General features: G+C 68.0%; 37 protein-coding genes and 1 pseudogene. 12 read left to right on the top strand and 26 right to left on the bottom strand.

Annotation, left to right across the window (positions count from 1 at the left end):
* The 3 genes from F0L46_RS27165 to F0L46_RS22380 all read right to left on the bottom strand — a co-directional run.
* On the bottom strand, positions 1-1144 hold a 1144-nt coding region (locus F0L46_RS27165), incomplete at its 3' end, for a HAMP domain-containing protein (RefSeq protein WP_149821866.1).
* A 262-nt stretch (positions 1145-1406) separates the two neighbouring features.
* On the bottom strand, positions 1407-1775 hold the full coding sequence (locus tag F0L46_RS22375; RefSeq protein WP_149821778.1) for a response regulator: 369 nt from the start codon (positions 1773-1775) through the stop codon (positions 1407-1409).
* 243 nt (positions 1776-2018) lie between these two features.
* Positions 2019-2258 (bottom strand): hypothetical protein, encoded by a 240-nt coding sequence (locus F0L46_RS22380; protein WP_149821805.1) that lies wholly within the window; start codon positions 2256-2258, stop codon positions 2019-2021.
* Positions 2259-2610: 352 nt separating this feature from the next.
* Here F0L46_RS22380 and F0L46_RS27205 point away from each other — a divergent pair.
* Positions 2611-2778: pseudogene (locus tag F0L46_RS27205) on the top strand (type II toxin-antitoxin system ParD family antitoxin); the annotation flags it as partial.
* A gap of 18 nt (positions 2779-2796) precedes the next feature.
* The gene (locus F0L46_RS22385) at positions 2797-4572 is read left to right on the top strand and encodes a PAS domain S-box protein (protein ID WP_240540115.1); all 1776 of its coding nucleotides are present in this window, start codon (positions 2797-2799) and stop codon (positions 4570-4572) included.
* 141 nt (positions 4573-4713) lie between these two features.
* On the opposite strand, the gene F0L46_RS22390 is transcribed toward F0L46_RS22385, so the two are convergent.
* From F0L46_RS22390 to F0L46_RS22415, 6 genes are all read right to left on the bottom strand, one after another.
* On the bottom strand, positions 4714-7017 hold the full coding sequence (locus tag F0L46_RS22390) for an MHYT domain-containing protein (RefSeq protein ID WP_149821809.1): 2304 nt from the start codon (positions 7015-7017) through the stop codon (positions 4714-4716).
* A gap of 569 nt (positions 7018-7586) precedes the next feature.
* On the bottom strand, positions 7587-8675 hold the full coding sequence (locus F0L46_RS22395) for a TRAP transporter substrate-binding protein (protein WP_188312091.1): 1089 nt from the start codon (positions 8673-8675) through the stop codon (positions 7587-7589).
* 710 nt (positions 8676-9385) lie between these two features.
* Positions 9386-10492, bottom strand: coding sequence for an ABC transporter ATP-binding protein (locus F0L46_RS22400; protein ID WP_149821813.1), 1107 nt, complete (start codon positions 10490-10492; stop codon positions 9386-9388).
* A 3-nt stretch (positions 10493-10495) separates the two neighbouring features.
* The gene (locus tag F0L46_RS22405; protein WP_149821815.1) at positions 10496-12016 is read right to left on the bottom strand and encodes an argininosuccinate lyase; all 1521 of its coding nucleotides are present in this window, start codon (positions 12014-12016) and stop codon (positions 10496-10498) included.
* Positions 12017-12018: 2 nt separating this feature from the next.
* A complete protein-coding gene (locus F0L46_RS22410; protein WP_149821817.1) occupies positions 12019-12879 on the bottom strand; it encodes a carbohydrate ABC transporter permease in 861 nt (286 codons plus the stop codon).
* Between the two features lie 4 nt (positions 12880-12883).
* Positions 12884-13759, bottom strand: a complete 876-nt coding sequence (locus F0L46_RS22415) for a carbohydrate ABC transporter permease (RefSeq protein ID WP_240540116.1) — start codon at positions 13757-13759, stop codon at positions 12884-12886.
* A gap of 141 nt (positions 13760-13900) precedes the next feature.
* Between F0L46_RS22415 and F0L46_RS22420 the strand changes: the two genes are divergently transcribed.
* Positions 13901-15124 (top strand): ROK family transcriptional regulator, encoded by a 1224-nt coding sequence (locus F0L46_RS22420; RefSeq protein ID WP_188312092.1) that lies wholly within the window; start codon positions 13901-13903, stop codon positions 15122-15124.
* A gap of 8 nt (positions 15125-15132) precedes the next feature.
* Here F0L46_RS22420 and F0L46_RS22425 read toward each other — a convergent pair whose 3' ends face one another.
* Positions 15133-15981 (bottom strand): MBL fold metallo-hydrolase, encoded by an 849-nt coding sequence (locus F0L46_RS22425; RefSeq protein WP_188312093.1) that lies wholly within the window; start codon positions 15979-15981, stop codon positions 15133-15135.
* 72 nt (positions 15982-16053) lie between these two features.
* Between F0L46_RS22425 and F0L46_RS22430 the strand changes: the two genes are divergently transcribed.
* Entirely contained in the window at positions 16054-17340 is a 1287-nt protein-coding gene (locus F0L46_RS22430; RefSeq protein ID WP_149821825.1) for an extracellular solute-binding protein, read from the top strand.
* A gap of 61 nt (positions 17341-17401) precedes the next feature.
* Positions 17402-18541 (top strand): ROK family protein, encoded by a 1140-nt coding sequence (locus F0L46_RS22435; protein ID WP_149821827.1) that lies wholly within the window; start codon positions 17402-17404, stop codon positions 18539-18541.
* A 185-nt stretch (positions 18542-18726) separates the two neighbouring features.
* On the opposite strand, the gene F0L46_RS22440 is transcribed toward F0L46_RS22435, so the two are convergent.
* The 10 genes from F0L46_RS22440 to F0L46_RS22485 form a co-directional block, all read right to left on the bottom strand.
* Positions 18727-20481 (bottom strand): ABC transporter substrate-binding protein, encoded by a 1755-nt coding sequence (locus F0L46_RS22440; RefSeq protein ID WP_149821829.1) that lies wholly within the window; start codon positions 20479-20481, stop codon positions 18727-18729.
* Between the two features lie 84 nt (positions 20482-20565).
* Complete coding sequence (locus F0L46_RS22445; protein WP_149821831.1) at positions 20566-20844, bottom strand: DUF2160 domain-containing protein; 279 nt, start codon at positions 20842-20844, stop codon at positions 20566-20568.
* Between the two features lie 10 nt (positions 20845-20854).
* Entirely contained in the window at positions 20855-21652 is a 798-nt protein-coding gene (locus F0L46_RS22450) for a carbohydrate ABC transporter permease (protein ID WP_149821833.1), read from the bottom strand.
* Complete coding sequence (locus F0L46_RS22455) at positions 21652-22620, bottom strand: carbohydrate ABC transporter permease (protein ID WP_149821835.1); 969 nt, start codon at positions 22618-22620, stop codon at positions 21652-21654. Before F0L46_RS22455 ends, F0L46_RS22450 begins: the two co-directional genes overlap by 1 nt.
* On the bottom strand, positions 22617-23705 hold the full coding sequence (locus F0L46_RS22460; RefSeq protein ID WP_149821837.1) for an ABC transporter ATP-binding protein: 1089 nt from the start codon (positions 23703-23705) through the stop codon (positions 22617-22619). The genes F0L46_RS22455 and F0L46_RS22460 overlap by 4 nt, the downstream gene beginning before the upstream one ends.
* A gap of 10 nt (positions 23706-23715) precedes the next feature.
* Positions 23716-24801, bottom strand: a complete 1086-nt coding sequence (locus F0L46_RS22465) for an ABC transporter ATP-binding protein (RefSeq protein WP_149821839.1) — start codon at positions 24799-24801, stop codon at positions 23716-23718.
* 222 nt (positions 24802-25023) lie between these two features.
* Positions 25024-25224 carry a thioredoxin domain-containing protein gene (locus tag F0L46_RS22470; protein WP_149821841.1) on the bottom strand — a complete coding sequence of 67 codons (201 nt, stop codon included), beginning with the start codon at positions 25222-25224 and terminating at the stop codon, positions 25024-25026.
* Between the two features lie 42 nt (positions 25225-25266).
* Positions 25267-26016 (bottom strand): alpha/beta fold hydrolase, encoded by a 750-nt coding sequence (locus tag F0L46_RS22475; RefSeq protein WP_188312094.1) that lies wholly within the window; start codon positions 26014-26016, stop codon positions 25267-25269.
* A gap of 131 nt (positions 26017-26147) precedes the next feature.
* The gene (locus F0L46_RS22480; RefSeq protein WP_149821845.1) at positions 26148-27263 is read right to left on the bottom strand and encodes an NADH:flavin oxidoreductase/NADH oxidase; all 1116 of its coding nucleotides are present in this window, start codon (positions 27261-27263) and stop codon (positions 26148-26150) included.
* Between the two features lie 44 nt (positions 27264-27307).
* Complete coding sequence (locus F0L46_RS22485; RefSeq protein WP_149821847.1) at positions 27308-27970, bottom strand: GntR family transcriptional regulator; 663 nt, start codon at positions 27968-27970, stop codon at positions 27308-27310.
* A gap of 149 nt (positions 27971-28119) precedes the next feature.
* On the opposite strand from F0L46_RS22485, the gene dctP reads away from it, so the two are divergent.
* The 5 genes from dctP to F0L46_RS22510 all read left to right on the top strand — a co-directional run bounded on the left by dctP (position 28120) and on the right by F0L46_RS22510 (position 34360).
* A complete protein-coding gene (gene dctP / locus F0L46_RS22490; protein ID WP_149821849.1) occupies positions 28120-29139 on the top strand; it encodes a TRAP transporter substrate-binding protein DctP in 1020 nt (339 codons plus the stop codon).
* Entirely contained in the window at positions 29136-29780 is a 645-nt protein-coding gene (locus F0L46_RS22495) for a TRAP transporter small permease (RefSeq protein ID WP_438646703.1), read from the top strand. Before dctP ends, F0L46_RS22495 begins: the two co-directional genes overlap by 4 nt.
* Positions 29777-31126 carry a TRAP transporter large permease gene (locus F0L46_RS22500; protein ID WP_149821851.1) on the top strand — a complete coding sequence of 450 codons (1350 nt, stop codon included), beginning with the start codon at positions 29777-29779 and terminating at the stop codon, positions 31124-31126. Before F0L46_RS22495 ends, F0L46_RS22500 begins: the two co-directional genes overlap by 4 nt.
* 366 nt (positions 31127-31492) lie before the next feature.
* Positions 31493-32812, top strand: a complete 1320-nt coding sequence (locus tag F0L46_RS22505; RefSeq protein ID WP_149821868.1) for a malonyl-CoA decarboxylase — start codon at positions 31493-31495, stop codon at positions 32810-32812.
* Positions 32813-32845: 33 nt separating this feature from the next.
* Positions 32846-34360 carry a malonate--CoA ligase gene (locus F0L46_RS22510; protein ID WP_149821853.1) on the top strand — a complete coding sequence of 505 codons (1515 nt, stop codon included), beginning with the start codon at positions 32846-32848 and terminating at the stop codon, positions 34358-34360.
* 25 nt (positions 34361-34385) lie between these two features.
* Here the strand turns inward: F0L46_RS22510 and F0L46_RS22515 are convergent, their stop codons facing one another.
* The 5 genes from F0L46_RS22515 to F0L46_RS22535 form a co-directional block, all read right to left on the bottom strand.
* On the bottom strand, positions 34386-35366 hold the full coding sequence (locus F0L46_RS22515) for a quinone oxidoreductase family protein (protein ID WP_149821855.1): 981 nt from the start codon (positions 35364-35366) through the stop codon (positions 34386-34388).
* A gap of 174 nt (positions 35367-35540) precedes the next feature.
* Positions 35541-35963: an FKBP-type peptidyl-prolyl cis-trans isomerase gene (locus F0L46_RS22520; protein ID WP_149821857.1), complete on the bottom strand. Its 423-nt coding sequence runs from the start codon at positions 35961-35963 to the stop codon at positions 35541-35543.
* Between the two features lie 119 nt (positions 35964-36082).
* Complete coding sequence (locus F0L46_RS22525) at positions 36083-37390, bottom strand: HlyD family type I secretion periplasmic adaptor subunit (RefSeq protein WP_149821859.1); 1308 nt, start codon at positions 37388-37390, stop codon at positions 36083-36085.
* Entirely contained in the window at positions 37387-39144 is a 1758-nt protein-coding gene (locus F0L46_RS22530) for a type I secretion system permease/ATPase (RefSeq protein WP_149821861.1), read from the bottom strand. The genes F0L46_RS22525 and F0L46_RS22530 overlap by 4 nt, the downstream gene beginning before the upstream one ends.
* A 99-nt stretch (positions 39145-39243) precedes the next feature.
* Positions 39244-40944 (bottom strand): hypothetical protein, encoded by a 1701-nt coding sequence (locus F0L46_RS22535; RefSeq protein ID WP_149821862.1) that lies wholly within the window; start codon positions 40942-40944, stop codon positions 39244-39246.
* Positions 40945-41316: 372 nt separating this feature from the next.
* On the opposite strand from F0L46_RS22535, the gene F0L46_RS26320 reads away from it, so the two are divergent.
* Together F0L46_RS26320 and F0L46_RS22540 are read left to right on the top strand one after the other, a co-directional pair.
* A complete protein-coding gene (locus F0L46_RS26320; RefSeq protein WP_188312096.1) occupies positions 41317-41484 on the top strand; it encodes a hypothetical protein in 168 nt (55 codons plus the stop codon).
* 172 nt (positions 41485-41656) lie between these two features.
* On the top strand, positions 41657-42511 hold the full coding sequence (locus F0L46_RS22540) for a formate/nitrite transporter family protein (protein WP_149821864.1): 855 nt from the start codon (positions 41657-41659) through the stop codon (positions 42509-42511).
* A 91-nt stretch (positions 42512-42602) separates the two neighbouring features.
* Here F0L46_RS22540 and F0L46_RS26325 read toward each other — a convergent pair whose 3' ends face one another.
* A complete protein-coding gene (locus F0L46_RS26325; protein ID WP_188312097.1) occupies positions 42603-42767 on the bottom strand; it encodes a hypothetical protein in 165 nt (54 codons plus the stop codon).
* Between the last annotated feature and the right edge of the window lie 262 nt (positions 42768-43029).

The raw sequence follows: 43029 nt of genomic DNA on the forward strand, positions 1-43029 counted from the left end.
CGAGACGCTGCGCCCGACGCATCTTGGCGGCGTTCTCGGATGCTGCGGCCTCGTCAGCCGCCTTCTTGGCGATCAGGGCTTCCTTGAACACCTGAAGTGCTCGCGCCATGAGGCCGATCTCGTCGCCGCGCTCGCCACCATCGACACGAACCCCGAGATCGCCCTTCGCGACCTGACCCATGACGTTAGCGAGCTCAACGAGAGGCTTGGAGATCGCTCGTCCGATCAGGAATGCCGCCGCTGCGACAACAGCCAGCGTCAGGGCGAGTGCAAACCACAGGGATCGGCTGGTGAGGTCGTCTGCATCCTGAAGTGCGCTCGTGGCGTCTTGGTACCGCTTCTCCACGGCCTTGATGATCTCGTCCACCACCGGGTCGATCGTGGCGTAGGCCTCCGAGAGCGCTTTCGTCTCGGCCCTGAGCGCCACGCGTGTGTCGGCGAAGGCTGCGAAGTCGCGCTGGTAGGCTGCCATGCCCGCCTTGATGTCCTCGAACACACGGCCTGTGATCGCCGAGGTTTCCAAGAGCTTGGCGAACTCCTTGGCCCGGGTTGCCATCTCGGCGATGTAACGCGGGTCACTTCGCAGCATGAAGTCCTTCTCATGCCGGCGCATCATCAAAACGGAATTGGTCAGCTTGGCCTCGTCGGCAGAGCCAACCTTGGCCTCGATAGCATGCACCGATGTGCGCAGGGCGCCCTCGAGACCGGCGGCCTCAGTGAGCCCGAGCTTCCGCTCGAGGTCGACGGCCTGGGCGAAGTGCTTGCGGTAGACCTGGAAGCCCTCGCGAACGGAACTGATCTTTGGGCTCAGGCCCGAGAGTTCCGGGATCCGGCTGAGAGGACCTGCAAACTTGGGCAGGTCAGCTTCGAACTCACGGACGAGCTTCTCGTGCCGTTCGGCGTGGCGGTCCTCCCGGCGCAGGAAGAAGTCCTTCTCCGAGCGGCGCATCTCCAAGAGGCCGACGTTCATCTCCGTTGCGATTTCTCTGAGCTCGTTGGCAGCCGTTTGGGCGGCCTTGAAGCGTGCCATTGATGTTTGACCGCTCGCATGGATGCCGCCAATCACGAGCACTCCAGCTACGGCACATGCGCCGATCGCTGCAATCTGGATCTTTACGCTGAAGCGCGACAACTGGAGCGGCATGGTATTCCCCGGGGTCTTTGCTTTTGTCAGTTGGGGAAGTAAGTGCCTAAAAAATGAGCGCCGGGTTAAGATCCCTTGCCAGCTAAGATCGACTTACCCTCAAATTGTAGAGGTCGACTCGCAGGGCTCAAGTTCTGCACACCGTGGCTATAAGTGCTCAGAGGAGACAACCTGCAGGCAGGTTGGCGCAGCCTCATGTGTCGGGGCGCAATGCGACCACCGGCAATCGAACGCTGTGCTCGCTTTGGCCTTCAAGCAGTGCTTAGGATCCGGCCAGAACCGAGAGGGTCAAGATAGCTCCTCGAATGATGCTCGGCCGATATGGTTTGGGAAAGTACATGCTGCCCGGCACGCGCCGCACCTGGGTTGGCGAGTAGCCGCTCGCATAAATCACGGGGCTTTCCTTGTAGAACACCCGAAACGCGTCGGCGACGTCCCAGCCGTCCGGAGGCATGCCGAACTCAACATCAGTGAATAGGACGTTGATCTTCGGACGTTCGTTGATGATCGCGATGGCCTCGGCGCCGCTGCGCGCGGCGAAAACGGTGAAACCCGCCTCTTGAAGATCATAGGAGAGGGCGTCACGGGTTTCATCATCGTCCTCGACAATGAGCACGGCGAATTGCGGCATGGCGAACCTTAGGAGAACCGAGATTACCGGGAGCGTGATCGCGACGCCATTAACATGGGCAAATCGAGCCGCGTTGCACGTCCAAAAAATGATCGGGAATACCTCACCTGCGATGGATGACTGGGCGGCCGGGCAAGGTTCTTCGATCACCCCGGCCCGGCCTGACCTCGGCGAAACGGCGGTAAAGGCACGGCTACGGAGTCTATGCTCGGCTGTGTCGCGGGTTCCCGTTGGGTAAGCCGCTCAACGGGTGAAGTTGCGCCGCATGAAGCCGTCGAATGAGCCTCGGGCTGACATGACCGCGCGATCCGCCACTGAGGCAAGTGAGCCATCGGCCCCATCGGACAGGTTCCGTCGGATCGTGCCGCCGGTCGCGATGTCCATGCCAACGACGGCAAGGACGAGCAGGACCGTCCTGAGCAGGACAAACGGTAAGGCGGAGCGGGACGGGGTCAGGCGACGCGGCGGGATGAGCGGAGCCATCACGATCTCCGAGGTCGGAGGCGCAGTCGGGAGGTGGCCAACAGGGTGTGCCGGAATGGTTAACGATCTGTTAACCCTCGTTTCGATCTCGCAATCAACTTGCAGAACCGTCACCGTTTCACGAATGCCGTTAGGCACGCCGGGCAGGCGCGATCCACGTGCCTTCTGCGGCCGGGTTGTCGATATGTGAGCAGAAAGCGCGTGCTCCGAAATGGACACTTGCATCAGCGTGGGACCGGCGAGCCAAACTGAAGCACGCTGAACTTCGACTGATGTAGCTATTGCGATGGCGCTTGCATCTCGAGCGCAAGGTGCTCACGGTATCAGACAATGCCACCCTGAGCGTCAGCAAATGCCCGCTAAAGTCGCGCTCAATGTGAGTCTCACGCCCGAGCTAGGCGACTTTATCGCCAAGAGCGTGCAAAGCGGCCGATATGGGAGCGCGAGCGAGGTCGTGCGCGCTGGGCTCAGATCGTTGCTCGACCACGAGCAGCTACCCTCCCACACATCACGTCGTTTCATCGCACGAGAGGCGGAATTGGAAGTCGAGCGCGCTCGACTGGAAGCCGCTCTAGAGAGCATCAGCGACGGTTTCTTCGCGCTGGACTCCTCATACCGGATCGTCGCTTTCAATGCCGCGTCCGAGCGCTACTTCGCTCGTCCGCGCGCTGAGGTTCTCGGGCGTGTCGTCTGGGAAGCGTTCCCGGCAGCCGCGCACGGAGTTTACCGGCGAACTTACACCCGCGTTATGGAGACAAGGGAGGCGGCAGCCTTCGAGCACCGGTCAGAGGTACGCCCGGATCGCATCATTCGGGTGCATGCCACGCCCACCCCAGACGGTGGCATCGGCGTAGCCTTCAACGACATTACAGATCAGGTCGCTGCTGAGGTCGCCGTTCGGGCCACGCAGGGTCGGTTCAGGGCAGCAGTGCGGGCGTCCGATCATGTGCTCTACGAGTGGAACCCAGCGACGAACGAACTCCTCTTGTCCGGGAACGTTGAGCGCGTCCTCGGCTACAGCCCAGACGAGATGGAAGGTGGACTAGCCCGGTGGATTGCCGTCACTCACCCAGATGACCGAGCAGCGTTCGCAAATGAGATCGACCGCGTTTTGCGCGATGGAGGTCCGTTCCGTCTCGACTTCCGGGTTGTGAGGAAGAACGGAGAGGTTGGCGAGGTCGAGGACGAGGGCTACTTCCTGGATGACGAGGCCGGGCGAGTGATGCTTGGCTTTGTCCGGGACGTGACCGCACGCAAACGCGCTGAGCGGGAGCGAGAGGCCGAGCGCCAACGGCTCGCTGCCGTGCTACAACAGACGCCGGTTGGCATCATCATCGCCGAAGCGCCCTCGGGCCGCCTGATTTCCGGCAACGATGAGGTTGCGCGCATCTGGCGGCAGGATTTCAAGCGGTCCGAAGCTGTTGCTGGATACGGCGTCTACCGGGGCTTCCACCGAGAGGACGGACACGAGCTTGCTCCGGACGAATGGCCCCTTGCCCGCTCGATCACCAAAGGCGAGGTGGTGATCAACGAAGAGGTGGACTTCCTCCGTGGAGACGGCACTCGGGGCACCTTGTTGCTGAATTCGGCCCCGATCCATGACGAGGAGGGACGCATTACGGCGGGCGTAGTAGCGTTTACTGACGTGACGGACAAAGCCCTCGCCGAGCGGCGGCAAGGGCTGCTGATCAACGAACTGAACCACCGTGTGAAGAACACACTCGCGACCGTCCAATCGCTCGCCGCGCAGAGCTTCCGCGACATCAGCCCAGAAAGCGGGGCCTCTCTCCAGCGGTTCAACGAACGCTTGTTCGCCCTCGCTCGTGCCCACGACGTGCTCACCCGCGAGAACTGGGACGGCGCGGAGCTACGGAGTGTTCTCGACGAGGTGTTGGCTCCACACCGGCAGGGGGGACGGCAGCGCATTTCCATGAGCGGCCCCCGCATGCGCCTCTCCCCTCGGGCTGCCCTGTCGCTCGCGATGGCCGTGCATGAGCTTGGGACGAACGCAGCCAAATACGGGAGCCTCTCCGTTCGAGACGGCTGCGTGAACCTGACCTGGACGCTGGATAAGGCCAAGTTGCACCTCCTTTGGCAGGAGAGCGGAGGCCCGGCCGTCGAGAAGCCAACCCGGACAGGGTTCGGATCGCGGCTGATCTCCCGCTACTTGGCAGCGGAGCTTGGGGGAGAGGTCGATCTGGCATTCGCGCCCGAGGGGGTCAGGTGCGTGCTGAGTGCGCCGCGCGATCTCATTGAGGGGCATGGGCTCCTCGACACCTTAGCGCACGCGCCCTCCGCTGCTGGTGCTTGGTAGATTGGTGTCGGGCGCGCCCGCCGGGCCTGCTCTTGCGCAGGCCGACCCAGGTCGGCACGGGAAGCAGGGGCCTCTGGCGACTTCGCCCATGGGACATGCCGCGACTATCGTCGTGGCACTCGGTGACACGCGCCAATCCCGTCAGCCTACACGGGGGCGCAACGGCACGACGGTGCCGCCCTCGTCGGAGTGCGCGAGAACGACACTGATCGCATCCACCAATGCCCGCTGGTCGAAAGGCTTGCTCAGGCGCAAGGCGCTACCGCTTTCGCCCGAGAGTTCAGCATAGCCGCTGGCGAGAATGATCGGCAGGTCTGGCCGTTCCTCGGCAAGGCGGCTCGCCAGGGCACCACCTGTCATCCCAGGCATCACATGATCTGTGAGCACGAGATCGATGCGTCTGGCCTGATGCACCAGCCCGAGCGCCTCCTCGCCGGAGCGGGCCTCGATTACCTCATGGCCGAGGTCATCGAGCATCGCCGCCGTGTTCTCGCGAACAAGCGGATCATCGTCTACAACCAGCACCGTCAGCTTTCGCGTGAGTTGCTCGCGAAGGGGTTCAGCGGCCTGGGCCGCGCGCTCGATCTGGGCAACTTTTTGCGCCACCGGCAGCCAGACCTCCGCTGTCGTGCCCGCGCCCTTGCGGCTCTTGAGCACGAAGTGCCCGTTCGACTGCTCGGCCAAACCTTGCACCATGGGCAGCCCTAGCCCCGTACCCTTGCCTACCCCTTTCGTCGTGAAGAACGGTTCCAGCGCTCGTGCGAGCGTCTCGTCGTCCATCCCCGCACCTGTGTCGGCGACGGAAAGGCAGACATAGCTCTGTTCACCCGATGCGCCTTGCTCCTCCACCCACGCAGAGATCGTGATCCGCCCACCATCTGGCATCGCATCACGCGCATTCACGCATAGGTTCAAGAGGGCCAGTTCAAGCTGGTTGGCGTCCACGAGAGCAGACGGCAGCTTGAGCGGAAACCGGGTTTCGATTTCCACGCTCGGGCCAATGGACCGTTGCAGCAGGTCCGACATGCCGCGCACAAGATCGGGTAAGCTGACCGCTGTGGGCTTGAGTTCCTGGCGTCTCGCGAAGGCGAGCATGCGCTGCGTCAACGCCGCCCCGCGCCGCGCCCCCTGAATTGCGTTCTCCAACAGCCGTGCCGTCCTCGGATCAGCGGGAATGCGCTTCTTGAGCAGGTCGAGGCTACCCAGGACCGCCATGAGCAAGTTGTTAAAATCGTGCGCCACGCCGCCTGTAAGTTGGCCTAACGCCTCCATCTTCTGCGCCTGCGCGAGCGCCTCGCGGGCCTGCTCCAGTGCTTCTTGCGAGCGTTTGCGTTCGGTGATGTCGCGGGTGACCTTCGCAAAGCCGATCACTTGCCCAGCATCGTCGCGGATCGGATCGACGACAACGCTGGCCCAAAAACGGCTGCCGTCCTTGCGCACCCGCCAGCCCTCGGCCTCGAACTTGCCCTCCCGCTCCGCTGTCTCAAGCGCCCGCTTCGGCACTTCGTCGCTTTGGTCCTCCTCGGTGTAGAAGCGCGAGAAGTGCTGACCTACGATCTCCTCAGCCTCGTAGCCCTTGAACCGGCGTGCTCCTGCATTCCAGTTCACGACGCGGCCCTCGCGGTCCAGCATAAAGATCGCGTAGTCGGTCACGCTCTGGACGAGTAAGCGAAACCGCTCCTCGCTCGCGCGAAGTGCCTCGGCTTCACGGGTGGCCAGCGTAGCAAAATGCCGGTCGAACATAGCTGCGACCAGGGCCAGAGCGAGGATGAGGAACGTGGTCGCTGTGACCCACAGCGCAAGGTGCATCTGCCCGACGCTCGCCACCCCGTGTCCACCATCGACCGGAGCGTGAGGCGTGAAGATCGCGCCCTGCATGGAAGCGTAGTGCATGCCTGAGATAGCCAGCCCCATGGCAATCGCCGCCGAGATCCGAATGCTGAGGACGGTACTGCGGAAGGCGAGCCAGAGAGCGACGGTCGCCGCTCCGATGGCGATTAGGACCGAGATGGCGACCCAGAGGCTCTCGTATCGCAGATCGGCTGGAAGGCGCATGGCGGTCATGCCCGAATAGTGCATGCCCGCAATGCCTAGCCCCATGACGAGCCCGCTCAGAGCAAGGGTGACAGGGGTTGCGCCGCGCCTGTTAGCGACGGTGAACCCGAAAGCCGTCACCACAATCGGTAGGGCGAGCGAGAAGAGCGTGAGGGGCAGATCGTAGGTGACCTCGACGCCCGGCAGGCTGAACGCGAGCATGGCAACAAAGTGCATCGACCAGATACCGCCCCCCATGGCGACCGCCGCCGTCGCGAGCCATGCACGCTGCGCCCACCCCGAGGACGCCTGGATACGGCTGGCGAGATCGAGGGCGGTGAAGGAGGCGAGCGTCGCAATGAGGATTGAGAGTGCGACGAGTGTCCCATCGTGGGCACCAGCATGGGTCATTGTTCTTGTTTCCGCTGGGAGCCGCAGGTGCAGCGGCAGGAGCAAATTACGAGCCGCCGATGTAGGTTGCCAATGGGATTTCGGCCACACACGCGGCGCGATTTGGCGCGAGTAGCGTTCCAGGCTCCGGCCCGTCTAGCCCGTCCTTCGCCCGCCCCTTTTGCTCACATAAAACGGCTTAGCCCACCGCACGTTCTCGTCCGAGGAGCGAGCTCGTCGGTCCAGCGGTATGAACTCCTAAGCGGTTCGCAAGCACGCAACGTTTCGTGCCCTCTCGGAAGGTTCTTGTCGTTCCGCTGCAGTTCCCGCTCTGTGTGTGGCGTGTGCTATCACGCCCGTCACTGCAATCCAGAAGGCCGCATGTTCACGCTGGGCTGCAAGGGCCGAGCATACCATTACGGGGAGACGATGCCGTTCAGCGATTTCGCGCAGATCGTTGCTTCAGAGCAAGCCTTCCGGTCGGCCGCGCGCTAAAATCCCGTTGCAGCTCGCGTTACGCGCCCGCGTAGGGAGCGGATGGCAGACGCTCGGCTTGGATATTGCACGCAGCTCAAGACGTGCCGTCGTGCTCAGCGTAGGGTTTGCTTCTTGAGCACCACTGGCGCGAGGACGTGCTCCCACGCCTCCTCACACTCGCCCCCGCACCGCTGAAACCAGCTCGGGAGTACCGTCTCCAACACGAGCCGCCGACGGAGTACCTCGTCCGCCGTCGATGCCGGTACAACGGTCGTTGCGCTTGCCTTCGGCTCACCCCGCCCCTGAGCAGGAGCAAGGATCCGTTGTGTGTCGTCGTCCGCCGCTGACCAGATCTGGGCCTCCAGTTCAGCAACACCCGCCCGGATCACATCCTGCAACTCTGATGAGAGAGCTACCCAGACGTCTCGGTTGGCGCCGAAGAATGACATCCCCCAGCTCAGGGCCATGGCGTGGACGTGGGTCATGACCCGAGGCAGCCCGATCTCTGCCCCACTCAGGGCTCCCGTGACCGCGCAGTCCACAACACCCTGCGAGACCGCAGAAAGGATCTCTGCAAAAGGCAGTTGGACGGGGTTCGCGCCCAAGGCTCGCAGGAGCTCGGACTGGCCTACAGATGACGTGCGGATCTTGCGCCCAGCGAGATCGTCCAGGCCGCGAAACGGATGGCTGCAGAAGAGCACCTGGGCCGAGTAGGTGTACACGCCCAGGAGTTCGATGTTGTAGCGCTCGGCGAGCACCTGCCGCAGGTGGGGCCGGTACGCCTCGAGCACTCTGCGAGCGTCGCTGATGGTTGGGCTGAGAGCCGGGAGATCGAGCCCGTTCAGTTGCGGATCGTCGGTGGCCACGATGGAGAAAAGGCCGTTGCCGAAGGGCACGACGCCGATCCTCATGAGATGCAGCATATCGACCGCCCGTATGCTGGCCTGATCGAACGGGCGGATGTTAGCCGTGATCCGCCCGCCCGAGAGAACTGGGAGGCGTGTTGTCCAGAACGGCTCCTCGTATTGCTTGTACTGAGCGACGTTGCCGAAGCCCCCGATCACCCGCAACGCGACAGGCTGGTCAGCATGCGAGTGCGTGGCACAGGCGAGAGCGGCTGCGAGCAGAAAGGTTTGCACGCCGGCGGTGATGCGCCTGCGGAGGTGAGCGAGATGCGCCCGGGCGCGATGATGGAGGAGCATAGCGATGCCGTTTAGGAGTATGTCCGCCGGCATGTCAGAGGAGCGCCGCGACTGAGCCAAGCAGTACAACTGTCAGCTTAAGTTTGTCCTTACTCCCCCGCCGGCAAGCGCTCAGGCAACCGGGAGCCGAAGGCTTACCGCCTGGCGCTATCGCTGCAGTCGGTCTCGGGAGCGAACTGCCAGCAGAGTCCGCTTTGACCAATTTGATGCCGAAAGCTGCCGGGCCGATATCGGCCAATCCTGGTCATTCACGGTCCCCCAGTCTACCTGCCCCAGGACCCTCTGGAGGATCGAAAGGGATTATGAGCAGGCACGACAGAAAGCGCGCTAGTCCGGCAGCCAACATTCCCAGTAAAATGGTCTTCCTATCCCTGTTCCTCGGTGCCAGTTCCCTGTTCCACTCCGTAGGGAATTGCTGACTTAAGCGATTGATCGATATCACGTTCAGGAACGCGAATGAGCGTGCAAACGCGTCGTTTCCGAGCGCAATCCCTGTTTAGTCGCGGAGAGCAGGGATTTCTACAGAGAGCAGTTCGCATCCGACTCCGTCCACCGCCATCGCCCAAAGACCGGTCAGAACCGGGTTTCCGGGTTGAACGCGCCACGGCGAACTCCCACGACGACTTGACGCTTTTCCGACGCCGCTTCTGCGGGCCGGCGCGGGCGCGCAGATGACGGCCGGGGTCGGGGAGGCGACGCCCAAGGCAGCGTCATGCGCCCAACCTGGCGCCATCGGGGCCGAAGAAGTGCAGGGTCTCCGGGTCGAATGTCAGCGTTACGCGCTCGCCGGCCTTGGGCAGAAAATGGCCGTCGCCCATCCCGACCAGATCCAGCCCGTGGCTGGAGACCGTGATCTGCGTGGTCGGCCCAAGCGGCTCCGCGATCACGACCGAACCTTGCAGCGCCTGGTCGGTGGCCGCGGAGGCAGGCAGAACACGCAGATCATCGGGCCGGAGGCCGACCGTCACCCCGGCATGGCCCTCCAATGCGCCGGCGCGTGCCCCTGTGACCGGGATGACGAGAGGCGACGCACCCACCTGCGCCTCCAGGCGCAACGCAGGCTGCCCGTCGATCCGGATCACCGGGATGGGGATCAGGTTCATCGTGGGGGTGCCGATGAAGCTCGCGACGAACTGAGTCCTGGGGCGGTGGAAAACCTCGAGCGGCGTGCCGACCTGCTCGATCCGGCCGTCCCGCATGATCACGATCCGGTCCGCCAGCGTCATGGCCTCGACCTGGTCGTGGGTGACGTATACGATCGTCGTGCCGATCGCCTGATGTAGGCGCTTGATCTCGGTGCGGACCTGGCCGCGCAGCTGCGCGTCGAGGTTGGAGAGCGGTTCGTCGAACAGGAACACCTGGGGGTCGCGCACGATCGCGCGGCCCATCGAGACGCGCTGGCGCTGGCCGCCGGACAATTCGTGCGGGCGGCGCTCCAGCAGCGGCGTCAGACCCAGCATCTCCGCGGCCTGGCGCACCTTGCGGTCGATCTCGTCGGCGGGACGTTTGGCGGCGCGCAGCCCGAACGCCATGTTCCGGTAGACGCTCATATGCGGGTAGAGCGCATAGTTCTGGAACACCATCGCGATGTCGCGATCCTTGGGCTCGACCGTGTTGACGACGCGGTCGCCGATGGTCAGCGTCCCGGCGGTGACGCTCTCCAGGCCCGCGATCATGCGCAGCGTTGTGGATTTCCCGCATCCGGAGGGCCCGACCAGCACGATGAACTCGCCATCCGCGACGTCGAGGTCGATGCCGCGGACGGCCTCGGTCTGCCCATAGCGCTTGACGAGATTGCGAAGGGACAGGCGTGCCATGCCTTAAGCCTCGAAGCGGGACATGGCCGATGCCAGCAGGGCTTCGGCCTCGGACCGCGCCGCCGCATGCGCCGCGAGCCGTGCCCTCACGCGCGCCGCAGCCTCGCGATAGAGGGCAAGGCTGTCGGCCATGGCCCCCGGAGCCGGCCCGCCGGGCAGACCACGGACGGCGATGAAATGATCGGGGGTGACGATCTGGCGGAAACGGCTTTCGGTCAGTGTCGGCGCGCGGCCGGCGATGGCGGCGAATGCGGCTGAAAAGGTGTCATAGGGGACGGTCGAGAGCGTCTGCCCGCCCGCCTGCATGAGGCGGGCGAGATCGGCGGCGACGTGGTGAGCCTGCACGAAGGGCAGGCGCTCCTCGCGCACGAGCGTGTCCGCCAGCTCGGTGATGGTCGCGTAGGAGCGCTCGATATTGGCCCGCGCCCTGGCCTCGTCGATCGAGGCGCTGCGGATCACCGCCGCCATGAGCAGCAGCACCCGCTCGGCGATCGCGAAGGCGGCATAGCCCTGGCCATGAACCTCATGCTCGTTGTCGTTCATGTCGGTGAACGGCGTGTTATGGAGCGCCGTCGTCACCGCATCGCACCGGCCGACACACAGCGACGCCATGAGCCGCATATGCTCGCATGGCACCGGGTTGCGCTTCTGCGGCATGATCGAGCTGATCTGCACGAAGCCGTCGGAGAAGCGCAGCTGCCCGACCTCGAAGGAGGTCCAGAACGCCATGTCCTGGGCGAAGCGGCCGAGATCGAGGGCGAGGACCTTCAGCGCGCAGAACAGGCCCGCCGTGTAATCGGCCGAGGCGATGCAGCCATAGGAATTGCGCAGGATGTCGCGAAAGCCGAGGAGCGCGGCCATGCGATGGCGATCCAAGGGAAAACCGGTCGTCGTGATCGCCGCCGCGCCCATCGGGCAGAGGTCGACGATCATGCGAGCCCCCTCGAGCCGCTCGGCGCTGCGCAGCAGGGCCTCGATCACCGCGCCGAGATAGTGCCCATAGGTCGAGGGCTGAGCCGGCTGCCCATGGGTGTAGGCGCAGATGATCGTCGCCTTGTCGGCCTCGGCCCGGGCGATGACGGCCTCGATCAGATCGGCAAGGCGGCCGGTGACCCGGTCCAGCTCGTCCCGAAAGCGCATCTTGAAGAGCGTATGGTCGATGTCGTTGCGGGAGCGGCCGGTATGGAGGCGCCCCGCCGTTTCCACGCCGACATGGCGGCGCAGCTCGCTCTCCACGAAGAAGAACATGTCTTCGTGCTCGCCCGTGTAGGGGCTCGGGCCGCGGCCCATCAGGCCGCGCTCGGTCGCGTCCAGCGCCCGGAGCAGCGCGGTGATCTCCTCCCCCGTGAGCAGGTGCTGTTCCGCGAGCATCACCCCATGGGCGCGGTGCAGCTGGAGCAGATGGGCCAGGTGATGCGCCTGGGCATGGGCGAAGCCCGGTCCGAGCACGGCTTCCGCGAATTCCGGCGCGGGGAAACGGTCGTCGCTGCCGATGAAGGCTGATGATGGGGCGGTATGGGCCATGCTCAACCCTTGAGACCCGCGAGCACGACGCCGCGGATGATGTAGCGCTGGAAGACGACGAAGACGACCAGGGTCGGCAGCGTCGCGATGGTCGCGCCCGCCATGACCAATTCCCACGCGGTCAGGTTCTCGTTCGAGAACGAGGCGAGCCCCACCGGCAGCGTGTAGAGCTCGCGGCTGCTGGTGACGATGAGCGGCCAGAGGAACGCCGTCCAGTTGCCGAGAAAGGTGAAGATCGCCAGGGCCGACAAGGCCGGCGTCACCAGAGGCAGGGCGATCTGCCAGAAGATCGCGAACTCGCCCAGCCCGTCGATGCGCGCCGCGTGGATGTAGTCGTCGGGCACGCCCATGAAGAACTGGCGCATCAGGAAGACGCCGAACCCGGTCATCAGGCCCGGAAACATGATGCCCCAATAGCTGTTCAGCCAGCCGAAATTCTTGGCCATCACGTACCAGGGCACGATCAGCATCTCGGTCGGGATCATCAGGGTCGTCAGGATCGCGATGAAGACGAGATTGCGCCCGCGAAACGTGAATTTCGCGAGGGTGTACCCGATCAGCGAGTCGAAGAAGAGAACCGACAGGGTCACCAGCGTGCTGGTGACGAGCGAGTTGACGAACCACAGGCCGAACGGGCTGTTGCCGAGGATATAGGTGTAGTTCTCGAACGTCGGCTCGATCGGGACGATGTTGATCTCGTAGACCTCGTGCGGCGGCTTCAGCGAGGTGGCGACCATGTAGGCGAGCGGCGTCATCATCACGATCGCGCCCAGGACGAGCAACGTCCAGGCGAGCACGCGGCCGGGCGAGGCCGCCAGGCGCTGCCGCCAGGGCTGATCTGCATCGAGCGCGGCCTGGCTCATCGGGTCACCGTGTCCGCATCAGCCGCAGCTGGATCAGGCTGACGGCGAGGAGGATGAGGAAGAAGACGATCGTCTGCGCCGCCGCGTAGCCCATCTGGTAGGAGCGGAAGGCGCTTTCGTAGATGTAGAGCACCAGGGGCTTGCTGCTGTTGAGCGGGCCGCCCGCGCCGTTGTCGGTCATGTTGTAGACGGTATCAAAGATCCGCAGGAAGCCGATCGAGGAGATCACCACGAGGAAGACGATGGTCGGCCGCAGCAGGGGGATGGTGATCTCGCGCAGCACCATCCAGCGCCCCGCGCCGTCGATGCGGGCCGCCTCGTAATAGCTCGAGGGAATGGCCCGCAGCCCCGCCATGAACAGGACGATCTGGAACCCGAGGCCCGCCCAGATCGCGGGCGCGAGCACGGCCGGCAGGGCCTGCGTGGTCGAGCGCAGGAAGGGCTGCGTGTCGAGACCGCCGGCATTCAGCAGGTTGTTGAACAGCCCCACCGGCGGCGGCTGGTAGAACCAGCGCCAGACCCAGGCCATGGCGACGGCCGACGTCAGGTGCGGGATGAAATAGCAGGCCCGGATCAGCCCGTGCGCGAAGCGGACCTGATCGAGATGGTAGGCGACGAGGAAGGCCAGCAGCAGGCTCAAAGGTGTCCCGATGGCCAGGTACAGGAACGTGTTGCGGAAGGCGATCCAGAACACCGGATCCCCCACCATGCGGTTGAAATTGGCCAGCCCCACATATTTCGGCGGCGACAGCAGGTTCCACTCGCTGAAAGCGATCCCGAAGGATTCCAACGCCGGGTAGAACCGGATCAGGCAGAAGAACAGGACGGGAAGCGCGAGGAAGATCCAGGCCTGCAATGCAAGCTTGCGCTCAATCGTCATGGCCCTCCCCCACCTCATGCCGCTCGCGTCCCTCCCCTAGGCGGGTGCCGCCGCCAATTAAGTCCGTCACGTTGATTTAAGAGGAATGACCGGCCACAATGCAAGGAGGAAACCGGCTTGCCCGCCGCCGGGAGGATGCCGATGTCGCTGTCAGGGCTCGCACCGTTCGATCGCAGGGGGCATCAGCGCCGCCTGCTGGTCGATGCGCTGCGCCGGGCACAGCGGGCGTCGCGGGCCGAGCTGGCGGCGGTGACGGGCCTGTCGGCACAGACGGTCACGGTGCTGGTCGAGGATCTGGTGGCGGATGGGCTGGTGATGGAGCTTGGGCGCCGCCAGGCGGCGCGCGGCCAGCCGCCGATCGAGCTCGGGCTCAATCCTGAGGGCGGGTTCGCCATCGGCCTGCAGATCGACCAGGGCCGCGTCACGGGGCTTGTCGCCGACATCGAGACCCGCATCCGGTCGCAGGATCAGGTCCTGTGCTGCACCAGGGAGCCGGCTTCCGCGCTGGCCGATATCGGGACCTTCGTCGATCGTCTCGTGGCCGCCGCCGGGGTCGAGTTCGCCCGGATCTGGGGCATCGGCATCGTGCTGCCCGGCCCGTTCGGGCTGGAGGCCGACCGGGACGACCCGCTGACGATGCCGGCCTGGACGCAGCGGGATTTCGTGCCCGATTACATGGCCGCGCTTCGCTGTCCCGTCATCGTCGGCAACGACGCGACGGCCGCGGCGATCGGCGAGCATCTCGACGGCGTGGCGCGCGACCTGCGCGGTTTCGTCTACCTCTATATCGGCGAGGGGATCGGCGGCGGGCTCTTCATCGACGATCATCCGTTCACCGGCACCTTCGGCAATGCCGGCGAGATCGGCAGGATGCTCGTGATAGACCCCGACCGAGGGGCGCCAGCGGCTCTGGAGTCGATCGCCTCCGTCAGCGCCCTGCGCGGCATGCTGCTCGATGCGGGGTGCGACGCCGCGCTGTCGGCCGAGGCGGACGCGCTGCTCGATCTCGACCCGGCAACGCTCGACCGCTGGTTCGAGCGCGTAGCCGACGCGCTCCGGATCGCGATCGTCAACCTCGAGAACCTGTTCGATCCGGAGGCGATCGTGCTCGGCGGTCCACTGCCGACGCGCGCGCTGATGCGCCTCGCCAAGGCGCTCGAACCTTTGCCGGCGTCGGTGAGCCTCCGGCGGGAGCGCGCCCAACCACGGCTGCTGATCGCTCGTTCGGGCCGCTCGTCCTCGGCTCTGGGAGGCGCAACCCTGGCCTTGTTCCGAGCCCTCAGCCCGCAGCCGCGGGCGGCGCGGATCGCCCGGCATCGCACGCCGTTGGACTCACGCGCGCGGCCAAGGGAGCTGCGGCAATGATCATCGCGTCAGCCGAGAGGCTCCCAACGAAAGCCGCCGGAGGGCGCGGCCTCCACCGTGCCGAAGCCGTGCCGTTCCGGAAAATGCCCCGCGGCGATCACCGCGCCGATCTCATGGGCCCAGCACGCGAGAGCCTGGCGCGACGCCGCGGCAGCCGCCGGATCCGCGTCGGCCCGGTGGCCCCAGTCGGGTCGTTCGATCTGGGCGGGGCTGTGCCAGGCATCCCCGGCGATCGCCAGCCGCCGCACGCCGTCGTCGAGCACGACCCCGCAATGCCCCGCCGTGTGGCCCGGCACGGCCCGGTAGGCGAGCGCGGGGGCGCCCGGCACGGGGCACCCGGGCTGAAGCCCCGTGACCATGCCCCCTGCCAGCAGGGGAGCGATGGCACGGTCGAAGGCCTCGACATGGTGGGGCAGAGCGGACCGCTCCCCCCAGCTACGCCAGTGCGCAAGCTCCGCCTCCGGCGCGTGATAGCTGGCGTTCGGGAAACAGGCCTGCCCCTCCCGGCTCGCCCAGCCGACATGGTCGAGATGGAAATGCGTGAACAGGACCCGCGTGACCATCGTGGCGTCGAGCCCAGCCGCGGCGAGCTCGGCGTCGAGGCGGCCGCGGAGCCCGCCGAAATAGGAGCTGGGCCCTGGACCCAGCCCGGCATCGACCAGGGTCACGGCGCCGTCCTGAACCAGCGCATGAACGCAGAAGCGGGTCTCGAACAGCCCGTTCTCGGCCCAGCGCAACCGGGCCGGGGCGTCGAACTCGGCCACATGGGCGGGAAAGGCATAAAGCCAGTCCGCCGGCGGGGGCACCGCATCGGTCAGCGCGACGAGCGTAACGTCGCCGAATCGAAGTTGACGCATCCGGATTTCGCCTCGACGCCCCCATCGGGGCACTGACGACACCTCTACTGCCATAGAAAAAGGGAGACCGACATGACCAAGGACCTCACCACGACCCCACTGACGCGCCGCGGTTTCACGCTCGCCTCGGCCGCCGCCGCTTTCACGGTCGCGGCCCCCGCCGTCCTGCGCGCTCAGGCGGTGGAGATCGAATATTGGCAGTATTTCTTCAAGGAGCGCGTCGAGGCGATGGACGCGCTGATCAAGCAGTTCGAGGCCGCCAATCCGGGCGTGAAGGTGAAGCACACGCACTTCCCCTATGCCCAGTACCGCACCAAGACCGCGGCCGCCGTACCGGCCGGCGAGGGGCCGACCGTCATGCAGCTGTTCTTCGGCTGGATGCGGGAATACGCCAAGGCCAAGCTGATCCAGCCGCTGCCCGGCGACGTGTTCAAGACGGCCGACATCGACCGCGACTATTTCGACGTGGTCAAGCTGATGAAGACCGCCGACGGCTACTGGGCGCTGCCGACGGCCGTGCGCAGCCTCGGCATGTTCTACAACAAGCGCCTGCTGAAGGAGGCCAAGCTCGGCGAGACGCCGGCCGCCACGCTCGACGAATACGTCAAGTACGCCCTCGCGACGACCAAGCGGGACGGCAGCGGCAACCTCACCCAGGCCGGAGCGACGATCGGCATCCCCTCGCAGGACTATCATTGGTGGCGCGAGGTGCTCGTGCGCCAGCATGGCGGCACGCCCTATAGCGAGGATTTCCGGAAGGTCACTTACGCGAACGAGGCGGGTGCCGCGGGGATCGCCTGGTACACCGACCTCCAGCGCAAGCATAAGGTGGCCGAGGCCGGGTTCCTGTCCGAGAGCCAGGCTGCCTTCAAGGCCGGCCGCGCCGCCCAGCATGTCGACGGATCCTTCCGGCTCGGCACGTTCCGGACGGCCCGCGGCTTCGATTGGGGCGTCGCCGAGCTGCCGGTGCACAACGGCATCAAGGGCAATTACTCGTCCTATTGGGTGAACGGACTCGCGGCGAACGCGACCGGCGCCAAGAAGGAGGCCGCCGTCAAGTTTCTCGCCTTCATCACCAGCGACGACGCGATGCAGCTCTGGTTCGACAAGACGGGCGAGCTGCCGGCCAAGAAGGCCTCGGCCCTCACCCCCAAGAACCTGTCGGATCCGCTCAGCGGCCCGATGCTGGCGGGCATGAACGACGCCTTCACGACCGACTTCGTCGCGGAGGAGGCGCAGGGCCAGCTCTTCCAGGACATGCTCGACCGGATCCTGCTGCAGAACCAGGACCCGCTCGCCGCCGTCCGGCAGATGGCCGAGGCCGAGCAGAAGATGATCGACGACCACTATCGCAGCTGACCATCCACCGCGCCCTCTTGCGTGACGGAACGCTCGAGGGCGCGGGTGGCGCGAGACCGACATGGCGTTCACGGATTCCGATCTCGACCTGGCGGCGCCCTTGGCCGCCCGGGCCGTCCTGCATGGCTGGAACCCTGCCGAGACCCGGACGGGCGCCGCTCTCAGCGCGCGCGCGGGGCTGCCGGACGCGCAGAACCTGGCGCTTGTCGGCGGCCTCGTCCGGGCGGGGCTGGCGGAGCACTGTGTCGACGGTCTGCGCCGGACCCGCCGCGCCGTGCGCATGTTCGTGGCCGACCTCGGCGGCACCAAGCTTCACGCAGCCATTGTCGACGAGGCCGGCACCGTTCTGGCGGAGCGCCGTGAACCGACGGCAGACGGGGTTCAGTCCGTCATCGACCAGATCACCGCGTTGCGGAATGACTTGGCGGCAGCCTGCGCCACCCCGGCCGCAGCGATCGCCTCCGCGGCGATCGGCGTCCCGGGTGCCGTTCATCCGCGCACGGGCCGGATCAGCCTCGCCCCCAACATCGCGGGCCTCGATGCCGTCGACCTCGCCTCCGAGCTGGAGCGGCGGTTCGGGCACGGTGTGCGGATCGAGAACGACGTCAACCTGGCAGCGCTCGGAGAAAGCGCCGATGGCTGCGCGCGGGGCGTTCTCACCTTCGCCTTCGTGTCCCTGGGAACCGGGATCGGAATGGGCCTGGTGCTCGATGGCCGGCTGGTGCGCGGCCATCGCGGCATGGCGGGCGAGATCGCCTTGTTGCCCGTCGCAGCGGGCGATGCCGTCGGAAGAGCTGCCGATGAGGGCAGCATCCTGGAACGGGCGATCGGCAGCAACGGCATCCTCTGCGCCGCGCGCGCGGCCGGTCCGGTGCGGGCCGAAACCGTCGAGCAGCTCTTCGCCGAGGCTCGCCACGGATCCCCGGCGGCGCGCGCGGCGATCGCGGCGACGTCGGACACGCTGTTTGACGCGCTGATGGCCGTCAGGGCCGTGGTCGATCCCGAGCTGGTCGTGCTTGGGGGGAGCATCGGCCTGCAGGCTGAGATCGCCGACCGGGTGGCGTCGCGGGCCGAAAGCCACGCCGATCCGCTGATCGTCCGGACCAGCACGCTCGGACCCTACGCCGTGCTGGCGGGCGCAAGCCTCGCCGCGCTGTCAGCGCTGCTGGCGCCTGCAAGGGAGCGCAGACGAGGCGACTGAGGCAGGCGGCGCGGCTGATCGTCGAGGCTGCCGCGCCTCGCGGGCGTGGCGGCAGGCCAGCCACGAGCCGCCGAGCCAAGACCGACGCGGGCACTGGAGCCGTCGACAAATTCGCCAGCCCGTTGCGCCTGGGAGCCAGGATGGCCCGAGGGGAGGAGCGCCCTCCCCTCGGGTAGGCAGCCTGATCAGCTGCGCTTCGGCGGCGAGGCGGGCCAGCTCTTGATGAGCGTGTCGTAGTCCACCGTCTCGCCCTTCGGCTTCTCGTTGGCGAGCTTGCGCTGGGGCGCGATGGTGCCCGCGGCTTCCGCCTTCTTGAACCACTCCTCGGCGGAGGTCTTGGGGTTCAGCTTCGGGCCGCACTCGCCCTGCACGTTCGCCCGCTCGAGCCGGGACATCACGTCGTCCTGGGCCGCGGCGAGGGCGTCCATCGCCTGCTGCGGGGTCTTGGCGCCGGACGCCGCGTCGCCGATGTTCTGCCACCAGAGCTGGGCGAGCTTGGGGTAGTCCGGCACGTTGTTGCCGGTGGGCGTCCACTGGGTCCGGGCCGGCGAGCGGTAGAACTCCACGAGGCCGCCGAGCTTGGGCGCACGCTCCGTGAAGCTCTTGTCCCAGATGTCGCTCTCGCGGATGAAGGTGAGGCCGACATGGCTCTTCTTCAGCGAGACGGTCTTCGAGGTGACGAACTGGGCGTAGAGCCAGGCCGCCTTGCGGCGATCGACCGGGGTGGACTTCAGGAGCGTCCAGGAGCCCGCGTCCTGGTAGCCGAGCTTCATGCCGTCCTTCCAGTAGGAGCCCTTGGGCGAGGGGGCCATGCGCCATTTCGGCGTGCCGTCCTCGTTCACCACGGGCAGGCCCGGCTTCACCATGTCGGCGGTGAAGGCGGTGTACCAGAACATCTGCTGGGCGATGTTGCCCTGGGCCGGGACCGGGCCGGACTCGGAGAAGTTCATGCCGTTCGCCTGGGGCGGGGCGTACTTCTTCATCCAATCCAGGTACTTGACGATGGAATAGACCGCCGCCGGGCCGTTGGTGTCGCCCCCGCGCTCGACGGACGAGCCCACCGGGCGGCAGCCCTCCATGCGGATGCCCCACTCGTCCACGGGCAGGCCGTTCGGAAGCCCCTTGTCGCCGTTGCCCGCCATGGAGAGCCAGGCGTCGGTGAAGCGCCAGCCGAGGCTCGGGTCCTTCTTCCCGTAATCCATGTGGCCGTATACCTTGGTCCCGTCGATCTCCTTCACGTCGTTGGTGAAGAACTCGGCGATGTCCTCGTAGGCCGACCAGTTCACGGGAACGCCGAGATCGTAGCCGTACTTCGCCTTGAACCGCTCCTTGAGGTCGGCGCGCTGGAACCAGTCGTAGCGGAACCAGTAGAGGTTCGCGAACTGCTGGTCGGGCAGCTGGTACATCTTGCCGTCGGGCGCGGTGGTGAAGGAGCGCCCGATGAAGTCGGCCACGTCCAGCGTCGGGGAGGTGACGTCCTTGCCCTCGCCCGCCATCCAGTCGTCGAGGGGGATTGCCTGCTTGTAGCGGAAATGGGTGCCGATGAGGTCGGAATCGTTGACCCAGGCGTCGTAGATGTTGCGCCCCGACTGCATCTGGGTCTGGATCTTCTCCACCACGTCACCCTCCTGGATGAGGTCGTGGTTGACCTTGATCCCGGTGATCTCGGTGAAGGCCTTGGCGAGCGTACGGGCCTCGTATTCGTGGGTGGTGATCGTCTCGGAGACGACGTTGATCTCCATGCCCGCGAAGGGTTTCGCGGCGTTGATGAACCACTCCATCTCCTTCATCTGCTCGTCCTTGGAGAGCGTGGAGGGCTGGAACTCGGTGTCGATCCAGCGCTTCGCCTCCTCGGGGCCGGCGAGCGCCGCGCCCGCGCCGAGCATCAGGGCCGCGAGGCTCGCCGTGGCGATGAGCCTGCGGGCGATCGGTCTGGTCATGGTCTTCCTCCCTTGATGGGCCGGGCCTTGGGCCCGCCCTCTGTTGAGCCCCGGGCCGTGAACCCGGAGGCCTTGGCGTGCCGTCTAGACGAAGCGGAAGACCGCCGCGGCGTAGACGAGGCAGGGGATCAGCGCGAGCGCCGGATCGAGGCCGGAGAGGCCGATCCAGGCGAGCGCGATGAAGGCGGAGCCGAGGAGCGAGACGAAGAGCCGGTCGCCCCGCGTGGTAGGGATGCGCAGCGCGCCGACCCGCTCCGTCTCCGGGCGCAGGAGGGCGAGCGCGGTCATGAGCGCGAGGAGGCCTGCGATCACGGCGAAGAAGATCGCCGTCTGCGCGGTCCAGGCCATCCAGGAGACGTCCATCGAACCCTCCTCACACCCGGCCCAGGGCGAAGCCCTTGGCGATGTAGTTGCGCACGAACCAGATCACGAGCGCTCCGGGCACGATGGTGAGCACGCCCGCGGCCGCGAGCAAGCCCCAATCCATTCCCGAGGCCGAGACCGTGCGGGTCATGGTGGCGGCGATGGGCTTGGCGTTCACGGAGGTCAGCGTGCGGGCGAGGAGCAGTTCCACCCAGGAGAACATGAAGCAGAAGAACGCCGCGACCCCGATTCCGCTCGCGATCAGCGGCATGAAGATCCGCACGAAGAAGCGCGGGAAGGAATAGCCGTCGATCGCCGCCGTCTCGTCGATCTCCCGGGGTACCCCCGACATGAAGCCCTCGAGAATCCAGACCGCGAGGGGCACGTTGAACAGGCAATGCGCCAGCGCCACGGCCCAGGGCGTGTCGAACAGGCCCACCGCCGAGTAGAGGTTGAAGAAGGGCAGCGCGAAGACCGCGGGCGGCGCCATGCGGTTCGACAGCAGCCAGAAGAACAGGTGCTTGTCGCCCAAGAAGCGATAGCGCGAGAAGGCGTAGGCCGCGGGCAGCGCGAGGCCCACGGAGATCACCGTGTTGATCGCCACGTAGGTGAGCGAGTTGATATAGCCGCCGTACCAACTCGGGTCGGTGAAGATCGTACGGTAGTTCTCGAAGGTGATCCGGTGCGGCCAGAGCGTGAGCCCCGTCGTGATCTCCTGGTTCGTCTTCAGGCTCATGTTCACGAGCCAGTAGATCGGTACCATGAGGAAGGTGAGATAGAGGATCATCACCAGGGTGCGGCCTCGCATCACGCGGCTCTCCGGTCGAGCGGGATGGTGGTGGCGGGCGGCACCGCGTGGTCGGGAGCCTCTCCCGCCGCCGGGTCACCCCTGACGCCCCTGTCCGCCCCGGCATGGGTCATGACGGTGTAGAACACCCAGCACACCGCGAGGATGATGAGGTTGTAGACGATCGACAGGGCCGCCGCCTTGCCGAGGTCGAACTGGCCGAGCGCGATCTTCACGAGGTCGATGGAGAGGAACGTCGTGGCGTTGCCCGGCCCCCCGCCCGTGAGCACGAACGGCTCGGTGTAGATCATGAAGGAATCCATGAAGCGCAGGAGCACCGCGATGAGGAGGACGCGCCGCATCTTCGGCAACTGGATCGTCGTGAAGACGGCCCAGCGAGAGGCTCCGTCGATGCGGGCGGCCTGGTAATAGGCATCGGGAATGGACTTGAGCCCCGCGTAGCACAGCAGCGCCACGAGGCTCGTCCAGTGCCAAACGTCCATGAGCACGATGGTGAACCAGGCCGCGATCACGCCGCCATTGTAGTTGTAGTCGAAGCCGAGCCGGTTCAGCCCCCAGCCCATGAGCCCGATGTCGCCGCGCCCGAACACCTGCCAGATCGTGCCCACCACGTTCCACGGGATGAGGAGCGGGAGCGCCATGAGGACGAGGCAGAGCGCCACCGTCCAGCCCTCGCGGGGCATGGAGAGCGCCACCACGATGCCGAGGGGAACCTGGATCGCCAGGATGATCGCGGAGAACAGGAGCGTGCGCCAGAGCGCGGCGAAGAAGCGCCCGCCCAGATCGGTCGCGGGGTCGAGGAGCTCCTTGAACCAGCCGACGCCGTTCCAGAAGAACTGGTTGTTCCCAAACGTGTCCTGAACCGAGTAGTTCACCACCGTCATCAGCGGCAGCACCGCCGAGAAGGCGACGATCGCGAAGACCGGCACGACGAGGAGCCAGGCCCGGTTGTCGAGGGGCTTCGTCATGCGATCGCTCCCGCCGGGGCGACGAGCCGCCCGTCCGCGTAGACGTGGATACGGGAGGGATCGAGGCTCAACGAGGCCTCGTCTCCGTCGAGGGCGACGCCGTCCGGCGCCATGGCGGAAAGGGCGCAGGCTCCGAGCTCCACCCGGGCGATGCGGGCCCGGCCGATGTCGTCGATCCGGCGCACCCGCACGGGAAGCCCCGCGCCCCTGGGCGCCAGGCGGATGAACTCGGGCCGGATGCCGAGCTCGACCCGTGCCGCATCGAGGGCCGGATAGGCATGGGCGAGGGTCACCGGATGCCCCTCCACCGTCGCGAGCGCCCCGTCGACCCGGCAGGGCAGCACGTTCATGCCGGGGGAGCCGATGAAATGGCCCACGAAGGTGTGGGCCGGGCGGTCGAAGAGCTGGTCCGGCGTGCCCGCCTGCACCACGGCCCCGTCGTGCATCACCACCACCGTGTCCGCGAAGGTGAGCGCCTCGGTCTGGTCGTGGGTCACGTAGATCATCGTGATGTCGAGGCGCCGGTGCAGCTCCTTGAGCGTCGAGCGCAGCTGCCATTTCAGGTGCGGGTCGATCACCGTCAGGGGCTCGTCGAAGAGGATCGCCGCCACGTCCGGCCGCACGAGGCCGCGGCCCAGCGAGATCTTCTGCTTGGCGTCGGCCGTGAGGTTGCTCGCCTTGCGGTCGAGGGAGCGGGTCAGGTCGAGGAGCCCGGCGATCTCGTCCACGCGCCGGCGGATCACGTCCCGGGCCACGCCCCGGTTCTTGAGCGGGAAGGCGAGGTTCTCGCGCACGGTCATGGTGTCGTAGACCACCGGAAACTGGAACACCTGGGCGATGTTGCGTGCCTCCGTCGGGCGGCCCGTCACGTCGTCGTCGTCGAACAGGATGCGGCCCCGGGTCGGGGTGACGAGGCCGGAGATGATGTTGAGAAGCGTGGTCTTGCCGCAGCCCGAGGGGCCGAGCAGGGCATAGGCCCCGCCCTGGCGCCAGACGTGGTCGATCTCCTTGAGGGCGTAGTCCCCCGGACCCGAGGGGTTCGGCTTGTAGGAATGGGCGAGCTTGTCGAGGGTGATGCGGGCCAAATTGCTCTCCTCACGCCGCCTGGGCGAGGTCGCCCGAGGCCAGCGCCCCGCTCTCGTCGAAGAGAAACAGGCGGCGCGGATCGATCGAGGCGTCGACTGTGGTGCCGGGCTCCAGGCGGCGCACGCCGGGGACGAGCGCCACGAAGGCGTGGCCGCCGCAGGCGAGGTGCACGTAGCTCTCCGAGCCCGTGATCTCCGAGACGGTCACGGTCGAGGGGAGGACGATGGCCTCGCCGGATGGCGGGTCGAGCTCCAGGTGGTGGGCCCGGAAGCCCACCAGATAGGACCCGTCCGGCACCCCGGCGAACGCGCCCAGCGCCCTCGCCTCCCCGCCCGTGCCGAGGGCGAGCGCGCCGCCCTGCTTCACGGCGCGCAGGGTGTTGAGGGGCGGGTCGGAAAACACCTGGGCGGTGACGACGTCCCGGGGCCGCCGGTAGACCTCGGGCGTCGGCCCGAACTGGGTGACCCGGCCCTGATGGAGCGTCGCGGTGTTGCCCCCGAGCAGCAAGGCCTCCGAGGGCTCGGTGGTGGCGTAGACGAAGACAGCTCCCGAGGCGGCGAAGATCCGGGGCAGCTCCTCCCGGAGCTCCTCCCGCAGCTTGTAGTCGAGATTGGCGAGCGGCTCGTCGAGGAGGACGAGGTTCGCCCGCTTCACGAGCGCGCGGGCGATCGCCGTGCGCTGCTGCTGGCCGCCCGACAGCTGAAGCGGCTTGCGGTCGAGATAGGGCTCGAGGCGCAGGAGGGCGGCGGCTTCCCGCACCCGCGATTCGATCTCGGCCCGGGGGAGCCCTGCCACGCGCAAGGGGGACGCGATGTTCTCGTAGACCGACAGGGAGGGGTAGTTGATGAACTGCTGGTAGACCATCGCCACGTTGCGGCGCCGCACGGGCAATCCCGTCACGTCCCGCCCGTCGGCGATGACCCGGCCGGACGAGGGCACGTCGAGCCCCGCCATCAGGCGCATCAGGGTTGTCTTTCCCGCGAGCGTCGCCCCGAGGAGCACGTTGAGGGAGCCGCGTTCGAGGGTCAGGGACACGTCGCGGAGATGGGTCTCCGCGCCTACGATCTTGGAAACCTGTTCGAGAACGAGCGACATGCGAGGGGTGATGTCTCCTCCTGCGTCGCGGGATGATGGCACGGCGTGGCCGGGGTGGGAACAGACAAGGCTGGCGCCGTCCCCGGCTTAGATCGCGGCTTCCCCGGCCGATCCCATGACCGAACCGCTTCTGGGCGAGGCATCCGCCTGACCCGCGCCCCCTCCCCCGCGGGCACGATCATACCGGCCGACGCCCGAGACGGCGAGCGCTGCCGGATCGTGTCATCTAGCCAGGAACCTCGGCGCAAGCGAAGCCGGGCCGCGTGCGGACGGTTCCGGGTTGAGGCGTAGGTATTCGGGCGTCTGCGTCACGCCGAAGGTCCGGCCCGCGTCGATGCGCCGGAAGGAGAGCCCGAGCTCCGCGCGCAGCCAGAGCACCTTCTGGACGTTGATCGAGTCGGCGCGCCCCCAGACCGTCGGCATGTCCATCCCCTCGGCATGTCGCGGCCCCGGTCCGGTGCCCCGTCAGCCGAGATCGGGTTGCAGGGCCGCGTGGAAGGCCTCCGGCGCCTCATACTGAACCCAATGTCCCGCGCCCTCGATCGTGACGAACCGGAGGGCGGGATCGAACCGGCGCAGGAGCGCCTCGCGCTCGAGCAGGTGCCCCAGGGCTGTCGCGTCATGCTCGCCCCAGATCGCCGTCAACGGCACGGACACGTCGCGAAGGCAGGACGTCAGGCTGTCGCCTGAGGCGTAGCGCAGGCTGCGGAAGCGGGTCCGCCGCGCGTTCCGGGCTTGAAGCGTGACGGCGAGCGCATCGATCCTGGCGGCATCGTGGATCATGAGCCGCGCAAGGTTGCGCCGATGGGCCGCCATCTCGTCCGCCTTTCCGGGGACCGCCCACCAGTTCTCGAGCGGCTCCATGGGCGGAGCCGGCAAGCCCAGCGCGCTGGCGCCCACGAGCACGAAACGCCTGAGCCGCGATTCCATCCGCCTCGCGACGACGCCCCCGACGGTCGCCCCGAAGGAGAAGCCGATGAGAGTCACCGGCGGCGATGGCAGGATCTCCTCGAGCCCGCAGGCTATAACGAATCCGAGGGTTTCGAGGGTCGCGTCGGGCAGCCTATCGGAATCGCCGTATCCGGGCATGTCGGGCACGAGCAGGCGGTTCGTGCCTGACAGGGCCGGGATGTTGGCAAGCCAATGCGTCCACGAGCCATGCCCGCCATGGAGCAGGATGACCGGAGCTCCATCGCCCCACGATCGCCAGACCATGCGGCCGCCGGGGAAGGAGGTCTCGATACGCTCTGCGGCTGCCTCGACGGCGGCCGGGTCCGCGGGCTGCGGCCCCCGTGTGGAGCGCCCCAGGCGATGCCCGCGGGCACCGGGGGTCGGCCGGCCCCGCATCAGCGCTGCCCGAAGCCGGCTCCGGCGAAGAGCGTCTCGAACCCGCGCGGCTGCGAGCGCCAGTACTGCCTCGGGGCTTGCACGCTGGCGCCCAGCGCCGCGGCGGCGTGCCAGGGCCAGCGCGGGTCATAGAGCATCGCCCGCGCGAGGGACACGGCATCGGCGGACCCGCTCGCCACGATCTGCTCCGCCTGCTCCGGCTCGGTGATCAGGCCGACCGCGAAGGTGGGCAGCCCGACCTCGCCGCGGACCCGTTGCGCGAACGGAACCTGGTAGCCGGGGCCGATCGGGATGGCCTGGGCGGCTGACACGCCGCCGCTCGTCACGTGGATGGCGGCGCAGCCGCGTGCCTTGAGAGCGAGCGAGAGCGCGATCGTGCCCTCGACGTCCCAGCCGCCGCTCACCCAATCGGTCGCCGAGATGCGCACCCAGACCGGCCGCTCCGGCGTGAACGCCTCCCGGACCGCGTCGAACACCTCCAAGGGGAACCGCATCCGGTTCTCCAGGCTGCCGCCATAGGCGTCCTCGCGCCGGTTGGCGAGAGGGGAGAGAAATTGGTGAAGCAGATAGCCGTGCGCGGCATGAACCTCGATTCCCTCAAGGCCGAGCCGTGCCGCACGCCGCGCGGCCCTGGCGAAATCCTGCCGGATCTGGTCGAGCCCCGCCCGGTCGAGGCCCGTGGGCTCGTCCTCCTGCAGCAGGTGGGGGATGGGCGAGGGAGCGACGGTCTTCCAGCCGGCGAGCTCGTCGGGCCGGATCTGGGCGCCGCCCTCCCAGGGCGGACGGCTCGATCCCTTGCGGCCGGCATGGCTGAGCTGGACGGCGAGCGGCATCGGCGAATGGGCGCGCACCGCGTCGAGCACGCGGCCCAAAGCCGCTTCGTTGTCGTCCGAGTAGAGGCCCAGATCCGCCGGCGAGATGCGTCCCTCGGGCGAGACGGCCGTCGCCTCGAGGATCAGGAGCCCGGCCCCGGACAGGGCCAGGTGGCCGAGATGGATCAGATGCCAATCGCCGGCCGACCCGTCCCGGGCCGAGTACTGGCACATGGGGGCGATCAGGATGCGATTGGGGAGGGTGAGGTCTCCGAGGACCAACGGCTCGAACAGGCGGCTCATGGACGTTCCTTCGTCAGGTCGGCGCGAGGCGGTCGAGCGAGCGCTCAGGCGCTGCGCGCCTCGAGGCTCGACAGGCCCGCCACCAGATCGCTGAAGCGCTCTCCTTGCACGACGATATGGGCGCGCAGCTCGCGCGCCGCCGCCCTGGGGTCCCCGGCCGCGATCGCAGCCGCGATCCGCTCGTGCTCGTTGAGCGATGCGTGCACCCTGCGCCCGACCCGCAGCTGGAGGCGCCGGTATGGGCGAAGCCGCCGGTGGAGGGCGCTGGCCTGCTCCGCCAGGAAGGCATTGCCGCTCGCCTCGTAGATCGCGAGGTGGAAGAGCTCGTTATCGGCGTAATAGGCGTCCGGATCGCCCCGCTCGGCCGCCTTGCGGCAGGCCTCCAGGGCGGCCCCGATCGCGGCGCGGTCCCGAGGGCGGGCACGCCGAGCGGCGAGCCGTCCGGCCATGGCCTCGAGCTCGCCCATGACCTCGAACATCTCGACGAGACGCGCCGGTGCGATCGTCGCCACGACCGCGCCCCGGCGGGGCCGGATCTCGACGAAGCCGCTGGCCGCGAGCTGATGCAGGGCCTCGCGGACGGGCGTGCGCGACACGTGGAACCGCGCCGCGAGCTGCGTCTCGTCGAGCCGCTCGCCGGGCGCAAGCGCGCCGGTCGCGATGAGGTCCTCGATGGCATTGCGCAACCGAGCGCCGCCGGTGGACATGGTCGCCCCTCTCGTGTGCATAGCAGGCAAGCTTGTATACACAAGATTGACAGGGCAGGCAAATCCGTCTTAAGTCGGCGTTAAGCAGCGGGCTTAGACCCCGAACAAGGGGGCGCGCCCGATCAAGCAAGACAGGTAGGAGACCGCCCATGACCATGTCCCGTCGCAGCCTTCTGCAAGCCGCCCTGGCCGCGCCCGCGGTCATTGGCTTCGCCCGGCAGGCGCACGCCGCTCAGACCCTGAAGATCTCCCACCAGTTCCCCGGCGGGACGGTGGACGAGGGCGACTTCCGCGACCGCCTCTGCCGCAAGTTCGCGCAGGAGCTCGAGAAGCGCTCCAACGGCGGGCTTGTGGCGCAGGTCTATCCAGGCTCCTCGCTCATGAAGACGAATTCCCAGTTCTCGGCCCTGCGCAAGGGCGCCTTGGACCTGAGCTTCTACCCCCTGCCCTATGCAGGCGGCGAGGTCGTCGAGACCAATATCGGCCTCATGCCCTGCCTCGTGACGAGCTACGAGCAAGCCGCAGCGTGGAAGAAGGCGCCGATCGGCCGCAAGATCACCGAGATCATGAACGCCAAAGGCATCGTCATGGTGTCCTGGGTGTGGCAGTCGGGCGGCGTCGCGAGCCGCGAGCGTCCGCTGCTGAGCCCCGAGGACGCGAAAGGCATGAAGGTGCGCGGCGGCTCGCGCGAGTTCGACCTGATGCTCAAGGCGGCGGGCGCCGCGACCCTGTCGCTGCCCTCGAACGAATCCTACGCCGCCATGCAGACGGGAGCATGCGACGCGGTGGTGACCTCCTCGACGAGCCTCATCTCCTTCCACCTCGACGAGCTCTCCAAGGGCTTCACCTCAGGCCAGGGCCGCTCCTTCTGGTTCATGCTCGAGCCGCTCATGATGTCGAAGACGATCTTCGACGCGCTGCCGAAGCCGCAGCAGGACCTGATCATGCAGATCGGCGAGGAGATGGAGTCGTTCGGGACGGAGGGCGCCAAGGCCGACGACAAGCAGGTCGAGGAGGTGTTCCGCAAGGCAGGCGCCAAGGTCGTCGTGATGGACGAGCCAACGCTCGGAAAGTGGCGGACCATCGCCCGCGACACCGCCTGGAAGGATTACGCCAACCGCAACGCGACCTGCGCGGAGTTGCTCAAGCTCGCGGAGGGCATGGCGTGAGCCACGGGTTCGAGCTGGAGGAGCGCCCGGCGGCCCAGGCCGGCACGGGCCTCCTCGACCGGGTGGCCGCGACGGTGAACCGCCTCGTCATGGTGCTGGGCGGGGTTGCGCTCATCGCGGCGTCGCTGGTGCTCACCTATTCGGTCGTGGCCCGCTACGTCCTGAAGATCGCGACCGACTGGCAGGATGAGTCCGCCGTCTTCCTGCTGGTGGGCACCACCTTCCTGTGCGCGGCGGCGGTTCAGGCGCGCCGCGGCCATGTCGGGATCGAGGCCGTCGCGAGCCTCCTCTCGGAGCGCGCCAACCGACTCCGACTTGTCGCCGTCGACGTCATGAGCGCGGCGTTCTGCGCCTTCTTCGCCTGGAAGAGCTGGACGCTGTTCCACGAAGCCTGGATCGACGACCAGCATTCAACCTCATCCTGGGGACCGCCCCTCTGGATTCCCTACTCCTTGATGGCGGCCGGCATGACGCTTCTCACCCTCCAGATCGCCCTTCAGCTCGCCCGCGGCCTCACGAGCCGGCAGCAGGCGGATACCCGCGCCTCCACGGGCAGCGCCGTCCAGGGAGGGGCGCCGACCCCGGGCTCGGCCGCGGACGCCGTCATCCACCAGAAAGCTCCGGAGGGCTCCGCCCGATGAGCACCGCGGCCATCGGCTTTCTCTACGCCGGAGCCACGCTCGGCGTCATGTTCTCAGGCATGCCAATCGCCTTCGCGCTCGGTGCGGTGGCGGTCCTGTTCATGGCCTTCTTCATGCCGGGTGCGTCCCTCGATACGGTGACGCAGAACGTCTACGAGGAGATGGCCTCGATCACGCTGCTCTCGATCCCGCTGTTCATCCTGAAGGGCGCGGCGATCGGGAAGTCGCGGGCGGGCCAGGACCTCTACTCGGCGATGCACGCTTGGATGCACAAGATCCCCGGGGGCCTGGGCATCGCCAACGTCTTCGCCTGCGCGATCTTCGCCGCCATGGCGGGCTCGTCGCCCGCGACCTGCTCGGCCATCGGCTCGGCCGGTATCCCGGAGATGCGCCGACGGGGCTATTCGGGCGGCTTCGCGGCCGGGATCATCGCCGCCGGCGGAACGCTCGGCATCCTCCTGCCGCCCTCGATCACCATGATCCTATACGCGGTCGCGGCGGAACAGTCCCTCGGCCGCCTCTTTCTCGCGGGGATCGGGCCGGGGCTCCTCCTCGTCACGCTGTTCGCGATCTATGCGGGCGTGCGTTTCCGTCAAGAATATGCGGCAGCCAAGCGTGCCTATGAGGCAGGCGGGGCGCGCTCGCCGATCCTCGCGGAGGACACGTACACGATGGCGCAGCGGCTCGGCACGCTGCATAGGGTGCTGCCCTTCATCATCCTGCTCACCGGCGTGATGGTTGCGCTCTACGGCGGCTACGCCACGCCCTCCGAGACCGCCGGGCTCGGCGGCGTCCTGGCGCTCGGTCTCATCGCCGCCGTCTACGGGGTATGGCGCCCGCGCGACCTCGAGCCGATCCTGTCGGCGACGATCCGCGAGTCGACGATGCTGATGCTCATCATCGGCATGTCGCTCCTTTACTCCTACGTGATGAGCTACCTGCACATCTCGCAAGCAGCCGCCCAGGCGATCGTCGCACTCCAGCTCTCCAAGTGGGTGCTGCTCGCCGCGATCCTGCTCCTCGTCGTGGTGCTCGGCTTCTTCTTGCCGCCAGTCTCGATCATCCTCATGACGGCGCCGATCATCCTGCCTCCGCTCAAGGCCGCAGGCTTCGATCTGGTCTGGTTCGGGATCGCGATGACGATCGTGATGGAGATGGGCCTCATCCACCCGCCGGTTGGGCTCAACATCTTCGTCATCAAGAACATCGCGCCCGAGATTCCGCTCGGCGACGTCATCTGGGGGACAGTGCCCTTCGTGTTGCTCATGGCACTCGCGATCGTCCTGCTCTGCCTCTTCCCGGGGATCGCGACCTGGCTGCCGGACGCGGTCATGGGAGTGAAGTAGCGCGCCGAAAGGACCCAGTCATGGACGTCTCGTGTCCCAGCAGCCTTCTCGCGAAGGTTCCGGAACGCGGCCGACGCCTCGTGAAGCGCCCCGAGCCGCGTGCACCCGGCACGACGCGGACCTTGACCGCGGCAGGGATCGCCTGGCCGCCTGATCGGATCCTCGGGCCTGTGTGACCGTACGAGCAGCCGGGTCGCCGACGCGGACCAGCGCTCGCGGTCCGGGGTCAACAGCCCGAAGCACGGCTCGGCGAGGGCGCCGCGGCGAACCGATCGAACGAGCCGAGGGAGGGCTGCCCCGAGGGGTCAGCCGTCCGCCACATCTTCAGGAGGGCCACGGGTGCCAGCGATCTCGTTCTTCACAGACATGATCCAGACCATCGCCGACCGGGGCCGCTCGCTCATCACGCGGCCAGGCGAGGGCCTGCGCTCGGCCCGCGACCTCGCGGGTCTCGCCGAGGAGATCCTGTCGGGACGCGGCGAGGCCTCGGCGGTGGCTCGCGCCCGCGACCTCCTCGACCTCTACGCCGCGGCGCCGCCTGAGACCCGCCGCGCCTTCCTCAAGCGTCTCTCGGCGGATTTCGGGCCCGCCATCGACCGCCTCGATGCGGCGATCGAGGCCTACCGCGCCGATCCGACCCCCTCCACCGCCCGCGCCCTGCATCAGGCGAGCGAGCCCCGCCGCCAGGAGCTGATGCGCCGGCTCAACCGGGCGCCCGGCGGCACCCTGTCGCTCGTTCGCATGCGTGAGGACGTGCTGCCCTTCCTCGCCGACCATCCCGATCTCGCCGACGTCGACGCCGATTTCGCGCACCTCTTCGGGTCCTGGTTCAACCGCGGCTTCCTCACCCTCAAGCGGATCGACTGGACGAGCCCCGCCAACGTGCTCGAGAAGATCATCGCCTACGAGGCCGTGCACGCGATCCAGGGCTTCGAGGACCTGCGCCGGCGCCTGGCGCCCCCGGACCGGCGGCTCTACGCCTTCTTCCACCCGGCCCTCGTCGAGGAGCCGCTGATCTTCGTCGAGGTGGCGCTCACCCGCGACATTCCCGGCGCGATCGGGCCGATCCTCGCCCCCGCCCACGCGCCCCTCGCGGCCGCCGAGGCGACGACGGCGGTGTTCTATTCCATCTCGAACTGCCAGCGGGGGCTCGCCGGCATCTCCTTCGGCAACTTCCTCATCAAGCAGGTGGTGGAGGAGCTGCGCCGCGACCTGCCGGGGCTGAAGACCTTCGTCACCCTCTCGCCGGTCCCGGGCTTCGCGGCGTGGCTTGCCCGCGAGCGCGACCTCGAGGGCTCCGCCTTCCTCACCTTCGAGGACCGCGCCCGCCTCGACGCCGCCCTCGACCTCGGGGCCTCCCTGGACGAAGGCGGGGGCGACCTCCAGGCGCTGCTGCGGGAGCTCGCCGCCACCTACCTCATCCGGGCGAGGACGCCGGGCGGGCGGCCCGTCGACCCCGTGGCCCGCTTCCATCTGGGCAACGGCGCGCGCCTGGAGCGCATCCATCCCCGGGCCGACCTCTCGCCCCGGGGCATCGAGCAGGGCGCGGGCTTCATGGTGAACTATCTCTACGACCTCGATTCCATCGAGCGGAACCACGAGGCCTTCGCCGAGCGGGGCGAGGTCGTGGCGGCGGCGGATCTACGCCGCCTCGCCCGCGTGCCCAGAACGCTCGCCTCCGCCTGAACGAGACCAGATCCTACCTGCGGGAGCCATCCCTTGACCTGCCACCTGTTCGACGCCGTCACGGCGAGCATTGACGATCCGAGCCGCCCCTTCCTCGTCCATCCCGACGGCGCGCGGACGTCCTACGGCGCCTTCCTGGAGGAGACGGGACGCATGGCGAACGCCTTGCGGGACCTCGGGGTGGGCGTGGGCGACCGGGTCGCCGTGCAGGTGGAGAAGAGCCCGGCCATGCTGGTGCTCTATCTCGCCTGCGTGCGGGCGGGCGCGGTGTTCCTGCCCCTCAACACGGCCTACACGCTGCCCGAGCTCGACTACTTCATCGGCGACGCGGAGCCCGCCCTCGTGGTGTGCGACCCCGCCCGGCGCGAGGGGGTGGAGGCGCTGGCCCGCCCCCGGGGCGCACGGGTCGAGACCCTCGACGCGGCCGGCACGGGCTCGCTCACTGAGCGGGCGGCGGCGCAGGGCGCCGGCTTCGACGACGCTCCCCGCGGTCCCGACGACCTTGCCGCGATCCTCTACACCTCGGGCACCACGGGGCGCTCCAAAGGCGCGATGCTCTCCCACGAGAACCTCGCCTCCAACGCCCGCACCTTGCGCGACTATTGGCGCTTCAGCGCCCGCGACGTGCTTCTCCACGCGCTGCCCATCTTCCACACCCACGGCCTCTTCGTCGCGACGAACGTCTCGCTCATGGCGGGCTCCGCGATGATCTTCCTGCCGAAGTTCGATGCCGACGAGATGATGCGCCTCATGCCAGGGGCCACCGTCATGATGGGGGTGCCCACCTTCTACACCCGGCTTCTCGCGCATCCGGGCCTCACCCGCGAGGCGACGGCCCATATGCGCCTGTTCGTGTCCGGCTCGGCGCCGCTTCTCGCCGAGACGCACCGGGACTGGCAGGCCCGCACGGGCCACGCCATCCTGGAGCGCTACGGCATGACCGAGACCAACATGAACACCTCGAACCCCTATGACGGGGACAGGGTGCCGGGCACGGTGGGCCCTCCCCTGCCCGACGTGAGCCTGCGCGTGGTCGACCCCGAGACGGGCGCCCCGCTCGCGGCCGAGGAGATCGGGATGATCGAGGTGCTGGGGCCCAACGTGTTCAAGGGCTATTGGCGCAACGAGGAGAAGACGAAGGCCGAGTTCCGGCCCGACGGCTTCTTCGTCACGGGCGACCTGGGCAAGATCGACGGGCGGGGCTACGTCCACATCGTGGGACGGGGCAAGGACCTCATCATCACGGGCGGGTTCAACGTCTACCCCAAGGAGGTCGAGACCGAGATCGATGCCCTGCCGGGCGTGGTGGAGAGCGCCGTCATCGGCGTGCCCCACCGTGACTTCGGCGAGGGCGTCATGGCCGTGGTGGTGGCAAAGCCCGGCGCCGCCATCGACGAGGCCGCGGTGCTCTCCGCCCTCGGCGACCGGCTGGCCAAGTTCAAGCTGCCGAAGCGCGTCGTCATGGTCGACGACCTGCCCCGCAACACCATGGGCAAGGTGCAGAAGAACGTGCTGCGCGAGACCTACAAGGCGCTGCTCACGCCATAGGGCTCGTACGCGCCTCCGGCCCCCGTCACGGCGTCAGGAGCAGGGCTCCCGTCGTGGCGCGGCGCTCCGCGGCGGCGTGAAGGGCCCCGGCGTCCTCCAGGGCGAAGCGCCGGCCGATCTCCACCGTGACGGCCCCGTCCCGCACGGCCGCGAACAGGTCGGCGGCGTTGGCCCTGAACGTGGCGCCGTCGGCATTGTGCGGGAAGACGGAGGGGCGGGTGAGAAAGAGGCAGCCCTTCTTGTTGAGGAGCTCCGGCTCGATCGCGGGGGCAGGCCCGGACGCCGCGCCGTAGAGCACGACCATGCCGAAGGGAGCGGCGCAGTCCAGGGAGTGCAGGAAGGTGTCGCGCCCCACCGAATCGTAGACGACGTCGGCCTTGCGTCCGCCGGTGGCGGCGAGGAGGTCCCGCAGCCAGTCCGGGCGGCTGTAATCGATCGCGGCGTCGCATCCCGCCGTCCGGGCCACCTCGCATTTCTCGGGTCCGCCCGCGGTCCCCACCACGAAGGCACCGAGCGCCTTGGCCCACCGGCAGAGGATCTGCCCGACGCCGCCCGCCGCCGCGTGGACGAGGACGAGATCGCCTGCCTTCACGCGGTACGTGCGGCGCACGAGGTATTGAGCGGTGAGCCCCTTGAAGAGCAGGCTCGCGGCAGCCTCGTCGCTCATCTCCTCGGGCAGGCGCACGAGCCGCTCCGCCGGCACGACGCGCCGATCCGCATAGGCGCCGAGCCCCGCGTTCATGTACGCGACCCGATCCCCGGGCTTCAGGTCCGAGACGCCCTCGCCCACCGCCTCGACCACCCCGGCGGCCTCGTGGCCGAGGCCCGTCGGCAGCGGGAGCGGGTAGACGCCCTTGCGCTGGTAGATGTCGATGTAGTTGAAGCCGACGGCCGTCTGGCGCAGCAGGACCTCTCCGGCTCGCGGAGCGCCGATATCGACGGTCTCGACACGCATGACCTCCGGGCCGCCGTGCTCATGAATGCGAATCGCCCGTGCCTGATCCATGCTCAAGCTCCCTTGATCGGGTGTTCAGACCACGGTTCCGGGTCTGAATGCACGTCATTTCCGGCCGCGCGGAGCCCCGCCTTGGGTGGCTGCGCCCGGTCGCAGTCGCGCAGGCAGAGCCGATCCCGGGTCGGGGTGACCCGGGATCGGCGTCAGGTGCGCGTGGCGCCCGCCTCAGCGGGTGCCGAGAAGCTCGACGTCGAAGATCAGCGTCGCGTTGGGCGGGATCACACCGCCCGCGCCACGGGCGCCGTAGCCGAGATCGGGCGGGATCACGAGGGTGCGCTTGCCGCCCACCTTCATCGTCGCGACGCCCTGGTCCCAGCCGGCAATGACCTGGCCCTGGCCGAGGGTGAAGGTGAAGGGCTGGCCGCGGTCGCGCGACGAGTCGAATTTCTTGCCCTTCTGGCCGTTCTGGTCGAGCCAGCCCGTGTAGTGCACGTTGACCGACTGGCCTGCCTTCGGCTCGGGCCCGGTGCCGACGACCTCGTCCCGGTACTTGAGACCCGAGGGCGTGGTGGTGAGGTTCTGCGCGGATGCGTCGAGGGTCATGGCGATCAACAGGGCTCCGAAAAGTGGGACGGTAAAGCGGGACATGCGGGAATCGTTCCTGATGGTGGCCGATCAGCCAATTAAGGCCCCCGATTCGAAATCGTCCAGCCTTCGCTTGGCGGCCGGTCGAGGCCCCGGACCCCTGAGACGTCGTCCGGCGGACACTAGTCCCCCTTGAACGCGCGGCTCATCTGGTCCGACAGGGGCTTGGCGAGATAGGACAGGGCCGTGCGCTCGCCCGTCTGGATGAACGCCTCCACGGGCATGCCGGGGACGAGGGTGAGGCCTTTCAGGCGAGCGAGCTCCTCCGGAGAGGTCGCCACGCGCGCCGTGTAATAGGATACGCCCGTCTTCTGGTCCTGGATGAGGTCCGCCGCGACCCGGCTCACCCGGCCCCGGATCTCCGGCGTCGTGCGCTGGTTGAAGGCCGAGAGCCGCAGCATCGCGTCCTGCCCGATCCGGAGCTGGTCGATGTCCTGCGGCGCGACCTTCACCTCGATCGCCATCTCGTCCGCCTGGGGCACGATGAGCATGAGCGCGTCCGCCGGCGAGATCACGCCGCCCACCGTGTGCACGGCCAGCTGGTGCACCACGCCGTCCTGGGGCGCGCGGATGTCGATGCGCCGGAGCTGGTCCTCAGCGGCGATGCGCTTCTCGGCGAGCTCGGCGGACTTGCCCTGGATGTCGCGCAGCTCCCTGGCCACCTCGGAGCGCAGATCCTGGTCGACCTGGAGGATCTGCAGCTCGGTCTCGGAGATCTTACCCTTGGCCTGGGCCACCCCCGCGATGAGCTGGCCCTGCTCGCCCTTGAGGCGCGTCTCCTCGCGCTTGAGGGCGGTGACGCGGGTGAGAGGGACGAGGTTCTTGGCATAGAGGCCCTCGACGCCCTTCAGCTCCTCCTGGATCAGCCTGATCTCCTCGCCCTTGGCGTTGGCCTGGAGCTCCTGGCCGCCGATCTGCTCGCGCAGCTGCTCCACCCGCTGCCTGAGCTGGCCCTGGAGCCCTGCCCGCGCCTCACGGCGAAGCCCGAACAGGCGCCCCTCCCCCTGGATCAGCTCGGCAATCTCCGGCTCCGCGGCGCGGGCGGCGAGCTCGGGCCGGACCTTGATCGCCGCGAGCCCGTCACGCTCGGCCTCAAGCCGCCCCCGGCGGGCGGCGAGCTCGTCGAGGCCCTTGGTGATCACGGCGAGGTTGGCGCGGGTCACGGTCTCGTCGAGACGCACCACCACGTCGCCCGCCGTCACCCGGTCGCCGTCGCGAACCCGGATCTCGCCCACCACGCCGCCCGTCGGGTGCTGGACCTTCTTGACGTAGGAATCGACCACCACGGCGCCCGGCGCCACCACGGCGCTCGCGATCTCGGCGGTGGCGGCCCAGCCGCCCATGCCGCCCCCCAGAACCAGGAGGGTGGTCAGGCCCGCCAGCAAATGGCGGCGCAGCGAACGGTCCGGATCGAGAGCGGGGTTCCTCATGACGCGCCTCCGGCGATGGCCCTCTGGCCTCGCTCGACCTCGACGGCGGGATTGGGGACGGGCTGGAGCGTGCGCACGGTCGCGCCCAGGACCTGGTCCTTGGGGCCGAAGGCCTTCTGCTCGCCGCCCGCGATCACGAGGACATGGTCGAGGGCCGCGAGCGCGCTCGGGCGATGGGCGACCACGACGGCGATGCCGCCGCGCTCGCGCACGTTCATGAGGGCCCGCGTCAACGCCGCCTCGCCCTCGTTGTCGAGGTTCGAGTTCGGCTCGTCGAGCACCACGAGGAAGGGATCGCCGTAGAGCGCGCGGGCGAGGCCCACCCGCTGGCGCTGCCCCGCCGAGAGCGCGCCGCCCCGGTCGCCGATGGCGGTGTCGTAGCCCTGGTCGAGCGACAGGATCAGCTCGTGCACGCCCGCCAGCATCGCGGCCTGGATCACGAGGTCCGGATCGTCGCCCTCCCGGAAGCGGGCGATGTTCTGGGCGATCGTGCCCGCGAACAGCTCAACGTCCTGCGGCAGGTAGCCGACATGGCGGCCGAGCGTCTCGGGCGACCACTGGTCCAGGGCCGCGCCGTCGAGGCGCACGCGCCCTCGCGCCGGCTGCCAGACGCCGACCAGCGCCCGCACGAGGCAGGACTTGCCCGAGCCGCTCGGGCCGATGATGCCGAGCCCCGCCCCGCCCTGGAGCTGGAACGAGATGTCCCGCACGACGAGACGAGGATTGCCGGCCGGAGCGACGGCCACGCCCTGCACGGTGAGGGTCGATCCCGGGGGGCGCAGGGTTTGGCGCTCCGCCGCGGCGGGGAGCGACCCTAAGAGCGCGTCGAGCCGCCGCCAGGCTCCGCGGGTGGCGAGGAAGCCGCGCCAGTTGGCGATGGCGAGCTCCACGGGCGCCAGCGCGCGGGCCGAGAGGATGGAACTCGCGATGATGATGCCGCCCGACGCCTCGCCCTGGATCACGAGATAGGCGCCGACCCCCAGCACCGCCGATTGCAGGGCCATGCGCAGCATCTTGGAGATGGCGCCGAGCCCGCCCGTCACGTCGGAGAGGCCGCTCTGGCCCGCCACGTAGCCCCGATCCGCCTCGCGCCAGCGCGCCGCGACGGCGGGGCCCATGCCCATGGCGGTCACAGCCTCCGCATTGCGCCGGGCGGCGTCCGCGACCGCCTGGCGCTGGGAGGCGAGCGCCACGGACTGCGCAGCCCCCCGGCGGGACAGGATCTCGGTGAGCAGCGTCAGCATCACGAGGATCCCGGCGCCGCCCAGGGCGGTCCAGCCGATGAGCGGATGGAAGAGGAAGCAGAGCGTCAGGTAGAGCGGCAGCCAGGGCAGGTCGAAGAAGGCGAGCGGCCCGCCGGTGCCGAAGAACGAGCGGACTTGGTCGAGGTCGCGCAGGGGCTGGCCCGCATCCACGTCGCCGCGCAGGAGCGGCAGGCGCAAGGTGGTGTCGAACACCCGGCCGGCGACGCGCTCGTGCAGGGACGCCCCGACCCGCGCCAGCATCCGGGTGCGGATGAGGTCGAGCCCGCCCTGGATCGCGAACAGGCCCGCCACGAGGATGGCGAGCCCGACGAGGGTCGGGATGCTGCGGGACGGGATCACGCGATCGTAGACCTGGAGCATGAAGATCGAGCCGGTGAGCATCAGCAGGTTCACCGCCGCGCTGAACAGGCCGATGCCCAGGAGAGAGCCGGCGCAGCGCCGCAGCGCCTGGGAGATCTCGGAACGGGCCGAGGGGGGTGCGTTCGCCATGGAGGTCGGATCCGGTCGATGGCCCCTCGGAGATCAACCCGGTGGGCAGGCGCGGGAACGGACCGGGCGGCGCGCGGGCCGCCCGATCCGGGGTCTTCGTCAGCCGAGCATCAGATCGTCGAGCTGGGCGTGGCTGGCCGTGTCGAAGCCGTCGAGCGTATGGACGAAGCCCGCGAGCGCATCCGCGGCGGAGGCCTTCTGGATCTCGCCCGCCGCGATGGGCAGGACCAGCTTGTAGCCGGCCGAGCCGTCGACCTCGCCGCCCGTGCCCGCGCCATGGCCGTCGAGGGTGGTCAAGCCGTGCAGCACGATCTCGCGGTTCTGGAGCGGCGCCTCGTCGAGCAGGGTCGCGAGGGAGCCGTTCGCCGGGTCGGAGAGGTCGTAGGTCTGGGCGAAGATGAAGGAATCGCCTGACGGCGTCGGGAACCCCGCCAGCCCGGCCGCCGGGGAGGAGGTCAGGTTGAGCAGGATCGGTCCATAGGTCTGCTGGCCTTCGGCGAGCTCGATGAAGCCGTCGCGGTCGCTGTCCTGTGCCAGGGTCGGGACGTTCGAATCCCTGCCGTCCTCGAAGCCGTGGATGTGCTGCACGTGGGTCTGGCCGGGCTCGACGCCCGTCGCCGCCGTGATCACGGTGAGCTGGTCGCCGTTACGCAGCAGCAGAGCGCCGCCCTCGGCATCCGAGTTGTTGAGCTCGTTCAGGTCGGCGAAGTAATAGTCGTCCGCCTGCGCGAAAGCCCGCACGAAACCGGCGAAGGTCAGGCTGCCGAACGTATCGGTGCTGCTCGAAGCGACCGGGCTCTGTCCGCCGTCGGCATCTGAGCCGCCTTGACCATGATCGCTGCCATGGTCCTGCGTGGCTGCCTGTCCGGTGGCGCCTTGGCTCATTTGGCCACCCGTATCGGAGGTGGTTGCCGCAGGTGGGGTGGACGGGGTTGCAGCGGCCGTTTGGACGGCCCCCCCGTCGCCAGCACCGGAATCGGCCGGCATGGCGGACCCTGCCCGTGCCGTCGTAGCGCCGTCGGCAGCAACCGAGGTCTGTGCGTGCGAGTGGCTGCTCTCGAAGCCGTCGAGCGTGTCGGCGAAGGCGGCCAGCGCGGCCCCGTTGGAGGAGGCGGCCTGGATCTCGCCCGACGCGATGGGCAGGACGAGCTTGAAGCCGGCCGAGCCGTCGACCTCGCCGGTCGTGCCCTGACCCTGGCCGTCGAGGGTGGTCAGGCCGTGCAGCACGATCTCGCGGTTCTGGAGCGGCGCCTCGTCGAGCAGGGTCGCGAGGGAGCCGTTCGCCGGATCGGAGAGGTCGTAGGTCTCGGCGAAGATGAAGGACTTGCCCTCCGGGGCCGGGAAGCCCGGTGCGCCCGCGCCCGGAGGCGAGGTGAGGTTGAGCAGGATCGGGCCGTAGCTGTCCGTTCCCTCGGCGAGCTCGATGAAGCCGTCCCGGTCATCGTCCAGCGCCAGGGTCGGGCTGGCGGCGTTGCTCCCGTCCTCGAAGCCATGGATGTGCTGGGCATGGATCTGCCCTGCCTCGACGCCCGTCGCCGCCGTGATCACCGTGAGACGGTCGCCGTCCTGGAACAGGAGCGCGCCGCCCTCGGCGTCGGAATTGTTGAGCTCCTTCAGGTCGGCGAAGAAGACCTTGTCGGCGTCGGCGAAGGCGCGCAGGAAGCTGACGAAGCTCCCCTGGCCGAACAATTCGGTGTGACCTGCGAGGCCGAGACCGAGGAAGCCGCTGGCCTGGACCCCCGCGGACGTCCCGCCTGCACCCGAGCCGTGGCCCATGTCGGAGTGGTTCTGATCTGCCATAAACAATTCCTCCAGAATATTTTTCTCGATGAAGTCGCGGCTCAGCAAACTCATTCGAGCCCATATGGCCTCAGCTTGTCCGTTGGAATTCGTACGAACGATAATTTCGCATGCATAGGGCGTGTGAGGGCGAGATATGCGGCCCATCGAAATTGATGATCTCTTGCAGCGAGTTCGCACATACGCAGAATATTAACCTAGGTTAACGGTGAAGCTTTGTCATGAGACAACTTTTATTTCGTCGGCCGTGCATCCACGTGCCTCCCCGCCGGGTATCCACAGTTGCCGAGACCCTGATGGATCCGCTGAATGTGCGCGAGCGAGAGGCCTCTCTCCACGGCGACCTGGGGCCGGAAGTCCAGTTCCTCCGCGATGTTCGTCGTCCGCTTCGCGGACGGGGAGACCGCCTATCTCGTCCTTCCCCGGAGCGAGGTGCCCCTGAGCGACACGGGACCGGCAGCGTTCCAGGCCGTCCTCCAGCGCCAGGCGAGGGGCGAGCTCCGGGGCGGGGAGATCGCGGGCGTGACGCGCGCCCGTTGACGAACCGGCGCGCGGTGCCCGGCACCTCCCGTGGCGAGCGTGGGCATCGTGGGCCCCGCTCTCGTCCCTACCGGCTTGCGGATTCGCCGCATCGTCCGGCCTGAGCCCTGGCCCGAGAGGGAACGAGCGCACCCTCCTCGGGTTGGCGCTCGCACATCGCCCGGAGCGCCCGATGGCCACCAAGGACGACGAGAACCGCCTCAACGCCGCCGCGGAGGTGACCGACCTTTCGGCGCCCGAGCGGCGCGAGGTGGCCCGGCAAAGCCGCCCGAGCGCCGCGCTCATCCACGAGACCATCCGGGCCGAGGGCCAAAGCGAGCTCGACCGGGCCGCGTCCGCGCTCCTCCTGTCCGGGCTCGCGGCCGGCTTGTCCATGGGGCTCTCGCTCCTGGTGCAGGGGTTCCTTCATGCTGGCTTGCCGGCCGCGCCCTGGCGCGACCTCGTGGTGGGCTGGGGCTACACGGTCGGCTTCCTCGTCGTGGTGCTCGGCCGCCAGCAGCTCTTCACCGAGAACACGATCACCCCCGTCCTGCCGCTCCTCCACGAGCGCAGCACGCAGGCCCTCTGGCGCCTTCTCCGCCTGTGGGCCCTGGTGCTGGTGGCCAACATCGCCGGCACCTGGCTCGTCGCCGCCGCCCTGGCCCATGGCGAGATCGCTCCGCCGGAGGTGCGTGCCGCCTTCCAGGAGATCAGCCGGCATGCGCTGGGGCATTCGTTCTGGGCCACGGCCGCCCGGGGCGTCGCGGCGGGCTGGATCATCGCCCTGATGGTCTGGCTCCTGCCCGGGGCGGACGGGCAGCGTCTCATCGTCGTCCTGCTCATGACCTATGTCGTGGCCCTCGCGGACCTCGCCCACGTGATCGCCGGATCCGTCGACGCCTTCTATCTCGTCCAGACGGGCGCAGCCGATTACGGCGACTACCTCGTCCGCTTCTTCGCGCCGACACTCCTCGGCAACCTCGTGGGCGGCGTCACGCTGGTGGCGGTGTTGAACTTCGGCCAGGTCGCGCCGGAGCTGTCGGACTAGGGATGGCGATCCGCCGATCCGGGTGAATGTTGGAGAGCACCGCCCTCCGCCGCGCCGTCCGCGAGGCCGCGCTGGTCCTCCCCGCCGGACCCTAGAGAGCACCGACGAGTCGCAAGGCCAGATAGACGAGGAAGATCGTCCAGGCGAGCGTCAGAACGGCGCCAAGGACCATCGCGGCCGTCAGCAAGACATCGCGGACGCGCCTGACAGGTGTTTCAGGGCTCATGCCCTGCCCCACGTCGAGATCGGACGTCACGACTTTGGTCCTTGACCGATGGCCCATCTCAAAAAACACCCGCGTCACCACGGTGTGTCATCGGCAAACTTGGTTGAACGTGCCCTGAACGGCACGCATCATTTTCGCCTTATTGCGCGCTGTGCCCGTCTCCACTCGGGCCCGAAACGCCCGCCGAGGCCGAGAGGCCCTAGGCCCGACGCGCGTCGGGCATCAAGCTCTCACGCGGGACCTCACGAGCCCTCGGCCAGGCCCCTCTCGGCCCGGACCTCGCCCGCGGCGC

The sequence above is a fragment of the Salinarimonas soli genome (assembly GCF_008386575.1).
GTDB classification, from domain to species: Bacteria; Pseudomonadota; Alphaproteobacteria; order Rhizobiales; family Beijerinckiaceae; genus Salinarimonas_A; species Salinarimonas_A soli.

Coding starts and splice junctions, on each gene's coding strand:
- F0L46_RS22455 (WP_149821835.1), bottom strand. CDS start 22,620: ATGACGAAGCCCCTCGACAACCGGGCCTGGCTCCTCGTCGTGCCGGTC.
- F0L46_RS22530 (WP_149821861.1), bottom strand. CDS start 39,144: ATGGCGAACGCACCCCCCTCGGCCCGTTCCGAGATCTCCCAGGCGCTG.
- F0L46_RS26320 (WP_188312096.1), top strand. CDS start 41,317: ATGTTCGTCGTCCGCTTCGCGGACGGGGAGACCGCCTATCTCGTCCTT.
- F0L46_RS22450 (WP_149821833.1), bottom strand. CDS start 21,652: ATGCGAGGCCGCACCCTGGTGATGATCCTCTATCTCACCTTCCTCATG.
- F0L46_RS22430 (WP_149821825.1), top strand. CDS start 16,054: ATGACCAAGGACCTCACCACGACCCCACTGACGCGCCGCGGTTTCACG.
- F0L46_RS22480 (WP_149821845.1), bottom strand. CDS start 27,263: ATGAGCCGCCTGTTCGAGCCGTTGGTCCTCGGAGACCTCACCCTCCCC.
- F0L46_RS22525 (WP_149821859.1), bottom strand. CDS start 37,390: ATGAGGAACCCCGCTCTCGATCCGGACCGTTCGCTGCGCCGCCATTTG.
- F0L46_RS22375 (WP_149821778.1), bottom strand. CDS start 1,775: ATGCCGCAATTCGCCGTGCTCATTGTCGAGGACGATGATGAAACCCGT.
- F0L46_RS22380 (WP_149821805.1), bottom strand. CDS start 2,258: ATGGCTCCGCTCATCCCGCCGCGTCGCCTGACCCCGTCCCGCTCCGCC.
- F0L46_RS22415 (WP_240540116.1), bottom strand. CDS start 13,759: ATGACGATTGAGCGCAAGCTTGCATTGCAGGCCTGGATCTTCCTCGCG.
- F0L46_RS22535 (WP_149821862.1), bottom strand. CDS start 40,944: ATGGCAGATCAGAACCACTCCGACATGGGCCACGGCTCGGGTGCAGGC.
- F0L46_RS22405 (WP_149821815.1), bottom strand. CDS start 12,016: ATGGCCCATACCGCCCCATCATCAGCCTTCATCGGCAGCGACGACCGT.
- F0L46_RS22445 (WP_149821831.1), bottom strand. CDS start 20,844: ATGGACGTCTCCTGGATGGCCTGGACCGCGCAGACGGCGATCTTCTTC.
- F0L46_RS22440 (WP_149821829.1), bottom strand. CDS start 20,481: ATGACCAGACCGATCGCCCGCAGGCTCATCGCCACGGCGAGCCTCGCG.
- F0L46_RS22465 (WP_149821839.1), bottom strand. CDS start 24,801: ATGTCGCTCGTTCTCGAACAGGTTTCCAAGATCGTAGGCGCGGAGACC.
- F0L46_RS22475 (WP_188312094.1), bottom strand. CDS start 26,016: ATGGTCTGGCGATCGTGGGGCGATGGAGCTCCGGTCATCCTGCTCCAT.
- F0L46_RS22420 (WP_188312092.1), top strand. CDS start 13,901: ATGTCGCTGTCAGGGCTCGCACCGTTCGATCGCAGGGGGCATCAGCGC.
- F0L46_RS22435 (WP_149821827.1), top strand. CDS start 17,402: ATGGCGTTCACGGATTCCGATCTCGACCTGGCGGCGCCCTTGGCCGCC.
- F0L46_RS22515 (WP_149821855.1), bottom strand. CDS start 35,366: ATGGATCAGGCACGGGCGATTCGCATTCATGAGCACGGCGGCCCGGAG.
- F0L46_RS22410 (WP_149821817.1), bottom strand. CDS start 12,879: ATGAGCCAGGCCGCGCTCGATGCAGATCAGCCCTGGCGGCAGCGCCTG.
- F0L46_RS22395 (WP_188312091.1), bottom strand. CDS start 8,675: ATGCTCCTCCATCATCGCGCCCGGGCGCATCTCGCTCACCTCCGCAGG.
- F0L46_RS22540 (WP_149821864.1), top strand. CDS start 41,657: ATGGCCACCAAGGACGACGAGAACCGCCTCAACGCCGCCGCGGAGGTG.
- F0L46_RS22500 (WP_149821851.1), top strand. CDS start 29,777: ATGAGCACCGCGGCCATCGGCTTTCTCTACGCCGGAGCCACGCTCGGC.
- F0L46_RS22520 (WP_149821857.1), bottom strand. CDS start 35,963: ATGTCCCGCTTTACCGTCCCACTTTTCGGAGCCCTGTTGATCGCCATG.
- F0L46_RS22485 (WP_149821847.1), bottom strand. CDS start 27,970: ATGTCCACCGGCGGCGCTCGGTTGCGCAATGCCATCGAGGACCTCATC.
- F0L46_RS22425 (WP_188312093.1), bottom strand. CDS start 15,981: ATGCGTCAACTTCGATTCGGCGACGTTACGCTCGTCGCGCTGACCGAT.
- dctP (WP_149821849.1), top strand. CDS start 28,120: ATGACCATGTCCCGTCGCAGCCTTCTGCAAGCCGCCCTGGCCGCGCCC.
- F0L46_RS22505 (WP_149821868.1), top strand. CDS start 31,493: ATGATCCAGACCATCGCCGACCGGGGCCGCTCGCTCATCACGCGGCCA.
- F0L46_RS22470 (WP_149821841.1), bottom strand. CDS start 25,224: ATGCCGACGGTCTGGGGGCGCGCCGACTCGATCAACGTCCAGAAGGTG.
- F0L46_RS22400 (WP_149821813.1), bottom strand. CDS start 10,492: ATGGCACGCCTGTCCCTTCGCAATCTCGTCAAGCGCTATGGGCAGACC.
- F0L46_RS22390 (WP_149821809.1), bottom strand. CDS start 7,017: ATGACCCATGCTGGTGCCCACGATGGGACACTCGTCGCACTCTCAATC.